The following is a 55031-nucleotide window of genomic DNA, read 5'->3' as shown; positions in this document are numbered from 1 at the left end:
CTGGGCACGTTTGGCCGCACGTTCCGCGACATCACCGGCGAGAGCCCCGGAGAGTTGCGCGCACGCGAGCAGGCCGCCCGGCACGCGCTGGAGGAGGTCCCGGCCTGCTTCGTCAGCGCCGCCTACCGGCCCGACCTCACCATCGCAGTTTCGGAGAAGCGGCGGCAGGAGGCGGCCGATAGCATCCCACCCGACGAAACCCAGACCTGACGGAGGTCATATGAATCAAGGTGTCGGAGTGGCAGGTGTGTACGTGCGCGACCAGGAGGAAGCGCTCCAGTTCTATGTCGGCAAGCTCGGCTTCCGCGTGCACACGGATGCGCGCAACGGCGATTACCGCTGGCTCACGGTCCAGCATCCGGAGCAGCCGTCGTTCCAGCTCGGCCTGTTCGCGCCGCAGTCGCCGATGGTGGATGCGGCGACCGCGCAGACCCTGCGCGAAGTGGTGGCCAAGGGCGCCATGCCGCCGTTGGTGCTGATCGTCGACAACTGCCGCGCGGCGTACGACCGCATGCACGCCAGCGGCGTGGAGTTCACCCAGGAGCCCATGGCGCGTTACGGCAGCGTGGACGCCAGCTTCCGCGACCCGTCCGGGAACGGCTGGAAGATGATCGAGGCCGCAGCACGCTAGTTGCCCCGGCGGGGCGAATCGCCCCGCCGTGGTGCCCAATGAATCCCCACCGCGAACAGGCAAGGACCAATGCAGAAGGCGAAGAACGGTTCAAAGCAGGATGCGGAAGCGGCCGACGCTTCCCGGTTGATCGACGCCCGGATCGAAGAACTCGGCGACTGGCGGGCGGAAACGCTGGCCCGGGTGCGCACGCTCATCCGGCAGGCCGATCCGGACGTCGTCGAGGAATGGAAGTGGGGCGTGCCGGTGTGGTCGCACGCGGGGATCATCTGCACCGGCGAGAGCTACAAGAGCGCCGTGAAGCTGACTTTCGCCAAGGGCGCCTCGCTCGAGGATCCCTCGCATCTCTTCAACTCCAGCCTCGAAGGCAACACCCGGCGCGCCATTGATATCCGCGTCGATGACCAGATCGATGAGAAGGCGTTGAAGGCGCTCATCCGCGCTGCGGTCGCCTTGAACGAGTCGACGCAGAAGAAGCCGAAGCGCTCCCGCGGGTAACGCCTGGCCGGGCCCCTTGCCGGCTGCGGCGTTGCGCGCTACGACGAGCTTCGTTGCCACGCGACCGCACCGCGTCCCGCACGCAGTCCGCTGGCAAAGCACGCGGTCAGCAGGTAGCCACCGGTCGGCGCCTCCCAATCCAGCATCTCGCCCGCGCAGAACACGCCGGGGCGGGACTTCACCATCAACGCATCGTCGAGTGCTTCCAGGCGTACGCCGCCGGCGCTGCTGATCGCTTCGTCGATCGGGCGCGCGCGTTGCAGGCGCAGCGGCAGTCGCTTGATCGTGTGGACGACGGCATCGGGATCGTCGAGCTGCTCTTTCGCCAGCACTTCGCGCAGCAATGCGGCCTTGACGCCTTCGAGCCCCGTTTGCCGGCGCAGGTGCTCGCTGAAACTGCGACCCGCACGCGGTTTGGCCAGATCACATTGCAGCCGTTCGGCGTCGCGGCCGGGGGCGAGGTCGAGTTCCAGCCGCGCTTCGCCGTCGCGGGCAATGGTGTCGCGCAGCGTGGCGGAGAGCGCGTAGACCAGGCTGCCTTCGATGCCGGTCGCCGTGACCACGCATTCGCCTTGCAGCGCGTGTGCATTGCCGTCGAGATCGCGCCAGTGCGCGACCACGGGCTTGAGGGGCGCGCCGGCGAAACGCTGGGCGAAGTGCGCGCTCCAGCCGATGTCGAACCCGCAGTTGGACGGCTGCAGCGGCGCGACATCGATGCCGCGCGCCTGCAGCCACGGCACCCAGGCGCCGTCCGAGCCGAGTTCCGGCCAGCTGCCGCCGCCGAGCGCGAGCACGGTGGCGCTTGCGCGGACCTGCAGGGTTCCTTCAGGCGTGGCGAAGCGCAGCGCGCCGTCCTCGTTCCAGCCCAGCCAGCGGTGCTGCACGTGGAAGCGCACGCCCTGGTCGCGCAACCGTCGCACCCAGCCGCGCAGCAGCGGCGCGGCCTTGCGGTCCACCGGGAACACGCGGCCGGAAGTGCCGATGTAGGTGTCGATGCCGAAGCCGCGCGCCCATGCCCGCAACGCATCGGCATCGAAGTCGTCGAGCCAGCGGCCGACGTCGCGGCTGCGTGCGCCGTAGCGCGTATCGAAACCGGGGCGCGGTTCGCCGTGGGTGAGGTTGAGGCCGCCCTTGCCGGCGATGAGGAACTTGCGCCCGACCGACCCCTTGGCCTCGTAGAGATCGACTTCCATGCCCGCCGCGCGCGCGACCTCGGCGGCCATGAGGCCGGCGGGGCCGCCGCCGATGATGGCCAGGCCGGGTAGCGCGGTGATGGGTTCCATGGAGCGGGGCACGGCGGGAGGCCGCACATTATGCGCGCCCGTGGCGGACGCCCCCTCGGGTATCGTCAATGCACCATTTCTGTCGACCCTGCCATGCGCATAGCGATCACCCGCGAAGTCAGTCCCAGCCTCGGCGATTGCCAGCTCACCCATGTTGCCCGGACAGCCATCGATGTCGCGCGTGCCGACGCGCAGCACCGCGCCTACCAGCGCACGCTGGCGGCGCTGGGCTGCCGCGTGCTGACGCTGGAGGCTGAGCCGTCGATGCCCGACGCGGTGTTCGTCGAGGACGTCGCCATCGTGCTGGACGAAGTCGCGGTGATGACGCGCCCCGGCGCGGCATCCCGACGCGGCGAGGGTGCGACCGTGGCCGAACTGCTGGCGCGCTACCGCCCGCTGCGCCACCTCGAAGCGCCGGGCACGCTCGACGGCGGCGACGTGCTGCGCGTGGGGCGCACCCTGTACGTGGGCGAGTCCTCCCGCAGCAACGCGGACGGCATGCGCCAGCTGCAGGAATTGGTCGATGACTTCGGCTATCGGGTGCAGCCGGTGCCGATCCGCGGCTGCCTGCACCTGAAATCGGCGGTGACGGCCCCGGACGACGACACGCTGCTGCTGCAACCGGAATGGATCGATGCCGCGTCCTTTCCCGGCTTTCGCATCATCGAAGTCGACCCGGGCGAAGCGCACGCCGCCAACGTCCTGCTCATCGGCGACGGCGTGGTGATGCCGGAGTGTTTCCCGCGCACCGCGCAGCGCCTGCGCGAGGCGGGGATCGACGTGACCACCGTGGACGTGTCCGAGCTGCAGAAGGCGGAAGGAGCGACCACGTGCTGCAGCCTGGTGTTCGAGGCGGCTGACTGACCCGGCTCGTGTTCGTGCAGACGCGACGCCTCGCGCACGCCCGGCGCGCTAAGCTCGCCCCATTCCGCGGAGATGCGACATGAGCTGGATCGGAATCATCCTGGTGGTCCTCGGCCTCTACCTGGCGTTCAAGGTGGCCGGTTTCTTCCTCAAGCTGCTGATGTGGGCGCTGGTCGTGTTCGGCATCTACTGGATCGCCGCCCCGTACCTGGGCTTGCCGCAGTTCTTCTGATCAGCGCGACGGCAACGTGTAGCGCCGCTGCGGCCGGCCGACCAGGTCGAGGAAATTGTTGAACACGGCATCGGCGTGGCGGTGCATGCCGGCGATGTGCTCGCGGGTTTGTGCGCGGATCGCGGCTTCGTCGGTGTGGCCCAGCGCGGCGAGCTCCTCGCGGTAAGCGGGATTGGCCAGCCAGCGTTCGATCAGCGCCTCGTCCATTTCCAGGTGGAACTGGAAGCCGTAGACATTGTCCCCGTAGCGGAAGGCCTGCGATTCGCAGGTATCGGTGCGCGCCAGGTGCACGGCGCCTTGCGGGACTTCGAAGTGGAAGCCGTGCCACTGGAACACGTGTGCTTCCTCGCCCAGCGGCGCCACCACCGGATCGTGGCGGCCGGCCTCGGTGGTCTGCAGGCGGTACCAGCCGATTTCCGGTTCGCGATTGCGCTGCACGGGCGCTCCCAGCGCGTGCGCGAGCAGCTGCGCGCCCAGGCAGATGCCCAGCACCGGCTTGCCCTGCGCGAGCATGCGTTCGATCGCGCGCAGCTCGGTGCGCAGGTGCTGGCGATGGGCCTGGTCCTCGACGTTCATCGGCCCGCCGAGGACGACCAGGCCGTGGTACCGGTCGACGTTGGGTTCGGCATGCGGCTGCCGCTCGAAATTGGCGAAGCGGATGCGGTGGCCGCGCGCGCGGATCAATGGGTCCAGCGTACCCAGCGGCTCGGCGGCGACGTGTTGGAAGACCAGGATGCGGGACATGCGGCACCGGGCAGCGGACTAGCCCGGCCAGCTTATCGCGCGCGACTCCGGTGCCCGGCCGTCACCCGCGATGACATGACGTCATGACGAACAAGCCCGGGGCACCAACGAACATCGCCGCCCCGAGGGCGGCGATGCAAGGCAGGACAAGCGAAGCGGGGCAGGGTCGTCCATGCCCCCTGCCATCAACGCGCTCGGCGTGGCGGTCCGGAGCGATTCGGCTTGGGGCCACGCGGTCCGCCGGGGCCGGGGCCGCGATGCGGACGGCCGTCGCCGTCGTCGCCGCCGAACGAACGCGCCTCGCCCGGTCGGCTGATCCGCAGCGGCTGCCCGGCGACGCGTACGCGCTTGAGGTGTTCCATCACCTCGCGCGGCATGCCCTCGGGCAGGTCGATCAGGCTGAAGTCGTCGCGGATGTCGATGCGGCCGATGTAGCGGCTTTCGAGTTCGGCTTCGTTGGCGATCGCGCCGACGATGTTGCCCGGCTTCACCCCGTGGCGGTGGCCGACTTCGATGCGGAAGGTTTCCATGCCGGCTTCGGTCGCGCGGCGCTCCTCGCGCGGCGGGCGCGGTGCGCGCGGCGCGCTGTCGTCGAAGAAGGCTTCCGCTTCGTTGTGGCTGGCCGCATGGTGGGAGGCCACGGCTTCCACGGCCGGCGACGTCCGGTCGCCGGGGTGCGGACGCGGACGGTCGCGCTCGAACTTGCCGGTACGCGGGCCGTCGAAGTCGCCACGCGCGCGCTCGGACATGCGCTTGGCGAAGGGCGCCTTGCCCGAGTCCTGGCGGTCGAAGCCTGGCCTGTCGAAGCCTGGCCTGTCGAAGCCGGGCTTGTCGAAGCCCTCTCGATGCGGGCGCAACTGCTCGGCGGTAGCCTGCAGCAGCAGCGGCATGTCGCCCTGGACCAGCCGGGCCAGCGCGGCGGCGATTTCCACCGCGGGCACGTTTTTCTCGCGTTCGTAGCGTTCGACCAGGTCGCGGAACATCGCCAGGTCGGCGGCTTCCAGCGCGGTGGTGATGCGGCCGAGGAACTTCGACACGCGCTGCTCGTTGACCGTTTCCACGCTGGGCAGCGCCATCGGCTCGATCGGCTGGCGCGTGGCGCGCTCGATCGCGCGCAGCATGCCGCGCTCGCGCGGGGCGACGAACAAAATCGCCTCGCCCTTGCGACCGGCGCGGCCGGTGCGGCCGATGCGGTGGACGTAGCTCTCGGTGTCGTAGGGGATGTCGTAGTTCAGCACGTGGCTGATGCGCTCCACGTCCAGGCCGCGCGCGGCCACGTCGGTGGCGACCAGCACGTCGATGCGACCATCCTTGAGTTGGTTGATGGTGCGCTCGCGCGCCTTCTGGTCCATGTCGCCGTTGATCGCGGCGGCGGAGATGCCCCGCGCGGACAGCTTGTCGGCGAGCTCCTCGGTGCCCAGCTTGGTGCGGGCGAACACGATCATCGCGTCGAACGGCTCGGCCTCAAGGATGCGGGTGATCGCGTCGAGCTTGTTCACGCCGCTCACCGCCCAGTAGCGCTGGCGGATGTTGGCGGCCGTGGTCGTGGTGGTCTTGATCGCGACCTCGACCGGGTCGCGCAGGTAGGTCTGGGCGATGCGCTTGATCTGCGAGGGCATCGTCGCCGAGAACAGCGCGACCTGGCGGGTCTCCGGGATCTTCTTCAGCACGGCTTCGACGTCGTCGATGAAGCCCATGCGCAGCATCTCGTCGGCTTCGTCCAGCACCAGGCAGCGCAGCTGCGACAGGTCAAGCGAGCCACGGTTGAGGTGATCGATCACGCGGCCGGGCGTGCCCACCACGACCTGCACGCCGCGCTTGAGCGACGCCAGCTGCGGCGTGTAGCTCTGGCCGCCGTAGATCGGCAGTACGTGGAAGCCCGGCAGGTGGTGGGCGTACTTCTGGAAGGCCTCCGCGACCTGGATCGCAAGCTCGCGCGTCGGCGCCAGCACCAGCGCCTGCGGCTTCTGCTGGGCGGGATCGATGCGCGCCAGGATCGGCAGCGCGAAGGCGGCGGTCTTGCCGGTGCCGGTCTGGGCCTGGCCGAGCACGTCACGGCCTCCCAGCAACGGCGGGATCGTGGCGGCCTGGATCGGCGAAGGGGTTTCGTAGCCGACTTCGGTCAGCGCCTTGAGCAGGGACTCCGGCAGGCCGAGATCGGTGAATTTCACGGAGGGGGCGTCCGTGGGCGGGGAGGTCGGGGGGGCGGGGGCGCTCATGGCAGCCTCGATGACGCCGGCGCGCGGCCGGTCTGGGCGCATAGTGTAGCGGCTGGCGTCCGAGTCCCGGCTCAACGCCCCCGACGGAGTAGCGCGATGAACGAACCCAGTCACAGCCGGCAGTGGAGCGACGACGTCCGCGAGATCCCCAGCCTGATCCGCGCGATCTATGCCTGCATTTCCGGTCCCGCCGGCGCTCCGCGCGACTGGGCCCGCTTCCGTTTCCTGCACCGTCCGGAAGCGCTGAGCCTGCGCACGGTGGTGCAGCCGGACGGTTCGACCCGGCCGCACGTGTTCACGCTCGATGAGTACATCGCGGACGTCGAGCCGTTCTTCGCCGTGAACGACTTCTACGAGATCGACATCGGCCATCGCGTGGAGACCTTCGGCCAGGTCGCGCATGCGTGGAGCCTGTACGAGGCGCGGACCGCGCCGGATTCCCCGGTGGTGATGAAGCGCGGCGCCAACAGCATCCAGCTGTGCCACGAGGACGGCCGCTGGTGGGTGGTGAGCACGATCTGGGACAACGAACGCGAGGGCGTGCGCTTCGACCTGTGGTGAATACGCCGGCCGGATGAGCTGCCCCGGATAAGCCACCGCGGCAGGGCGATGACGCCGCACCGGCTAACATCCGGATGAGCCCATTGCACGGCGCTACGTTGGACCTGCGATTCGACAACCGATTCCTGCGCGAGCTGCCCGGCGACAGCGAAGCCGGCGCGCGCGTGCGCCAGGTCGAGGGCGCCGCCTGGTCGCGCGTGGAGCCCACGCCAGTGGCCGCGCCGCGCCTGCTCGCCTGGTCACGCGAAATGGCCGACACCCTGGGCCTGAGCGAAGCCGAGGTGCAGTCGCCGCAGTTCGCCGAGGTCTTCGGCGGGAATGCGCTGCTGCCGGGCATGCAGCCGTACGCCGCCAACTACGGCGGCCACCAGTTCGGGCATTGGGCGGGCCAGCTCGGCGACGGGCGCGCGATCACCCTGGGCGAAGCGATCAACCGCGCCGGAGAGCGCTGGGAGCTGCAACTGAAGGGCGCGGGCCTCACTCCGTACTCGCGCACCGCCGATGGCCGCGCCGTGCTGCGTTCGTCGATCCGCGAGTTCCTGTGCAGCGAGGCGATGCACCACCTGGGCGTCCCGACCACGCGCGCCCTGAGCCTGGTCGGCACCGGCGAGTGGGTGGTCCGCGACATGTTCTACGACGGGCATCCCAAGCCCGAGCCCGGCGCGATCGTCTGCCGGGTGGCGCCGTCGTTCCTGCGCTTCGGCAATTTCGAGCTGCCGTATTCGCGCAGCGACCTGCCGTTGCTGCGGCAACTGGTGGAGTTCTGCATACGCCGCGACTTCCCGCAGCTGCAAGGCGAGGGCGAGGCGCTGCATGCGGCGTGGTTCGGCGAGGTCTGCGCGCGCACCGCGGTGATGATCGCGCACTGGATGCGGGTCGGGTTCGTGCACGGGGTGATGAACACCGACAACATGTCGATCCTCGGCCTCACCATCGACTACGGGCCGTACGGCTGGATCGACAATTACGATCCCGACTGGACCCCGAACACCACCGATGCGCAGGGCCGCCGCTACCGCTTCGGCTGGCAGCCGAAGATCGCCTACTGGAACCTGATCCGCCTGGCCCACGCGATCTCGCCGCTATTCGAGGATCCGCAGCAACTCAACGCCGGGCTGCAGCGCTACGCCGACACCTACACGCGCGAGGATCGCGGCAACATCGCGCGCAAGCTGGGGCTGGCCGAGTGCCGCGACGCCGACGTCGAGCTGATGCAGGAACTGCACACGCTGCTGCAGGACGCGGAAGTGGACATGACCCTGTTCTTCCGCGCGCTCGCCGACGTCGACATCCAGGCGCCATCGGCGGCGCCGCTGGCGCCGGCATTCTACGACGAGGACCGGCGCGCGGCCACGGCCGCCGCTTTTGACGATTGGCTCGCCCGTTACGCGGCGCGCGTGCGCGAGGACGCGATGGCTCCGGCGGCCCGCCGGGCCGGCATGGATGCGGCGAATCCCCGCTACGTGCTGCGCAACTACCTCGCCCAGCAGGCGATCGACCGCGCCGAACAGGGCGATCTGGGCGGCGTGCATGAGTTGCTCGAGGTGATGCGCCGGCCGTACGAGGAGCAGCCCGGACGCGAGGCCTTCGCGCGCAAGCGGCCGGACTGGGCGCGGCAAAAGGCGGGTTGCTCGATGCTGTCCTGCAGTTCGTGAAGGCCGCCCGGGATGGGCCGAAAAGACGGTAGGCGTCGGCCATTCCGTCCAGGGCGACACAGATAAAGCGGGCTATCGGCGGGAGCGCCGCGTAAAATGACCGCATGCCCCTGATTACCCTGAACAACGTCGACTACGGCGTCGGCGGCCCGCTGCTGCTGGAAAACGTCGGCCTCTCCATCGAGAGCGGCGAGCGCATCGCCCTGATCGGCCGCAACGGCGCCGGCAAGTCCACGCTGCTGAAGCTGCTCGCCGGCGAAATCCAGGCCGACGATGGCGAGGTGCGGGTCGAAGGCGGCGTGCGCATTGCGCGCCTGGAGCAGGAAGTGCCGGCAGGGGCCGCGGGCGACGTGTGGGACGTCGTCGCCGGCGGATTGGGCCAGCTCGGTGCGTGGCTGGCCGAATTCCACCATCTCAGCCATGCCGAGCACGTCGACACCGAAGCGCTCGCCAGAGTGCAGGCGAAGATCGAGGACGTGCACGGCTGGTCGCTCGACCAGCGCGTGACCGAAACGCTGGCGCGGCTCCAGCTCGACGGCGATGCCGTGTTTTCCGGCCTCTCCGGCGGCATGAAGCGGCGGGTCCTGCTGGCGCGTGCGCTGGTGTCGTCGCCCGACGTCCTGCTGCTCGACGAGCCCACCAACCACCTGGACATCGAGGCGATCGACTGGCTCGAAGGCTTCCTCAAGGCCTGGTCCGGCGCACTGGTCTTCGTCACCCACGACCGCCGCTTCCTGCGCGCGCTCGCGACGCGCATCGTCGAGATCGACCGCGGCCAGGTCACCAGCTGGCCGGGCGACTGGGCCAATTACGAGCGGCGGCGCGAGGAGCGCCTCAATGCCGAGGCGCAGGAAAACGCCCGCTTCGACAAGCTGCTGGCGCAGGAGGAAGTGTGGATCCGGCAGGGCATCAAGGCCCGTCGCACCCGCGACGAGGGCCGCGTGCGCCGGCTCAAGGCGATGCGCTCGGAACGCGCGCAGCGCCGCGATCTCACCGGCAACGTGCGGATGGAAGTCGCGCAGGGCGATGCCTCCGGACGCAAGGTCATCGAAACCAAGAACATGTCGTTCGGCTACGGCGGCGAGGCGATCGTGCGCGACCTGTCGACGGTGATCATGCGCGGCGACCGCATCGGCCTGATCGGTCCCAACGGCAGCGGCAAGACCACGCTGCTGAAGCTGCTGCTGGGCGAGCTGGCGCCGAGCGAGGGCGAGGTGAAGCTGGGCAGCAACCTGCGGGTGGCGTACTTCGACCAGTACCGCGCCACCCTGCGCGAGGACTGGAACGCGATCGAGAACGTCGCCGAAGGCCGCGAGAGCGTGGAGATCAACGGCCGCCACAAGCACGTGATCGGCTACCTGCAGGACTTCCTGTTCACCCCGGAGCGTGCCCGCGCGCCGATCACCCGCCTGTCGGGCGGCGAGCGCAACCGCCTGCTGCTGGCGAAGCTGTTCGCACAGTCGTCCAACCTGCTGGTGATGGACGAACCGACCAACGACCTCGACGTGGAGACGCTGGAACTGCTCGAGGAACTGCTGGCGGATTACCAGGGCACGCTGCTGCTGGTCAGCCACGACCGCGACTTCCTCGACAACGTGGTGACCTCCACCCTGGTGATGGAAGGCGATGGCAGGGTGGGCGATTACGTAGGCGGTTACAGCGATTGGCTGCGGCAACGGCCCGAAGCCGCGCCGCAAGCCGCCACCAGGGCCGCGATGGCGGCGCCGATCGCGCAGGTCGCTGCCGCCGCCCCGGCCAAGCGCAAGCTCAGCTACAAGGACGCGCGCGAGCTCGAGCAGTTGCCGTCGCGGATCGAGGCGCTCGAAGCGCGCCTGGCCGAGTTGACGGCTGCCATGAACGACCCGGCGTTCTACCAGCGCGGCAGCGCGGGTATGGCCGAGCACAACGCCACGCTGGCAACCGCGCAGGCCGAACTCGATGCTGCCTATGCCCGCTGGGCCGAACTCGACGCATGACCCTGTCGCTTAACGATTAAGCCGGCAGCGCCGCATGGCGCAGCGGATGAGACGCGGCGCCCCCATCTTTCCCGGATGCGCCAATCCGCCCAGCAACACAGCCTCTTTGCCCCGGGTCCACGTGTACTCGCCGAGGACCGCGAAGGCGGCATCGTCTACCGCCCCGGACTGGTGGACGAGGTGACGGCGCGGCGCTGGTTCGAGGCCCTGCGGGACGAGGTGCCATGGCAGGCGCAGCAGCGGCCGATGTACGACCGCATCGTCGACGTGCCGCGCCTCACCGCAGGATTCCGCCTGGCCAGCGAACGGTTGCCGGTTGCCCTGCGCGAAGCCGCGGCCGTACTCCACCGGCATGTCGATGCGCCCTTCAACTCGGTCGGCCTCAACTACTACCGCGACGGAAACGACAGCGTCGCGCCGCACAACGACAAGCTGCACATCCTGGTCCCGCATCACCCCATCGCGTTGCTCTCGCTGGGTGCGGTGCGGCGCATGACCATCCGGCCGAAGCGCCCGCCGCGCGCGTCCATGCATGTCGACCTCGAACCCGGCAGCCTGCTGCTGATGAGTTACGACTCGCAGCTGCACTACGAGCATGGCGTGGCGAAGACGCGCGAGCCGGTGGGTCCTCGCATCAGCCTCGCGTTCCGGGTCCGCCCTGACGGGGGACGCCTCGGCTGAGTGCACCATCGCCACTTGCACGCGCCGGGTGGCCGCGCGTTAATCGCTGCATTCGTCGCGGCCATCGGGAGCCCTAATGCGCAGCACCTTCTTGGCAATCAGCCTGGTCCTGCTGGCCTTCGCAGGCGGCGCGCGTGCCGAAGTGAAGGATTCGGCCGCCAACGGCTTCACCATCGAGAATTCCCGGATCGTGCCGGTCGATGCGAAGACGGCATGGGCGGCGCTGGTCAATGACGTCGGTCGCTGGTGGCCCAAGGAACATACGTGGTGGGGCGATGCCACGCGCTTGTCGATCCAGCCGCGCGCCGGTGGCTGCTTCTGTGAGCTCAATGGCGCGCAACAGGCCCAGCACATGACGGTGACGTTCGTCGATCCGGAACGCACGCTGCGCATGACCGGTGGCCTGGGGCCGCTGCAGGGGATGGGCCTGGGCGGCGCCATGGAGTGGCGCTTCGCGCCGGTCGAAGGCGGCACGCGCATCACCCTGTGGTACCGCGCCGGCGGCTACACGCCGGACGACCTGAGCAAGTTCGTTGCAGTGGTCGACCGGGTGCAGGGACTGCAGCTGGGCGGGTTGGCGGACTACCTGGGCGACCAGGCCAAAGCCACGCGTCAGAAATAGCCGCCGCGGGCACTCGCTTCAGCCGATGAAGCCGCCGCCGTTGACATGGATGAACTGGCCGGTGACGTAGCTGCTGTCGTCGCAGGCGAGATAGACGTAGGCCGGTGCGCATTCGCTGGGCTGGCCCGGCCGCTTCATCGGCGTGTTGCGGCCGAATTCGCGCTGCTGCTGCTCGTCCATGCTCGAGGTGATCAGCGGCGTCCAGATCGGGCCCGGCGCGACGCCGTTCACGCGGATGCCGCGGTCGATCAGGTTCTGCGCCAGCGAATAGGTGAACGTCTCGATCGCCCCCTTGGTCGACGCGTAGTCGATCAGGTGCTTGCTGCCGCGGAACGAGGTCACCGACCCGGTGTTGATGATGATGCCGCCGTCCTCCAGATGCTCGAGCGCGTGCCTGACCAGATAGAAATACGGATAGAAGTTGTTCTCGAACGTGAGCCGTAACTGCTCGCTGCTGATGTCCTCCGGCTTCTCCTGGGGGACCTGGTCGGCTGCGTTGTTGACCAGGATCCTCAGGTCGCCAAGCGTGCGGACGGTCTCGTCGATCGCCGACTTGCAGAACGCCTCGTCGCGCAGGTTGCCGCGGATCAGCAGGCAGCGGCGGCCTTCCTTCTCGACCATCCATCGGGTCTGCTGCGCATCCGCATCCTCGCTCAGGTAGATGATCGCGACATCGGCGCCCTCGCGGGCGAAATGCACGGCGACCGCCCTCCCGATGCCGCTGTCGCCGCCGCTGATCAGTGCGACCTTGCCCGCGAGCTTGCCGCTGCCGCGATAGTCGTCGCGGATGGTTTCCGGCTGGGGCTGCATGGGCTGCTGCCTGCCCGGAATGTTGATTTCACGTGCCGACATGGGCGCCTCCCGCGGGATCCATGCCGAATGCTTGCGCGGGCCACGTTGCGGTCGCATGAAACACTAGACTGTGCGCATGCGCCGCGATGCCGCCGGACCTGCATCCAGCACCCCAAGCCCAGGCATGGGCCACAACCTTTTCTTCGGCCTCTTTCCGGACGCGGCGACGCGAATTCGCTTGGCCCGTGCCATCGAGTTGCTGCAGGCAGGGGCACCGCTACAGGGACGCTGGGTCAATCCCGCGCGTCACCACCTGACGCTGCATTTCCTGGGGTCGTACCCCGAATTGCCGTGCGAGCGCATTGCAGCGGCGTGCAGCGCCGCCACGCAGGTGGCGGTGCCGCCGTTCGAGCTGGTCCTCGATCGGGCGGGGCACTTTGCGCATGGCGTCGGCTGGCTCGGGTGTGCGCGGGCAGGCGCGCACCTGCAGTCGCTTTGGGCACAACTGCACGAAGCGCTGGCCCGTGCCGGCGTCGAGCCCAAGGGGCATGCGCGCTTCATCCCGCACGTGACCGTGCTGCGCGATGCGAGGCAGCCGTTGCCCGCGCGGCCGATAACCCCGGTCGTCTGGCCGGTGCGCGAGTTCGTGCTGATCGACAGCGTGCTGGGCGCACACGGCGACTATCGGCCAGCGGGGCGGTGGGAACTCGGTCCGGCGTAGGCCCTCGCGCGTCCGGATCAGACGCGCAACTTGATCGTGGAAACGTCTTCCACCGACCCATCCGGGGCGAGCACCGAATACGACCTGCGATCGCCGTCGGCGACCACCGGTATCGGGTCCTGGAAAAGCGGACGTCGGATGAACCGCAGTTCCCAGCCGAAGCGCTCGAGTTCGGACAGCGCCATCTGCTGGTCCTCGTTGAGCTGGCCACGCAAGCTGGCGGCACCCTCGTACCTGCCCTGGCGGCGTTCGCGATCCGGCATCGGGATTTCCCCTTGTCTTCCTGTCTTCGCAAACGCAGTCCCGGGGCAGAATAGGCCGCCTTCCATCAATGGGAATTGCCATGGGCCAGCGCGATCCGCGCATCGACGCTTACATCGCCGGTTCGGCCGAATTCGCCCGTCCCATCCTGGAGCACCTGCGCGAAGTCGTGCATGCCTCCTGCCCGGATTGCGAGGAGACACTCAAGTGGAGCGCACCGACCTTCACCTACCGCGGCAAGATCCTGTGCGGCATGGCGGCGTTCAAGCAGCACGCGACTTTCCGGCTGTGGCAGGGGACGCAGATCGTCGGTGCCGGCACCGGCAAGCAGGACGATGCGATGGGGCAGTTCGGCCGGATCACACGGATCGCCGACTTGCCGGGCAAGCGTGAGCTGGCGGGCTACATCAAGCAGGCGATGCAGTTGGTGGAGCAGGGGGTGAAGCGTCCTGCCAGCCGCGGCGGCACGCCCAAGCCTCCGGTCGAGGTGCCGGCGGACCTCGCCGTGGCGCTGGGCGCGAATGCCGGCGCCCGCGCCACGTTCGAGGCCTTCCCGGCCAGTTGCCGGCGCGAATACGTGGAGTGGATCACCGAGGCCAAGCGCGAGGAAACGCGCGCCAAGCGCCTGGCGCAGACCATCGAGTGGCTCGCCGAGGGCAAACGCCGCAACTGGAAGTACGAGAACTGCTGAGCCGGCGCGTCGGCGGCGATTGCGTCAGCTGAAGCGCTCGTCCAGGACGCGCTTGATCTCGGCTTCGATCGGCCCCTTGAAGGCCGACATCAGGAAGCCGAGGTTCGCGGTGACGCGCAGGCTCTTGGGCGACAGGTCGATCTTGCCGTCGACGCCGCCGCGGGCGAAGTTGAGGGTGTCGCCATCCCAGCCGTAGTCGACGCCGAAGCGTTCTGCGAGTTTGTCCGCGACTTCCTGCACCGCCTTGCGCGCCTTCGCGTGCGGCAGGGAATGGGCGTGGCGGATATCGATACTGGGCATGTCGGACGTCTCCTGTATGCCGCGCATTGTGCGGGCAGAAACGCCGGCATCCAAGCTGGGTCCGATGCCGCCGCCTGGCGGCAAACGCCGCCGAGCGTGCTAGATTGCGGGCGCTTTCCGATCCTCGACACATGACCGCCCTGAGACTGAGGTTTCCCAACCGCCAGCAGCCCGACCTGGTTCTTGGACCGGGCGTTCACGCCATTGGTCGCGATGCTGCGGAGCGCCCGGTCATCGTTGCCGATCCAGCACGGGCAATCGCGCAGTTCTGCGTCGATCGCCGCGGTGTGTGGCTGCAGGTGCACGAGGGCACGCGCGGCCTGCACGTCAACGGCCGCCCGGTGCGGCGCATGGCCCTGCTGCGGGCTGGTGACGCCGTCTTCGTGGACGGCAATGAATGGTTGCTGCTCGGCGACACGCCGCCTTCGGCGCCGCCGGAATCGCGGCCGGCGCCAGGCGAGCCCGATCCGCGCATGGTGCTGCGCGGTGTCGGTGGGCCGCACCATGGACGCAGCATCACGCTGGACCAGGCACGCGTGGTGGGCCGCTTGCCCGAATGCGACATCCGCATCGACGACGCGGCGTTCGCCGATCGGCACGCCCGGCTCGAACCGCATGCGGAAGGCATCGTGCTGCGCGATCTCGGCTCGCACGAGGGCAGCGTGGTGAACGGTTGGCCGGTGCGGAGCGCGCTGTTGCGCACGGGCGACCAGGTCGCCTTCGATACCCAGCGGTTCGTGGTCGAAGGCCCCAATCGCAACGCAGGCGCCGAACCGCGCAAGCCAGCCGCACCAGCGCCTGCCGAAGAGCCGGTGGCGGCGTTGCCCAAGCCCGCTTCCTCGGCGCGTCGCGTTCCGTGGCTGCTGTTGGCGGCGTTGTTCCTGGCGGTCGCGCTCAGCCTGCTGTTGCTGTACGGCGCACGGTAGCGCGTCGATCGCGCAGCACCTTCAGCAGGCGCCAGCCCAGCAACACGGCCAGGATCGTCGCGTAGAGCGCGGGCTCGCGGATGTCGGATTTGACCAGCCACCAGAAGTGCAGCACCGCCAGGACGCCGACCGCGTAGACCAGCCGGTGCAAGCGGGCCCAGTTGCGTCCCAGCCGGCGGATCGCAGCCTGCGTGGACGTGATCGCCAAGGGCACCAGCAGCAGCCAGGCGGTGAAGCCGACGGTGATGTATGGCCGCTTGGCGATCTCCTCGAAGATCTGCGCCCAGTACCCGCGCAGGTCGAGGACGAGGTAGGCGCTGAAATGCAGCGTGGCGTAGAAGAACGCGTACAGGCCAAGCATGCGGCGGAAGCGGATGAGCACGGCTTGGTGCGTGAGCTGGCGCAACGGCGTGATCGCCAGCGTGAGCATCAGGAACCGCAAGGCCCACAGGCCGAGACGATGCTCGATCTCGGCCACCGGGTCGGCGCCCAGGCCGCCGCTGCCGGTGAGCGCCTCGGCGCGGATCTGCCAGCCGAGGATCGCCGCCGGCGTCAACGAAAGCAGGTGCACGAGCGTCTTCGCGGCGATCAGGCTCCAGGAAGAGCGGGCGCCACGCGGCTTGCGCGCCATGGTCAGAACCACTTGCGCAGGTCCATGCCAGCGTAGAGTCCCGCCACTTGCTCGCCGTAGCCGTTGAAGATGCGGGTGGGGATGCGTTCGGCGAACAGCTTGCTCTGGGTGCCGGCGATGCGGCGCTCGGTCTTCTGCGACCAGCGTGGATGGTCGACGTTCGGATTGACGTTGCTGAAGAAGCCGTATTCGCTCGACTGCGCGTCGTTCCAGCTGGTGAACGGCATCGATTCGACGAAGGTGATCGCCACGATCGACTTGATGCCCTTGAATCCGTACTTCCAAGGCACGACCAGTCGCAGGGGCGCGCCGTTCTGCTGCGGCAGCGGCTTGCCGTACAGGCCGGTGACCAGGAAGGCGAGGGGATGCATGGCCTCGTCGATGCGCAGGCCTTCGCGATACGGCCAGTCGAGCGCGCGGTAGCGCTGCCCGGGCATCTGCTTGGGATCGTCGAGGGTGGTGAAGGCGACGTACTTTGCTTTCGAACTCGGTTCGAAGCGCTTGAGCACGTTCGCCAGCGGCACGCCGAGCCAGGGAATGACCATCGACCAGCCTTCGACGCAGCGCAGCCGGTAGACGCGTTCCTCCGGCGTTACGCCCTTGAGCAGGTCCTCCAGCGACATCACGCCGGGCTTCGCGCAGCGTCCGCCGACGGCCACGCTCCAGGGCTTGAGGCGCAGGGTGAGGTCCGCGCGCGATGGGTCGCTCTTCCCCGTCCCGAACTCATAGAAATTGTTGTAGCTGGAGACGTCCTCGTAGCGGGTGAGGGCCTCGGTGGTGCGGAAGCCGGCCCGCGCCTGCTCCGGCGTCACCACGACGCGGGAAGGCGGCGGCGGGGCGGCATTTCCGCACCCTGCCAGGCCCAAGCCGGGGATCGCGGCCAATGCGGCGAGCAGGCGGCGGCGGTCCTGGTAAACCGACTCGTCGGTGATTTCGGCGGAGGGTATCCGCAAGGCATCGCGCAGTGACATGGCCGGCTCCGGCGTGTGGTTCGACTATATGTCCAGAGGCCATAAGCGGGCGAAAAGTTGCGCGTGCAACCCTTGATCCGGGCGTGTTGCGCTGCGGCATACTAGCCGGGCCGCACACCGCTACCGCCTGGCCTGCCATCCCTCGCCTTGCCGACCCTTTGGCCTGTTCCCGGAACAAGCCCCTGTGCCGCAAGAAACCACTCCGCCAAGTCGAGGAAATCCATGTCGCGCGTACACAACTTCAGTGCCGGTCCCGCCACTCTTCCTGAATCCGTTCTGCGCCAGGCGCAGGAGGAGATGCTCGACTGGCATGGCGTGGGCGCTTCGATCGTCGAGCTCAGCCACCGCGGGCCCGAGTTCATCCAGGTCGCGACCGAGGCCGAGGCCGACCTGCGCAAGCTGATGTCGATTCCCGACGACTACGCCGTGCTGTTCCTGGGCGGGGGCGCCACGACCGTGCAGGCATTGCTGCCGCTGAATTTCGCCGCGCCCGGCCAGGCCGCCGACTACGTGCTGACCGGCCACTGGGGCAAGACTGCGATCAAGCAGGCCAAGCCGTATGTCGCCACCAGCGTCGCCGCGACCAGCGAGGCCGAGGGCTTCCGCACCATTCCCGCCCGCGATGGCTGGCAGCTGTCGAAGGACGCGGCGTACGTCCACGTCACCGCCAACGAGACCATCCACGGCGTCGAATTCCGTGACGAGCATTACCCCCAGGGCGACAACGTACCCGTGTTCGCCGACTTCAGCTCCAGCATCGCCTCCGAGCCCGTCGACGTGTCGAAGTTCGGCGTGATCTACGCCGGCGCGCAGAAGAACCTCGGCCCCGTCGGCATCACCGTGGTCATCATCCGCCGCGACTTGCTCGAGCGAGCCGGCCAGCCGCGCGCCGACATCCTCGATTACCGCTCGCACGTCAAGGGCGAGTCGATGCTCAACACGCCGCCGAGCTGGAACTGGTACCTGCTGGGCCTCACCGTGAAGTGGATGCTGGCCGAAGGCGGCGTCGAGGAATTCGCCCGCCGTAGCGCACGCAAGTCGGCGCTGCTGTACGGCGCCATCGACAACTCCGGCGGCTTCTACCGCAACGAAGTCGACAAGGCCGTGCGCTCGCGCATGAACGTGCCCTTCTTCCTGCACGACGACGCGCTCGACAAGCCCTTCCTCAAGGAAGCCGAGGCCGCCGGCCTGATCTCGCTGAAGGGACACCGCGCCCTCGGCGGCATGCGCGCCTCGATCTACAACGCCATGTCGGAAGCGGGCGTGCAAGCGCTGGCTTCGTTCATGCGCGATTTCCAGCAAAGGCACGGGTGATGGCGGCAAAGTCTCCGAAGGAAACGGCGGGGCGCAAGAAGGCCGCCACGACGAAAAGGTCCTCGAAGGCGCCTGCTGCCCCGAAGCCCGTTACCGACGAGACCAAGCCGGACCTGGGCGCCGTGCGCGCCCAGATCGACGGCATCGACCAGCAGATCCAGGCGCTCATCGTGCAGCGCGCCCATTGGGCGCACCAGGTCGGGAAGGCCAAGGGCAAGCTCGCCGCGGCGGTGGACTACTACCGCCCCGAGCGAGAGGCGCAGGTATTGCGCCGTGTCGTCGATCGCAACGATGGCCCGCTCAACGACGAAGTGCTGGTGCGCTTGTTCCGCGAGATCATGTCGGCGTGCCTGGCGCAGCAGGAGCCGCTGAAGATCGGCTTCCTCGGCCCGGAAGGCACCCACTCGCAGCAGGCGGTGTACAAGCACTTCGGCCATTCGATTCACGGTCTGCCGCTGGCGAGCATCGAGGAAGTGTTCCAGGAAGTGGAGGCCGGCCACGCCGACTTCGGCGTGGTGCCGGTGGAGAATTCCACCCAGGGCACGATCCAGTCCACGCTCGACATGTTCCTTACCTCGGGCCTGCGGATCTGCGGCGAGGTCGAGCTGCGCGTGCACCAGCACCTGCTGTCGCGCGCCGGGCGGCTCGAGGACATCGAGCGCGTGTACTCGCATCCGCAGTCCTTCGCGCAGTGCAAGGCATGGTTGCGCCAGTACCTGCCCAAGGCCGAGAAGATCGCCGTATCGAGCAACGCGGACGGCGCCAAGCGCGCGCGTAACGCGGATGATGCCGCGGCCATCGCCGGGATCAGCGCGGCCAGTGTCTACGGCCTGAAGTCGCTGGCCGGCCCGATCGAGGACCGGCCGGACAACACCACGCGCTTCCTGGTGCTGGGCCGCGAACTGTTCCCGCCGTCGGGCAACGATCGCACCTCGCTGCTGGTCTTCATCAAGGACCAGCCGGGCGCGCTGTACCACGTGCTGGCGCCGTTCGCGAAGCACGGCCTGAGCATGAACCGGATCGAGTCGCGCCCGGGGCACACCGGCCTGTGGCAGTACGCCTTCTTCATCGACATCGCCGGACATGCGCAGGAAGAAGCGATGCATCGTGCCCTGGACGAAGTCGGCGAGTTCGCGCAGGCGGTGAAGGTGCTCGGCTCCTATCCGGTTGCGATTGCATGACGGGCGCGATGAAGCAAGACGTCAGCAAGGCCACCGCGGCCACGGCGCCGAAGGACGAAGCCTGGTTCGCGGCGCGCGCGTCGCGCGGCGTCCAGGGCCTGCGCGCCTACGATCCCGGGCACGACCTGGTCGCGTTCCGGCGCAAGTTCGGCGACGGCCTGGTGGAACTGGGTTCCAACGAGAATCCCTACGGTCCTTCGCCGGCCGCGCGCATGGCGATCCTCGACCAGTTGCATTCGCTGCACCGCTATCCCGATCCGCTCGGGCTCGACCTCAAGCGGGCGCTGGCGGCCAAGCATGGCGTCGAGGTCGAGCGGATCCTGCTCGGCAACGGCTCGCACGAGCTTTTGATGCAGCTGGCGCAGGTGTTCGCGGGGGAGGGCGACGAAGTCGTGTTCTCGCGCTACGGCTTCGCGGTGTTCGCCCTGGCGACGCAATGCGCCGGCGCCACGGCGCGGGTGGTCGATGCGCTGCCGCGCGACCATGCGGCCATGCCGCTGGGACACGACCTCGACGCCATCGCGGACGCGATCACTCCCGCTACCCGGCTGGTGTATGTCGCCAACCCCAACAACCCAACCGGCACCTGGTTCGGACGCGATGCGCTGACCGCCTTCGTCGCACGGATTCCCGACGAGGTCATCGTGGTGTTCGACGAGGCCTATGCGGAAATGGCCGACGCGCCGGACTACGCCAGCGCGCTGCCGCTGCTGGCGCGCCATCCGAACCTGGTGGTCACCCGCACCTTCAGCAAGGCCTACGGCCTGGCCGGATTGCGGGTCGGCTATCTGCTGGGCGCCCCCGGGCTGGTCGCGGTGATGGAGCGGGTGCGCGAGAGCTTCAACGTCAACGGCCCCGCACTCGCGGCCTGCGAGGCGGTGCTGGACGACCAGGCACACCTGCAATGGTCGCTGGAGCGCAACCGCACCGAACGCGCCTGGCTCGCCGCCGCGCTGGAACAGCGCGGCTTGCGGGTGTTTCCGTCGCAGACCAACTTCGTGCTGGTCGAATTCGGCCCGAACACGGCGCTCATCGAAGCCGCCCTGATCGCGCAAGGCGTCGTGTTGCGCCCGATGGGTGGTTACGGACTGGGCGACTGCCTGCGCATCACCATCGGCACCCATGACGAGAACCTGCGCCTGGTTGCGGCGCTGGACAAGGTGATCGGATGAGTTCCCAAGCGCCTGCGCATTGGACCGCTGCCCCGGGAACGCCCCTGTCCGGGAGCGTGCGCGTACCCGGCGACAAATCGGTCTCGCACCGAGCGGTGATGCTGGGAGCGATCGCGGAGGGCACCACGCGCATCCGCGGGTTCCTCGAGGGCGAGGACACCCGTGCCACGGCACGGGTGTTCGCGCAGTTGGGCGTGCGCATCGAAGCGCCCAGTCCGGGCGAACGCATCGTCCACGGCGTTGGACTGCACGGTCTTCGCGGCGTCGATGTGCCGTTGGACTGCGGCAATGCCGGGACCGGCATGCGCCTGCTCGCAGGATTGCTGGCGGCGCAGGACTTCGACAGCATGCTGGTCGGCGACGAGTCGCTGTCGAAGCGGCCGATGCGGCGCGTGATCGATCCGCTCGCGGCGATGGGGGCGCGCATCGAAAGCGAGCCGGGTGGCTTGCCACCGTTGCGGATCCGCGGCGGCTCGCGCCTGCGCGGCGTCGAGATTGCGACGCCGGTCGCCAGTGCGCAGGTGAAGTCGGCGCTGCTGCTGGCCGGCCTGTACGCCGGCGGCGAGACGTCCGTCCGCGAAGCGCACCCGACTCGCGACTACACCGAGCGCATGCTCGCCGCATTCGGCTGGCCGATCGACTTTGCCCCTGGCTTCGCCAGGTTGAGCGGCGGGCATCGGCTCAGCGCAATCGATGTCGACGTGCCGGCGGACTTTTCGTCGGCCGCATTCTTCATCGTAGCCGCAACGCTGGTCCCGGGTTCCGAATTGCGCGTGGAAGCCGTCGGCATGAATCCCCGCCGCACCGGACTCCTCGCTGCGTTGCGAGCCATGGGCGCCGACATCCGCGAGGAGAACCGCCAGGAGCAGGGCGGCGAACCCGTCGCGGATGTGGTCGTACGCCATGCGCCGCTGAAGGGCATCGACGTACCCGCGCAGATCGTGCCGGACATGATCGACGAATTCCCGATCCTGTTCGTGGCCGCGGCGTGCGCCCAGGGCCGAACCAGGGTCAGCGGGGCGGCGGAACTGCGCGTCAAGGAATCCGACCGCATCGCGACGATGGCTGCCGGCCTGCGGGCGCTCGGCATCCAGGTCGAGGAAACGCCGGACGGCGCGGTCATCGAGGGCGGGTGCCTAACAGGCGGTGCGGTCGACAGCCTTGGCGACCATCGCATCGCCATGAGTTTCGCCGTGGCCGCGCAACTGGCCGAAGGGGACGTGGTCATCAACGACGTCGCCAATGTCGCGACGTCGTTTCCAGGCTTCACCGACCTCGCGTGGCAAGCGGGCATGAACCTGCGCGGATGACCGCGCTTGCCGGGCACGCCGAGTTTCTGGCGGATGTCGCTGGCGCCGGTCAGTTCTTGAAGGTGATCGGCACCTGCACGCGGCCGCTGGTCGCGCGCCCATCGGCCATTGCCGGCCGGAACCGCCAGCGCCGCACCGCGTCCACTGCCGCGCGGTCCAGGTAGCGCGAGCCGCTGCTGCGTGCGACCTCGACCGATGACGGGACGCCATCCGGTCCGACTTCGGCGCTGACCATCACCGTGCCCTGTTCGCCATTGCGCAGCGACTGGCGCGGGTACTCCGGCGCGGGCGTCGATACCGGCTGCGGCAGAGAAGTGGCGACCGGCGCGGCTGGCCGCGGCGATGGTGCGGGTGCAGCCGGCGGCGCAGGCGGAGCCGTTTCCACGAGACGGGGCTGGCCGTCCTCATCCGTTGCGGGTGCCGGCTCCGGAACGTTGCTGACATCCGCCGAACCGCCTGCGACCGGTGCGGGTAGGGGTGCGTACTGGGGAGGCGCGGCGGTCGGGGCGGCCGGGCCCGCGCGGTAGAAGTCGCTGTCGCCGCCCCGCCAGACCAGCAGGAACAGGAGCAGGCCGAGCGCGAACGCGCCCAGGATCCACAGTAACGCCCGGCGCGAGGGCAGCCAGGCTGCGAAATCGACGGAACGGTGGGGCGGCTGCGACGCGGCGGGGCTGTTGGTCATCGGCGGGAGCGGTCGAGGGACGTGCCGATGGTGACCCGCGGCTTGTTAATAATTGGGCAATCATCGGAACAAGCCTGCGATAATCGCGAGCTTCGTCACCTCTGTCCGACTACTTCCCGACGCCATGCTCGACCCCGCCCTGTTGCGCCAGAACCCTGCCGAACTCGCCGCGCGCCTGCGCGAGACCCGCGGTTACGACGTCTTCGACTCCGCCGTGCTGGAAGCGCTCGAGAGCGAACGCAAGCAGATCCAGGTCCGCACCCAGGAATTGCAGAACCTGCGCAACACGCGCAGCAAGGCGATCGGCCAGGCGAAGGCCAAGGGCGAGGACGTCTCGCCGCTGATGGCCGAGGTGGCCGGCTTCGGCGAAGAGCTGAAGGCATCCGAGCAGCGGCTTGAAGCGATCCGCGCCCACATCGAGGCGATCGCGCTGGCCATCCCGAACATCCCGCACGAATCCGTGCCGCTGGGCCAGGACGAGACCCACAACGTCGAGCAGCATCGCTGGGGCGCGCCGCGGTCCTTCGAATTCGCGGTGAAGGACCATGTCGAACTCGGCGCCCGCAACGGCTGGCTCGATGGCGACACCGCCGCCAAGCTCAGTGGCGCCCGCTTCACCGTGCTGCGCGGCTCGTTGGCGCGCCTGCACCGCGCGCTCGCGCAGTTCATGCTCGATCTGCACACCGGCGAACACGGCTACCAGGAAACCAACGTTCCGCTGCTGGTCAATGCCGATTCGATGCGCGGCACCGGCCAGCTGCCGAAATTCGAGGAAGACCTCTTCGCCACCACGGTGGGTGAGGGCGAGCATGCGCACAAGCGCTACCTGATCCCGACCTCCGAAGTCCCGCTCACCAACATCGTCCGCGACGACATCGTCGAAGCCGACGCGCTGCCGCTGCGCATGACCGCGCACTCCATGTGCTTCCGCGCGGAGGCCGGCAGCCACGGTCGCGACACGCGCGGCATGATCCGCCAGCACCAGTTCGAGAAGGTCGAGCTGGTGTCGATCGCCCGACCGGAGGAAAGCTACGCCGAGCACGAGCGCATGACGCGCTGCGCGGAAGTCGTGCTCGAGAGGCTCGGCCTGCCGTACCGCCGCGTGCTGCTGTGCACGGGCGACATGGGGTTCTCGGCGACCAAGACCTTCGATCTGGAGGTGTGGCTGCCTTCGCAGGACACCTATCGGGAGATCTCATCCTGCTCCAACTGCGAGGCATTCCAGGCGCGCCGCATGCAGGCGCGCTGGCGCAATCCGGCCACCGGCAAGCCGGAACTCGTGCACACGCTCAACGGCTCCGGCGTGGCCGTGGGCCGCGCGCTGATCGCGGTGATGGAGAACTACCAGAACGCCGATGGGTCGATCACCGTGCCCGAGGCGCTGCGTCCGTACATGGGCGGGGCCGATCGCATCGCCTGATCGGCGGCAGGCTTGAACAAAAGGAACGGGCCCGCAAATGCGGGCCCGTTGCGTTTCCGGCGCAGGGGAGGGCGTGGAAACGCGGGGACGAGTTGCAGCTCAGGCGGCCTCGCGCAGCGGTGCCTGGATCGCGGCCTTGGCCCCGGCGAGGGCGTCAGCGCGATGCTGCGGCGAGTACGCCACGCCTTCGGCACGCACAAACTCGATGTCGCTGATGCCGAGGAAACCGAACACCTGGCGCAGGTAGGCCTCCTGGAAATCCGCCGGGCTGTTGTCGCCGTAGATGCCGCCGCGACCGCTGGCGATCACCATGCGCTTGCCCTTGGCCAGGCCTTCCGGGCCGCTCTCGGTGTAGCGAAAGGTACGGCCCGCGACGGCGACGCGGTCGATCCAGGCCTTCAATGTCGAGGGCACGCTGAAGTTGTACATCGGTGCGCCGATCACGATCACGTCGCTGTCCAGGAACTGCTGGAGGGCGCTCTCGCCCGCGTCGGCTACGGCCGGGTCGGCCTTGGCCAGCACCGGGCCGGTCAGGTGCGGAAGGGGCTCGGCGTCCAGGTCGCGGTACGTGACCTGCAGGCCAGGCGCAGCGTCTTTCCAGCGTGCCACTATGGCGGTCGTGAGTTCGCGGGTTACGGAGCCGGCGCCAGTGGCGGCGGAATCGATATGCAGCAGTTTCATGGGCCTTCCCGGATCGATGCGGCAGGTGCCGCGTTGGGGCGTACTTTCCACTGTTGCGATATTGGGATAAAGCTGGTCTAATATCACTGACTGTTCTGATTGCGGGATGATCGTCATGCAGGACCTCAACGACCTCTATTACTTCGCCGCCGTCGTCGACCACCAAGGCTTTGCGGCCGCGGAGCGCGCGCTGGGCATTCCGAAGTCGCGCCTGAGCCGTCGCATCAGCCAACTCGAAACCGACCTTGGCGTGCGCCTGTTGCAGCGCTCGACGCGCCGCTTCGCCGTCACCGAAGTCGGCCACAGCGTGTACCGCCATGCGCAATCGATGCTTGCCGAGGCGCAGGCGGCACGCGAAGTCGTCGATCGACTAAGCGCCGAGCCGCGCGGGGTCATCCGCGTGAGCGTGCCGGTGGGCATGGCGCAGCAGCAGATGCCCAAGCTGCTTCCGGAATTCCTCGCCAAGTTCCCGCAGGTACGCGTGCAGTTGCACGTGAGCAATCGCCGCGTCGACATCATCAACGAGGGCATCGACGTCGCGCTGCGCGTACGCAACCGCCTCGACGACGACGGCAGCCTGGTGATGCGCAACTTCGGCCAGATCCAGGAACTGCTGGTGGCCAGTCCCGGCTATCTCAAGCGCATGGGTCGTCCGGTCAACCCCGACGATCTCGCCCAGCACGTCACCCTGAGCATGAACGAGGACGAGGCGCACCAGCGCTGGGAACTGCACGGCCCCAACGGTGAAGTGCGCCGCGTGGAGCTCAAGCCGCGCGTCGCCGGCTTCGATTTCCCGATGCTGATGGCGCTGGCCACGCAGGGCGTGGGCATCACCATGCTGCCGGAAACCGTCTGTGCCGAAGCGGTGCGCAACGGCGAACTCGAAGTGGTGCTGCCGCACTGGCGCCTGCCGCAGGGCATCTTCCACGCCGTGTTTGCGTCACGCCGCGGCCTGTTGCCGGCGGTGCGGGTGTTCATCGACTTCCTCGCCGAACGCGTGCCGCCGCTGGTGGAAGCCGCACGCCTGCAGTGTGGCGACATCCCGGGCCCATGCCCGGATGGCGTCAAGAAGGGCGGCGCGGCCAAGGCGGCCACTTCCAAGGAAAAGCCAGCGCGCAAGCCGCGCGAGCACACCGCCGAGCCGGCGTGAGAGAATGCGCCCCGCGCTGCGGGGCGTGCGCCGCTGTCGCCGCGAAGACAACGGAAGTGTGGCCGAGCGGTTTAAGGCACCGGTCTTGAAAACCGGCGTGGTAGCGATACCACCGTGGGTTCGAATCCCACCGCTTCCGCCATCCGCTCTCGGTTGCTGAGTTGAACCCGCAAATGGTTGGTCATCGCTGCCGTGCGCTGCTGGTTGCCGGTGGGCGGAGACTAATTCCATCGAAGGCTGGCGTCGCCGGTCAGGAGTCTTGGATCAGATGCGGCGGGATAGGAATCGTCCGCGCCGAAATGATGGTCAAGGCCAATAGGCCGCCTGCTGCGGCGAGCACGGCGGCTGATCCCATCCACTGGGACGCGGCGGCCGCGAGCACCGGCCCGGTTGCGCGGGCGAATCCTTGGCTTCGTGCCACTTCGCCGTTCCATCGGGCAGCGCGCGCGGTGCCGTAGAGCGACTGGATCATCCAAGGACGCGCAAGCGTGTGCAGTCCTGCACCCAAACCGAAAGTGAGCACCCCAATCGCGACCCAGCCCGCGGCGTGGGACGCGACGACAATGAACAGACCAGTGGCCTGCAGGTAGATGGGACCGGTATTCAGCGCGCGGATGTTGGCAGTCTGGTGGCCTCGTAGAAGCCAGATGCGGCCGGGCAATTGCGCCAAGCCGAGTCCCGCGAGAATCACAGCTGCGACCCCAGGCGGCGTGCCGCGCTCCACCATGAGCGGAATCAGCAGCGTGGTGAGCGCCATGGCTGCCAAAGTGCCAGTGGAGAATACGAACACCAGGCGCGCCAGGTGTTGCGGCCAGGGTTCACCGCTCGATTCACGCTTCGGCGCGCCGTTGTTATCGGGTGGCAGGTGAGGCAGCACGTGCCGTTCCATGACCGCCGCCGCAGCCATTACGGCACCTGCGCATAGCCAAACCGTCGCGCGCCAGTCCCAGCGATCGATTACCAGCGAAAGCGTCGGCAGGAAGATGGTGCTGGCCAGTCCCCCATGACCGTCACGGTGGCCAGGGCACGCAAGCGCTCGTAGTCGAGGGGCATGGCCTTGGTGACCAGGGCAAACGCCGATTCGTACAGAAGCATCGCCATGGCGATGCCGATGCAAGCCCAGCCCGCGTACAGCACTGGTGCCGAGTGCGCGAGGGCCACGGTGGAGAGGCCGGCCACGGCCAGTCCGGCGCCAAGTCGGGTAACCCGCGCGGCGTTGCCGGCATCCAGCGCGCGTCCGATAGCCGGGGCCGCGACGGCCATCGCGCACAGCCCGACGGAAAACGCCCCCGCAACGGCAGCACGCGTCAGCCCCAGATCCGATTCCATCGGGACCAACAGCACCGAGAAGCTGTAGTAGAGCGTCCCCCACAGGACGCACTGACAGCCTCCCAGCAGCCACACCGCCCGGCGCTGTTGGTTCTCCATCGGTTTAGCCGCAGCAACTCGCGGAAACCGCCTTGGGCGCCGCCGGACCGCAGCCGCAGCCAGTCTTGCCCCCCGCCTTGGCCTGTTCGTCCTCAACGCAACACGCCGTAACGTCGCTTTGCGCAGGGCCGCCGCAGCAGCGGGCAGTCGAGGCGACTGCGGCGGGAGGTGTGTCGCAGCACGTGGCCGAGCCTTCAGCCGCGTCGTCTTCGGCGAACTGGGTAATGCACACACCAGTTTCAGGGAGCACCAGCTCGACTCGGCGGGCCGCCTCCCAGTCGCCTGCGATGGCCGCAACGACCGAGCGCACCTGCTCGTAGCCCGTGAGCAGCAGGAATGTCGGGGCACGACCGTAGCTCTTCATGCCGACGATGAAGATGCCTGCATCCGGATGCTTGAGCTCTTCCGCGCCGTGGGGACGCACGCTGCCGCAGCTATGTTGGTTGGGGTCGATCAGGGGCGCCAGGGCAAGGGGCGCCTGCGTTCCGTGATCGAGCGCAATCCGGAGTTCGGACAGCACGCCCAGGTCCGGCCTGAAGCCCGTGGAGGCGACGATCTCATCCACCGGGGCAATCGACTTGCCGTCACCGTGCGCCACGATTCCAGCCTCAGTTGCGACCAGGCGATCCAGGTGGAAGCCGGTGGTCACGTTGAGCACGCCTTCTTCCACGAGCTTGGCAATGGTCAGGCCCAGCCGGCCCCGTTCCTTGAGCTGGTCGTGCTCGCCGCCGCCCAGAACACGGTGCAGGGAAGGTCGGCGGATAGCCCACTCGATCCTCATGCCTGGCGCTTGCCGGGAGAGGCGCGCGAGGTCGCTCAGAACGTTGAAGGCCGAGTGCCCGCTTCCCACCACGAGGACGCGCTTGCCGGCGTACCTCTCGCGGTGTGCCGTCAGCACATCGGGCATCCCATAGAAAATTCGATCCTGCAGCGAACGCTCGCCCAGGGCCGGGACGCCCGAGGCTCCCATGGGGTTGGGCGTCTCGATGGTGCCCGATGCGTCGATCACCGCCTGTGCCAGCACTTCGTGCTCGCCGTTGGCATCTTCGTAGCGCACCACGAAGGGCACGTCGTTGCGCTGGGCGTCCTTCATGCGGTCGCGCCGTTGCTTGGTCACGACGACGACACGGGCACCGGTCCGCAGATGCAGCCGGATTTCCGGCGTTTCGGCGAGCGGCTTCAGGTAGCGCTCGACGACCTCGCCGCCGGTGGGGAATTCCGCCGACCCCGGCGCATTCCAGCCGTGCTTCGCCAGCAGCGCACCCGCAGCGCGGTCGACCGTGTACTCCCACGGCGAAAACATCCGCACGTGGGCCCATCGCAACATGCCGGCGCCGACAGACGCCCCGGCTTCGAGAATCAGTGGAGTCAGGCCGCGCTCCAGCAAGTGTGCGGCAGCGGCGAGCCCAACCGGGCCGGCGCCGATGACAACGACGGGAAGTGCAGGATTCATTGCAGGTGCTCCTCAGGCGATGGCCGCGGCCGCATCGGCCGCTGCGGATTCTTGGATGTTCTCGGGGATGAGCCGTTCGACAATCACCACGTCCAACCAACGACCATCGAGTTGGCCGTGTTTTTCGTAAGTGCCCACTTCGCGGAAGCCAACCGAGCGGCACAGGGCGCGGCTGGCAGTGTTGAAGGGGAATACGCGGGAAAGGAGTTTCCAGTAGCCCAGGGTCCGGGCTGACTCCATCAGGCCGGTGAGCAACAGCTTTCCGATCCCTTGTCCACGCGCATCGGAGGCCAGGTACACCGAGAATTCGCCGATGCCCGCGTAGCAATCACGCGGGCGATAGCTGCTCAGGCCGGCCCATCCAAGGACGCTGCCGTTTGGAGCGACCGCCACGAGCAAGGGAAATCGGTCGATGCGTGCGAGCCGGTCGGCGATGTCCTGCGAGGTACGGGGTACGGTCTCGAAGGTGGCTGCGCGCTCGGCGATTCCCTGGTTGTAGATCGCGGCAATAGCGTTCGCATCACGGGGGAGGGCGGAACGAATCTGGATCATCATTTCACCTGTTGGTAGTGACAACTAAAGTCCCAAAAAAAATCAGCGGCACTTGCCCTCGGTACCGCACGCTGGCGCACACGATCCGACGCTGACGCCTGCCACGAAGCGGTTCTGTGCAGCTCTCGCCAGGCGACGAATGATCTCCGTCGCACCCGATCGGAGATCCGGATCGAGGTCGCGGAGAATTTCCACCTGTTGGGCGATCAACTCGCTGTTGATCTGTTCGTAGAGCTTGCGGCCTTCCTTGGTGACGCGCAGGGATACGGCCCTGGCGTCCTGCGGATCGGGCAGTCGTTCGACGTACGCCTTGCGGACGAGCGCGTCGACAACGCGGGTGGTCGTGCTCTTGTCGAGGCGCAACGCCTCTGCAAGCGCTTGGCTGCGGCTGGGCCCGTGCTCAACGAGTACTTCCAGCGCATAGCACTGGGTGACCGAAATGTCGTAGCAGCAGATCTTGTCGCGATCGCGGAACTGGTAGATGCGGACGAGGTCGGACACTGCCGCATGCAACGCCTGCGCGTCCTCATGCAAGGCGCCGTGGTCAGGATGCTTGGCGGCAGGCTTGGTCATGGGGATCTCTGTAGTTGGCAGTAGCAACTATATGCCGCCGCCGCTGGGCCCGTCAACACCGGTGCCAGGCATGCGCCCACGAAGCCAGGCGCGGGCTACTCCCACTGCAACTAGAATTGGGCGAAGGGGAAAGACTGGATTGCGCCCGTGCGCTGGCAGATCTTCCGCGCACCGCGACAGGCTGCGGGAAGAATTCACACGGCCAGGAGGACCAGCCACTAAATGGATCACGCTGACGAAACTCCGGACTACTGGCTGCCGTTTCCGCACGACGACCTGGCGTTGCGCGTCGCCGTGCTGCATGCCCAGCGGCGCGAACTGCAGGAAGCCAGGGCCGAGGGTGAAATCCAGGCCGTTCGCCGCGCGATTGCAGCGGCTTTCATTTCCGGGCACGGGATAGAGGTAGGCGCGGGCTCGCGTCCGTTCCCGGTCCCTGATGGCGCCAAATGCTTCTACGGCGACGTCCGCGACGAAGGCGAACTGGCTACCTACTTCGGCACCGACAATGTCAGTTTCACGGGCAGGCTTGATGCCCAGACACTCGACGGCGTGCCTCTGCAGTCGCTGGATTTCGCCATATCCGCGCACGTGATCGAGCATCTTTTCGATCCGCTCGGGAGCATCCGCGCCACGATCGAGCGCCTGAAGCCGGGCGGTGTGTTCCTGCTCGTGGTGCCTGAGTTGAGCAAGACCTGGGATCGCCGCCGCCCTCCGACTACCGTGGAGCACATGGCGGCGGACCTGCTCGACAGGGGTGAAAGCACCCGCCTGCAGGCCTACGTCGAACACTTCCGGTACGTCGCCCCCGAACTCGACGCCGCGGTCCCCGAGGAAGAGATCGACCGCCGCGCTCGCGAGACCATGGCCATCGGCCACGACATCCACGTGCATGCATGGCGCGCCGAAGACTTCCGCGCGATGCTCGACTACGCCGCGTCCCGTTTCGGGTTCGAGGTGGTGGTGCAGGTTCCGTCTGGCAACGAGAACCTCTTCGTCCTGCGCCGCTGCAGCCCGCCGGGCCTGGCCCGGCGAATGGGCCGCTTCCTCACGGGCGTGTAGCTACCCGGGGTGGTACGCGGGCGGCCCCTAACGGGCCCGCAGACCAGCCGACGCGAGGCGGTGCCGGTCTGGCACGCATCCGCCATACTTCCGCGTAGGTTCCATACGAGGCCCTGCATGGACATCGCCGCCACCACGCCCGTTGAAGATCTCGCTCCCACGTTGCAGCGTCTGCGACAGGCCTGGCTGCGCCGGCGTCCCGACGCTGCGCAACGTCGCGATGACCTGCAGCGGCTACGCAAGGCTTTCCATGCGCGACTGGATGACATGGCCGCGGCCGTCAGCGCGGATTTCGGCCAACGCTCCACCTACGAGACCCTGTTGGCCGATGGCATGGCGGTTCTCACCGAGATCGATCACATGCTTTCCCACCTGCGCCAATGGATGCAGCCGCAACGGCGTCGCGTCGGCTGGCGGTTGTGGCCGGCGCGTGCGGAGGTCCGCTACGTTCCAATGGGCGTCGTCGGCGTGATCGCTCCCTGGAACTACCCCGTGAACCTGGCCCTGGTGCCGCTGGCCACGGCGATCGCGGCCGGCAATCACGTTTACCTGCGACCTTCCGAGCACACGCCGCGCACGAGTGCGTTCCTGCGCGAACTGCTGGCTGAGGTCTTTCCGGCCGATCGGGTGGCCATCGCGCTGGGCGGCGCGGACGTTGCCGGGGCATTCGCGGGCTTGCCATTCGACCACCTGCTGTTCACCGGTTCGACCGCAGTGGGCCGCAAGGTGATGGCAGCCGCGGCGCCGAATCTCACTCCGGTCACGCTCGAACTTGGCGGCAAGTCACCGGCGGTGATCAGCATGGACGCGCCGATGCACACGACGGCATCGCGCCTGGCTACCGGAAAGCTGTTCAACAGCGGACAAACCTGCATCGCACCTGATTACGTTTTCGTACCGCGTGCGCGCCGCGCGGCGCTGGTGCAGGCACTGCGGGAAGAGGTGGGCCGGCGCTACCCGGACATCGATACGAACCCCGACTATGTGCACGTCGTCAATGACGGTCACTACCGGCGTCTGCGCGGCTACCTCGACGACGCGGCGGCGCGCGGAGTGGAGGTCATTCCCCTTGCGCAGCTGAAGGATCCGGCGCGCGCAGAATCGCTGCAATTGCTGCCGCCCACGCTGGTGCTCGAGCCTGGCGACGATGCGGCGATCATGCAGGAGGAAATTTTCGGCCCGGTTCTCGTCATCAAGAGCTATGACGACCTGGATGAGGCGATCGCCTACATCAATGCACACGACCGGCCGCTGGCGATGTATCACTTCTGCAACAACCGCGCTGAAACCGAGCGCCTGCTCGCGAACACGGTCGCTGGCGGGGTATGCATCAACGAAACCCTGCTGCAGTACGCCTGCAACAACCTGCCGTTCGGCGGGGTGGGCGCGAGTGGCATGGGCCATTACCACGGGCGCGACGGTTTCGTGACTTTCAGCAAGGCGATGCCGGTGCTGCGCCAGGCGCGCTGGACCTTGTCGGACCGGTTGAAGCCGCCGTATCGCGGCTTCCCGGCCAAAGTGATCAAGCTGCTGTTGCGCTGATCGTCACTGCGAGGCCACCGGCGCGTTGACGGCCTCCGCATCCCAGCGACGCAGTGCGGCCTCGACGGCATCGACGCCGCGCACCGCCGCGTTGGCGTCGACCTGTTCCAGGGTGTCGCCGTCGGTATGGATCACCTGCATCACCTTCGGCATTTGGGCCGGGGTCTTGCCGGCATAAGCATCCAGGATGCCGGTGATCTCGTCACTGCCGATCAGCGAGTAGGACACCGCCGGCCATCCGGACTTGAGGAAGGCGAGGTGGTCGGTAGGCGGATACTGTTCACCTGCGGACAGCTTGAGGCCGTTCGCACGCGTCGCATCCTTGCTGGCGCGCGCCAGCGCGCCTTTTGCATCCGGCGTCATCATCCACACCGTATCGCCCCAGGCGAACACGTCGAAATTGACGTACAGCGCCGGCTTCGCGTTCCCGGCGGCGACATAGGCCTTGGAGCCGAGCAGGCCCTTTTCCTCCAGGTCCCAGAACGCGACCGCGAGGCGGTGGTGGGTCAATGGCTTCGCCTTGAAGCGTGCGGCAAGCGCGAGCACGGTCGCGCTGCCCGAGGCGTTGTCGGTGGCGCCTTCGCCCTTGCTCACCTGGTCCGAGTGCGCACCGAGCAGCAGCAGCGGCGCAGTGCCATCGCCGCTCACGTCGGCAAGGATGTTGCTGCCATGTTGCCCGTCGATCTCGAACGGGCTGTTCCGCCAGCGGATGCCCAGCGTATCTAGGCGCTTTCCGATCGCCGTGCGACGGCCCTGCGCCGGATCTGCGTCGGCGATGCTGGCGACGTCCTGCATCCACGCCGTGGCGGCTGGCGAGGCCAGCGTGCCGGCTTCGTGGGCGGGACGCAGGCAACCGGGCAGTGCGAGCACGCAGGCGAACAGGGGGAAATGCAGGTTGCGGCGCATGGCGATCCGGGCAGGACTTCAGAGGATGCGAGTGTGCTATGCCCGGAAGCGGTTGTCTCCCGGTACGCCGGCTTGTTGCGCAGGCCAAGGTCGCCGCGCTAGCCTCGCAACTCAAGGAGTTCCACCCAACAACGAGGCCAAGGATGACCATTCGCGTCTTTATCGTGGACGACCACGCCATCGTGCGCACCGGCATGCGCATGATCCTGTCGACGCAGACCGACATCGAAGTGATCGGTGACGTGGACACCGGCGAGGCGGCGCTGCCGCTGATCCGGCGGCTGAAGCCCGATGTCGTACTGTGCGACCTGCACCTGCCCGGCCTCAGCGGCCTGGAAGTTACCGAGCGCATCACGCATGGCGGCGAGGGGCCGCGCGTGATCATCGTTTCCGTGCTCGAGGATGGCCCCATGCCCAGGCGCCTGCTCGAAGCCGGTGCATCCGGCTACGTTGGCAAAGCCGGCGACCCGCAGGAACTGATCAATGCGATCCGCGATGTGGTGCGGGGCAAGCGTTACCTAGCCAGCACGGTCGCACAACGCCTTGCCCTGTCCGGTATCGGCGGCACCGCCACGCCCATCGACGCGCTCACGTCGCGCGAGTTGGAGGTCGGCCTGCTGCTGGCCCAAGGCATGCGCCAGAACGACATCGCGCAGCGGTTGAGCCTGAGCGCCAAGACCATCAACACGCACAAGTCGCGGCTGTTCGGAAAGCTGGGCATTGGCGACACGATCGCGCTGGTCCGTAAGTTCCGCCAGCACGGATTGCTGGATCCGGCGCTCGCAACCTAGTGGCCGGCAGCGCCAAAAAAAACGGCCGCATCAGCGGCCGTTTCTTCTTGGGGCCTGCATCAGGCCCGCTGCTCACCGTTGTCCTGTCCGGCGCCCTTGGTCGCGGCGTCGGCTGGGGAGGGCGAGATCGGCTGGGGCACGTCGTCGAACAGGCCCGCGGTGCGCGGCAGTTCCTCAACCGGCAATTGCGAAGAGGCTGTCGCAGCAGGCTCCTCGTCGATGCCAACCGCGGCAGTGGTTGCCGGCTCGACTTCGGCGCTCACATTCGCGACGACGTGGCCGCTGTCCCCTGGCAGCGTGTTGGTAAGCGCGCTGGAGTCACCTGAGGTCTCGTCGATATCGATGACGATGTCGGTGATCGTTTCGGGTTCCACTGGCTCTGGCGCCGGAACGATGGCGGGTTCGATTGCCTGCTCGTTGACCACGACCGCCGGCTCCACCCGTCCGCTCGGCGTCACCACGCTGTCGGTGGCCTCGCCGATGGCAGGGGTCGGCTGAACGTCGCTGATGACTTCCGCTGCGACGTCTGCGGGCGTCTTCCGGGCAGAGGCAGCGGACTGCGCGGGCGCCGTTGCGGGCAGCGCTTCGATGGCGGTCGCGACGGCCGCCGCCAAGGGCGCTGCGGCGAGCGGTGCCGGCTTGGCCTTGGCGGGAGCGACGTCGTCGAACTCGAACTCCGGCTGCGCGCGCGGGCCTTGCGCGGGCGAAGCGGCCTCGTCGAATTCCGCGAAAGGCTCGTCGCCATCCTCCGCATCGGCATCGTCGCCGTGCATCAGGTCGTCGAAGGAGCCGGCGTCGCCGCCCTCAGCACCGGCAAGGCCGGCGGCTTCGCCGGCGGCACCGCCACGACGACGACGGCGTCCGCCACGACGACCGCGACGGCGGCGGCCGGTGCCTTCGCCTGCCGCTTCCGGCGTGGTGGCTGCCGCATCGGCCGCGACCGGAGTTGCCTCGGTCTGGGCGGATGCGAGGTTGTCCGCGGCAACGCTCGCCGCGCTGACTACCGCGACGGGAACACCCGTAACCAGCTCCGGCGCCACCGCTGCCGGCATTTCGGTCTTCACCGGCTCCGGCTTGGGCTGCTGCTGCCTGGGCGGCTGCTGATCTCGCGGCGGACGCTGCGCCTGCTGCTGGGCGCGCTCTTCGTTCTGCGGGCGCTGCGCGTTCTGCTTCTGTTGCTGCTTCGGCTGCTCCAGCTTCTGTTCCTGCTTCTGCGCTGGCTGCTGCTTCGGTTGCGCCTGTTGCTGTTGTTTGGGCTGTTGCTGTTGGCTGCGGCGCTCGTCGCGACGCTGCTCATCACGGCGTTCGCGACCCTGCTTGCCGTTGCGGCGTTCACCGTCGCGGCGCTGGTTGCGGTCGCCACGACCCTCCTGCGAACGGCCCTGTTGCGTGCGCTCGGCGAGGGTGGGTTCCACCGTGATTGGCTTGCTGCCGCGGAAGAAGCCGAGGATGCGGTCCACGATGCCGACCGACGGCTGCGGAGCGGCGACCGGCGCCGGAGCGGCGGCCACCGGCGCGACCGGCGTTTCGCGCATTTCGCGCGGCTCGCGCAGCGGCGCGGGCGAGGCCGGCTTGACGTTGGTGACGGCGGGCAGGGCGGGGATGTTGAGGTGGGCCTTGGTCAGCGCATGCGTCGGCAGCTTGCGCGGCGTGCCGCGGTGGTAGCTGGGCTTGCTCGATTCTTCGCCGAGTTCGTTTTCGCGGATGCGGGTGACTTCGTAGTGCGGCGTGTGCAGCTGTTCGTCGGCGACGATCACGATCGGCGAGTCGTGGCGCTTCTCGATCTCGCTGAGCGCGCGGCGCTTTTCGTTGAGCAGGTAGTTGGCGATCTCGGTCGGGGCCTGCACCAGCACCTGGCCGGTGTTCTCCTTCATCGCGTGTTCTTCAGCCAGGCGCAGGATCGACAGCGACAGCGATTCCACGCTGCGCATGCGCCCATGGCCTTCGCAGCGCGGGCACACGATCTGGCTGGATTCACCCAGGGACGGACGCAGGCGCTGGCGCGACATCTCCATCAGGCCGAACCGCGAGATGCGGCCTAGCTGGACGCGGGCACGGTCCTGCTTGAGGGCGTTCTGCAGGCGGTTCTCGACTTCGCGCTGGTGCTTGTTCGACGCCATGTCGATGAAGTCGATGACCACCAGGCCGCCGAGGTCGCGCAGGCGCAGCTGGCGGGCCGCTTCCTCGGCCGCTTCCAGGTTGGTGTGGAAAGCGGTTTCCTCGATGTCGCCGCCCTTGGTGGCGCGCGCCGAGTTCACGTCGATCGCGGTCAGGGCTTCGGTCTGGTCGATCACGAGGGCGCCGCCGGAGGGCAGGCGGACTTCGCGTTCGTACGCGTTCTCGATCTGGGATTCGATCTGGAAGCGGTTGAACAGCGGCGTGTCGTCGGTGTAGTGCTTCAGCTTGCGCTGGTTGTGCGGCATAACCTGCTCGACGAACTCGCGGGCCTCGGCGTACATCTCCGGGGTGTCGACCAGGATTTCGCCGATGTCCGGGCGCATGTAGTCGCGCAGGGCGCGGATGATCAGGCGCGATTCGGCGTAGATCAGGAACGGGGAGGGCTTGGTGAGCGCGGCTTCGGCGACCGCCTTCCACACCTGCAGCAGGTAGTCGAGGTCCCACTGCAGCTCTTCGGCATCGCGGCCGACGCCGGCGGTGCGGATGATCACCCCCATGTCATCGGGGATGGTGAGCTTGTCCATCGCTTCCTTGAGCGCGGCGCGGTCGTCGCCCTCGATGCGGCGCGAAACCCCGCCGGCGGTCGGCGAGTTCGGCATCAGCACCATGTAGCGGCCGGCCAGCGAGATGAACGTGGTCAGGGCGGCGCCCTTGTTGCCGCGCTCTTCCTTGTCGACCTGGACGACGATTTCCTGGCCTTCGCGCAGCAGTTCCTTCAGGCCGGCCTTGTTGTGGTCGACGCCCGGCTGGAAATAGTCGCGGGAGATTTCCTTCAGAGGCAGGAAGCCGTGGCGTTCCGCGCCGTAATCGACGAAGGCGGCTTCGAGGGAGGGTTCAAGACGGGTGATCTTGCCCTTGTAGATGTTCGACTTCTTCTGTTCCTTCGACGGCTGTTCGATGTCGATGTCGTACAGGGTCTGGCCGTCGACGATGGCGACGCGCAGTTCTTCCGCCTGCGTCGCGTTGATCAGCATTCGCTTCATTGTTGCGTCCTCACGCGCTTGACCCCGCCCTAAGGCAGGCCGCGCGGAACGCCGTGGGCGTTTCGCCTCTGGATACCGCAAGCCGACTGGCGCTGGGCAACATCTCATAGATGTGCTCGGCTGCCGAGGTGGCTGACCGCGCGTCGCACGCGCCGTCGGCTTCAATTTCCAGCGCTACGACACCACGGCAGACCGCGGGAGCGCTTATTCGTTTTCTGTTCCTTGAGGCCGGCGACCGTGAAGCCGGAACCGTGGGCAGGCAAGCCGGCCTCTGCCGTTGCTCGCTCCTGCATTACCGCGTTTCCAACTCCCGTCGCACGGGGCGTTGTTCATCTCGCGGCGGTTTGACCCGCCGGGCGGGAACCAGTTCCGCCGGGCCGTCGCTGCTAACATGGCTGCCCCCAGGGCAGTGGTCAGGCGCGGACCGGATCGCAGGAGCGGGGCTTTCGGCCCCATGGCCTCAAAAGCAACTGCTTTTGAAGCCCGCCTCTCCGGATCACCGGGGGTTGTGGCAACTCCAGCGAAATCAAAACCTTATCTCGCGCCCTCAGTGTAGCAGATCACTCATCCGATGACCCGTTCAGACACTTCCGCCGCGCCCACGCCGGGCGCCCGTACCGTTCGCGTGCCCGACGACCGCGACGGCCAGCGCCTCGACAACTTCCTGCTGGGCCAGCTCAAGGGGGCCCCGCGTTCGCTCGTGTACAAGCTGGTCCGCTCGGGCCAGGTCCGGGTGAACGGCGGCCGCGCGAAGGCCGAACGCAAGCTGGCGGCGGGGGACGAAGTGCGGATCCCGCCGGTTCGTCTCGGTGAGGTCAGCGACAAGGGCTCGCCGCCGGCCGGCTTCCTGAAGGCGATGGAGGCGGCAATCGTGTTCGAGGATGCCCGCCTGCTGGCCCTTAACAAGCCCTCCGGCGTGGCCAGCCACGGCGGCAGCGGCATCTCCTTTGGCGCGATCGAGACCATGCGTGCCCTGCACCCGGGGCAATCGCTGGAACTGGTCCATCGCCTCGACCGCGATACCTCCGGCCTGCTGATCATCGCCAAGAAGCGTTCCGCCCTGACGGAGTTGCAGGCACTGATGCGCGAGGAAGGCGGCATCACCAAGCGCTACCTGGCGCTCCTCACCGGCCGCATGCCGGATGGGGTGATGACGGTCGATGCCCCCTTGCACATCGGCCTGCGCCAGGGCGGCGAGCGCCATGTGCAGGTGAATGCGGCAGGCAAGGCCTCAGTCAGCCACTTCAAGGTGCTCGAACGTCGCGGCGGCCAGTCGTACTGCGAAGTGCGCATCGAGACCGGCCGCACCCATCAGATCCGCGTACACGCCCAGCACATCGGTCATCCGATCGCGGGCGACGACAAGTACGGCGACGCCGATGCGAACAAGCGGTTGCGCGAGCAGGTCGGCCTGAAGCGCCTGTTCCTGCATGCCTCCACGCTGGAGTTCGCGCTCGATGGCGGCAAGGCGCCGTACCTGCTGAATGCCCCGCTGGTGCCGGAGCTGATCGACGTGCTGGATCGTCTGGGCTGAAGCCAGCGACCGGCCGAGACGCCGTCTTCTGCGGCTAGAGGTACTGGTTGCACTCGTCCGGAGGCGGATTGGGCGGGGTGAACGTTACCGGCACCTGCAGCTTGCTGGTCGTCGGTTTGCCGCGCACGGTGGCGGGGCGGAATTTCCATTCGTGCACCGCCGCGATCGCGGCGTCGTCGAGAGTCTTGTTCCCGCTGCTCGCCGCCAGGTCGATCCTGACCGGATAGCCGTTCGCCGCCAGCGCGACGTTGAGTACCGTGGTGCCGCCGATCTGCCTGCAGGCCAGTTCCGGCGGGTAGTTGGGAGGCGGGGTGTCCTGCGCCATCGGCTGGGTTGGAGCGGGTGGGGCCGGTTCCTGTGTTGGTGCGTCCTGCTGGCAGCCGGCGAGGGTTGCCCAGAGCGCCAGCGCCACCCACGCCCCTGCGCGGTGACGCGGCTTGCGTTCGCGATTGTCGGATGCAGGCAGGCAGGCCATGGGTTGCTCCTAGCGCATCAGGGCTTCGGTCTTCGCGGCGCAGATGAAGTCGTTTTCACTCAGGCCGCCCACGTCGTGCGTGGAGAACCGGACCACGCAACGGTTGTAATGGACGCCCAGGTCCGGATGGTGGTCCTCGTGATGGGCCATGTAAGCGAGCGCGTTCACGAACGCCATCGTCTCGTAGTAGTTGCCGAAGCCGAACGTCTTGGTGATCGCATGGCCGTCTTCGATCACTTCCCAGCCAGGGACTTCCGGCATGAGCTCGCGCACGCGCGCCGCGCTGAGCTTGTGCTCGCTGCCGCGGCGGGGCAGGCAGTGGGCTTGGGCAAGGGGGACGAGATCGCTCATGGTTACCTTCCAGGGCTGGAACGACAGGCGCGCGCCGCATGAACGGAAGCGCATCGGAATTTGTCGTAGGGTAGGCACGCGGCGGCTTAAGGCCGCGTGGACCCCGGTAGAATAGCCCGGCGCTCCACATTTCCGAATCGCCACCGGGCAGCGGTCCTCGCGCCCCGGTCGGGTTCCACAAGGCCGCAATGATCAACATTTCCGAGTCCGCCCAGAATCATTTCCGCAAGCTGATCGAGCGCGAAGCGCTTCCAGGCCTGGGCGTGCGCCTGGCGGCGGTCAATCCTGGCACCGCTCGCGCGGACGTACGGCTGGAATTCGTCGAGCCCGGGGACCTGCAAGGCGATGAATGGGCGGTGGACTGCGAGGGTTTCACCCTGTGGCTCGATGCCGCCAGCACCGGCTACCTGGACGGCGCCGAGATCGACTACGAGACCCGCGCCACCGGTGGCCAGTTGCAGATTCGCGCACCGAAGATCAAGGGGCAGGCGCCGGCGGATTCGGCGTCGCTGGTCGAACGCGTACGTTGGATCATCGACAACGAGATCAACCCGCAGCTTGCCGCGCACCGCGGCAACGTGGCGCTGCAGGAAGTGACCGCCGATGGCGTGGTGGTGCTGCGCTTTGGCGGCGGTTGCCACGGCTGTGGCATGGCGGATGTGACCCTCAAACAGGGCATCGAGAAGACCTTGCTTGAGAAGGTGCCCGGCGTGACGGCGGTTCGCGATGCGACCGACCACGAGACCGGTGCCGCGCCCTACATCCCGCGAGACGCGGCGTAGGCGGGCCGCGGCGCTTGTTCACCGCCGCTGACCTGATCCTTGCACTGCAGCGACGGCTGCAGCTCGTAGACCCTCATCTCCTTCGCCGCCCGCCAGGCGAGTTTCCGCCCGGTTGGAAGCGCTGGTTCGAGTCCATGTCCGCGCGCGCCGGCGCGATCACCGGTGCCACGGCGCAGGCCATCGTCGACGTGCTGGCGCTGCGCCCACTGGCCGAGCGTCCACGGCGCAGCGGCGAGCTCACGCGCTGGCAGGCGTTCAACACGTTGTGGCGGCAGGACTGGCATGCACCCGAGCCGGAAGATCGCAAGGTGCGCTGGTTCGCCGGCGTGTTCAGTGCGCTGTGGCACATCGTCTTCGGCATTCTCCTGCTGTGGTTCTGGTACACCCAGTCGCTGTACGTCGAAGAGGCCACCAAGCGGCGCGGCGAGGACGTCGTGCAGATCGAATTCGTCGGCCGCGGCGCGCCGGAGGAAGTCGGCGGCGGCGATACGCAGCAACCGGAGCAGGCGCAGGAAGCCCAACCCGCATCCGTGCCGGAACCGACGGCGGCTGCGCCGACCGAACCGGAGCCGGCGCCCTCGCGGCCCGAGCCGCCGAGTCCCGCGCTCGCGCAGCCAGTCGTCGAAGCGCCGCTTCCGGAGGTGCCGCAACGCGAAGTCCCCGAGCCGCAGGTTCCGCCTACGCCGCCAGTACAGCAGGCCGTTGCCGTGAGCGCGCCCACTCCAGACAGTTCGGATTTCGTGCTGACGGCGCCGACGCCCCGCATCGCGCAGCCGCAGATCCGGCCGCCGGAGCTCAACGTGCCGACAACCCCGATGCAGGCGATCGAGGTGCCCGAACCGGTCCAGCCGATCCGCCGCGAAACCGTCCAGAGGCCGATCGCGGCGCCGCAGGTGGAGGCGCGTATTCCGCAGGTGGCCCAGCGCGAAGTCGCGGTTCCAATTGAACGGCCGCAGCTTCCGAGAGTCGTGGCGCCCAGCGTTACGCAACCGACCGTCCGGATCCCCGAAGCCGCCGTGCGCACGCGCGACGTTCCCGCGCCGGCAACGCCTTCACCGTCGACGGCGACCTCGCAGTCGGCTACATCGCTGTCGCCGCCTCCCAGTTCGACCTCGGCAGCGAGCACCGGTAAGTCGGCCGCGACGGCTCCCGGTGCCGCCGCTGCCCGATCCACCGGCACGACCCCGTCGACGGCGGCAGCGGGGCAGGGTCCCAAGCCGATGCCCGCTCCGGGCGGCTTTCCCACGCCAGCCAAGTCCGATGATTGGGGCGCATCGACGCGCAACGTGCCCGGCGGGCAACGCGGCGAACCCCATGGCCTCTACGACTCGGAGGGCGGCCCGCGGCTCGGCGAGCAACCGGTCAATACCGGACAGCCGCCCGGCACGCTCGACGACCGCATCGTCGATCTCGATCGCTCCGGCACCTGGCTCAAGCGCAAGCCGACCGACTACGTGCCGACGACGTTCGACAAGTACTGGCGGCCGAACGAGACGCTGCTCGCCGAGTGGGTGCGCAAGGGCATCAAGAAGATGGCGATCCCGATCCCCGGGACCAGCAAAAAGATCCAGTGCGTGGTCTCGATCCTGGCCTTGGGCGGCGCCTGCGGCATCTCCGATCCCAACCTCAACGATCAGCCTGCGGAGGCGCGGCCGCCACCGGATATTCCGTTCAAGCCGGAGTTGCAGGAAGACAACAGCAGCGTGAAGCCGGCCGGCGGTTAGACGAGTGCGCGCATCGGCAACAAAAAAGGCCCGCCAATGGCGGGCCTTTTTCCAAACACGGTGCTGTTACTCGACGCCGTGCAGGTCGCGCAGGTTGCCGGCGCGCGAAGCGAAGTAGACGGCGAGGTCGGCGATCTGCTGGTCGGTCAGGCCGGCGGCCTGGCTCGACATGAGCGCGTGCTCGCGCTTGCCGTCACGGTAGCCCTGCAGCGAGTGGGCGATGTAATCGTCGTACTGGCCGGCAAGCTTCGGGTATGTGGCGTCGATCGGAGCATTGCCCTCGGCGCCGTGGCAGTCCACGCAGGCCTGGCCGGTCTTGGCGTTCTTGGCCCGGGCCAGCTTCTCGCCGGCGGCAAGATCGCCGGCCGGGAGGCCCGCCGACGACGACTTGGCTTCGTGCGCGCCTTCCTCGGCCACTGCGCCTTCGGCGTTGGCTTCCTCGGACTTGCTGCAGCCGACCAGGGCGACGGCTGCGGTGAGCAGGGCGATGGCGAGAATCTTCTTCGTCATGGGATGGCTGCTCACTTCAAGGTCGACAGGTAGGCGGCGATGTTGGCGATGTCCTGGTCAGAGAAGCTCTGCGCCTGGGCCTGCATCGTCGGGTGCTTGCGGGTGCCCTTCTTGTATTCGGTCAGGGCGTTGAGCAGGTACTGCTCCGACTGGCCGCCGATGCGAGGCACGTGGTAGCTAGGGTAGGCGTTCTTGTAGCCGGTAATGCCATGGCAGCCCTGGCAGGTGTAGGTGAGCTGCTTGCCAGCGCCGGCATCGCCCTTGATGGCCGGGGCGGCGGCAGCGGCGGCCGCGGCAGGTGCGGGCGTCGCCGCGGTGGTGGTGGCCGGGTCCTGCTTCGGTTCGTCGGCAAAGGCGACGGCCGTGGTCAGGGCGAGGCAGGCGGCGATCATCAGCGGTCGCATCATGTAATCCGCACTCTCGTAAGGCTGTTGTTGGTGGAATCGGGTTGTGCGGCCGCTCCGTTGTCCCCGGAGGCGCACAAGTCGGCAAGTATAGCGGTGCGTGCCGATCCGACGAAATGTCGCAGTCAGCCGGCTGCGAAACCATGCAACCGGACCGCCCCGTCCCGCATCCATGTCACTACCGCCGCGGCAAACGTGGAGGCCCGCGTGCGGCCGACCAGCCGATGCGCGGGCTCCGTGGCGGCAGTCACCATGACCTTCGGCGGATGGCTGCTGTACAGGCAGGTGATATACCTACATACAACACCGGCATACAGCCAGAAGACAGCCGGGAAACGCCGTTCAACCGCTTGCCCCCAGGGACCGATTCCATGCGCCAGACCCCATTCCGCCCGACCTTTTCCAAGGTGCCCGTCGTGTTGACCAGCCTGCTGGTGGCCGGGGCCCTGGCCCTGACTGCCTGCAAGGGTGGCGGCGGCGAGGCCGCCGCCGATGGCAAGGATCCGAAGAAGAAGGGACCGGAAGCGATTCCGGTCGAAGTCGCCCAGGCCTCGCGCCGCGCGGTTGCCGCCAGTTACACCGGCACGGCGCCGCTGGAAGCCCGGGCCGAGGCCCAGGTGATCGCCAAGGTGTCCGGCGTCGCCCTGCAGGTGCTGGTCGAGGAAGGCCAGTACGTGCATGCCGGCCAGACCCTGGTCCGCCTCGACTCCGCCCGTACCGCCCTGGTTGCCGCGCAGAGCGCCGCGCAACTCCGCAAGCTCGAGGCAAATTACGCCCGCTCGCGCCAGCTCGCCGACCAGAAGCTGATCAGCGCCAACGACAACGACCAGTTGCGCTACGACCTCGAGAACGCGCGGGCCGCCAACAAGGCCGCCAACCTCGAACTCGAGTACGCCAATGTCACCGCGCCGATTTCCGGCGTGATCGCATCGCGCTCGATCAAGTCGGGCAACTTCGTGCAGATCAACACGCCCATCATGCGCATCGTCGACGTGTCGCGCCTGGAGGCCGTGCTGAACGTCCCCGAGCGCGAACTGGCGACGCTGAAATCCGGCCTGCCGGTACAGCTCGCGGTCGACGCGCTGCCCGGCAAGACCTTCACCGGCAAGGTTGACCGCGTCGCGCCGGTGGTGGATTCGGGCAGCGGCACGTTCCGCGTGGTCTGCGCCTTCGCTGACGGCGCCGCGCTGCGCCCGGGCATGTTCGGCCGCATCAAGATCGACTACGACCAGCGCGCCGACGCGCTGGTGGTGCCGCGCGCGGCACTGCTGGAAGACGAGGCCGACCCGGCCGTGTTCGTCGTGCGCAACAAGAAGAGCGCCCGGGTGCCGGTCAAGCTGGGCTACATGGACGGCGAATGGGCCGAAGTCCGCAGCGGCATCAAGCAGGGCGACCAGGTGGTGATCGCCGGCAAGTCCGCGCTGCGCGACGGCACCGACGTGCAGGTGATCGGCAAGCCGGGCGCCAAGGCGGAATCCGCTGCTCCCGCGACCGCCACTGCGCAGCGCTAACCGGAGGCTTCAATCGTGAGCCATACCTCGCAAGCCTCATCGGGTTTGATCGAGTTCGCCACTCGCCGCCGTGTAACGGTGGCGATGGTGACGATCACCTTCGTACTGTTCGGCTTCATCGCGTTGTCGAACCTCAAGGTCAACCTGCTCCCCGACCTCAGTTATCCCACCCTGACCGTGCGCACCGAGTACACCGGTGCCGCGCCGACGGAAATCGAAACCCTGATCACCGAGCCCGTCGAAGAGGCCGTCGGCGTGGTCAAGGGCCTGCGCAAGCTCAAGTCGGTATCGCGCACGGGGCAGAGCGACGTCGTGCTCGAGTTCGCGTGGGGCACGGACATGGACCAGGCCAGCCTGGAAGTGCGCGACAAGATGGAAGTCGTGCAATTGCCGCTGGAGGCCAAGAAGCCGGTCCTGCTGCGCTTCAATCCGTCGACCGAGCCGATACTGCGCCTGGCGCTGACCTCGAAGCTCGAAGGTGATTCCGTCCGTTCGCTCGGTGCGCTGCGTCGTTACGCCGAAGAAGACCTCAAGAAGAAGCTGGAACCAGTCGACGGCGTCGCCGCGGTGAAAGTCGGCGGCGGCCTCGAGGACGAGATCCAGGTCGACATCGACCAGCAGAAGCTCGCGCTGCTGAACCTGCCGATCGAGACCGTCATCCAGCGCCTGCAGCAGGAGAACATCAACATCTCCGGCGGTCGCCTGGAAGAAGGTTCGCAGCGCTACCTGGTGCGGACCGTCAACCAGTTCGCCACCGTGGATGAAATCCGCGAAATGCTCGTGACCACGCAGGCCGCGGGCGGCGGTGCGGCCGCCAATGCAGCCGCCGAAATGGCGCGGGTGGCCGCGGCGACGGGCAACGCAGCCGCCATGGCTGCGGCGCAATCCGTGCAGAGCGCCAACTCCAGCGGCTCCAGTACGGTTGCGGGCGGCATGCCGGTGCGGTTGAAGGACATCGCCGAAGTCCGCCAGGGCCACAAGGAACGCGAGGCCATCATCCGTCTCGCCGGCAAGGAAGCGGTCGAACTGGCGATCTACAAGGAAGGCGACGCGAATACGGTAGCCACTGCCGACGCCATCCAGGCCCGGCTGAAGGAGTTGAAGGACCAGATTCCGGCCGACGTCGAGCTGACCACCATCGACGACCAGTCGCAGTTCATCCGCCACGCCATCAGCGACGTCAAGCTCGATGCGGTCATCGGCGGCTTCCTCGCGATCCTGATCATCTTCCTGTTCCTGCGTGACGGCTGGAGCACGTTCGTGATCGGCCTGTCGCTGCCCGTGTCGATCATCGCGACGTTCTTCTTCATGGACCAGCTCGGCCTGAGCCTCAACGTGATGTCGCTGGGCGGGCTCGCACTGGCGACGGGCCTGGTGGTCGACGACTCGATCGTCGTGCTCGAATCCATCGCCAAGGCGCGCGAACGCGGCCTGGGCATCCTCGACGCGGCGATCCAGGGCACGCGCGAAGTGAGCATGGCCGTCGTGGCGTCGACGCTGACGACCATCGCGGTATTCCTGCCGCTGGTGTTCGTGGAAGGCATCGCCGGACAGCTGTTCCGCGACCAGGCGCTGACCGTGGCGCTGGCGATCGCGATCTCGCTGGTCGTGGCGATGACGCTCATCCCGATGCTGAGCGCCCTGAAGGGCCGCGCCCCGATGTCGTTCCCGGAAGAAGCGCCGCACCCGAAGTGGCAGCCCGCATCGCGCGTGCTCAAGCCCGTTGCCGCGGTCGAACACGGCATCGGCGCGGCATCGCGTGGCGGCTTCTTCGGCATCGCCTGGGTGATCGTGCGGATCTGGCGCGGGCTCAGCGCCGTGGTCGGTCCGGTCATGCGCAAGGCCAGCGACCTCGCCATGGCCCCGTACCACCGCGCCGAAAACAGCTACCTGAAGCTGCTGCCGGCCGCGCTGGGCAAGCCCTGGCTGGTGCTGGGTTCGGCGACCGCGGTATTCCTCCTCACCTTGGCCGTGGTGCCCATGCTGGGCGCCGACCTGATCCCGCAGCTGGCCCAGGACCGCTTCGAGATGACGGTGAAGCTGCCCCCGGGCACGCCGCTGCGCGACACCGATGAGCTGGTGCGCGAACTGCAGCGCCAGCATGCCAAGGACGACGGCATCTCGGTGTTGTACGGCGTCAGCGGCAGCGGGACGCGGCTGGATGCGAATCCCACAGAGAGCGGCGAAAACATCGGCAAGCTGACGGTGGTGATGGCCAACGGCGGCAGCAAGCAGATCGAAGCGGCCGAGACCGAACGCCTCCGCGAAACCATGGCCGGGCATACCAATGCCCAGGTCAACTTCGCCCGGCCGGAACTCTTCAGCTTCTCCACGCCGCTCGAGATCGAATTGAGCGGCAACGACCTGGCAACCATCGAGCGTGCGGGCCAGCAGATGGCCGCGATGCTGCGCAAGAACGCGCACTACGCGGACGTGAAGTCGACGGTGGAGCAGGGTTTCCCCGAGATCCAGATCCGCTTCGACCAGGACCGCGCCGCGGCCTTGGGCCTGACCACGCGCCAGATCGCCGACGTGGTGGTGAAGAAGGTGCGCGGCGACGTCGCCACGCGCTACAGCTTCCGCGACCGCAAGATCGACGTGCTGGTCCGTGCGCAGGAGTCCGATCGCGCCTCGGTCGACAGCATCCGCCACCTGATCGTCAACCCGGGCAGTTCACGTCCGGTGACGCTCGATTCCGTCGCCGACGTGATTGCGACCACCGGGCCCAGCGAGATCCACCGCGCCGACCAGGTGCGCGTGGCCATCGTGTCGGCCAACCTGCGCGACATCGACCTGGGCGGTGCCGTCCAGGAAGTGCAGCAGATGGTCGACGACCAGCCGCTCGGCGCCGACGTCCGCATGCACATCGGCGGCCAGGGCGAGGAGCTGGACGAGTCGGTCAAGTCGCTGATGTTCGCCTTCGGGCTGGCGGTGTTCCTGGTCTACCTGGTGATGGCCTCGCAGTTCGAGTCGCTGCTGCATCCGTTCGTCATCCTCTTCACCATCCCGCTGGCCCTGGTCGGCGCGGTGCTCGCGCTGCTGCTGACGCGTTCCCCGGTCTCGGTGGTGGTGTTCATCGGCCTGATCCTGCTGGTCGGCCTGGTGGTGAAGAACGCGATCATCCTGATCGACAAGGTCAACCAGCTGCGCGAGGACGGCGTGGCCAAGCGTGATGCCCTGATCGAGGGCGCTCGCTCGCGACTGCGCCCGATCATCATGACCACCACGTGCACGCTGTTCGGCTTCCTGCCGCTGGCGCTCGCGTTCGGCGAAGGTGCGGAAGTCCGCTCGCCGATGGCGATCACCGTGATCGGTGGCCTGCTGGTGTCGACCATGCTGACGCTGGTCGTGATCCCGGTCGTATACGACCTGCTGGACCGCCGCGCCGACGCCTACTACCGCGAACGCGGACTGCGTGCGCGCCGCGAGAAGGCCGAGACCGAAGCCGCGATCGATGCGGATCCGGAGGCGGCAGGATGATTGCGTACGCCTCCCTCCCTTCAACCGTCATCAGCGGGAGCGAAGCCGCATGAGCGTCGCAGAGCTGAGCATCAAGCGTCCCGTCACGGCGATCATGTTCTTCGTGTCGCTGTTCGTCGTCGGCCTGATTGCCGCGGTACGCCTCCCGCTGGAGGCGTTCCCCGAGGTCTCGCCGCCCTTCATCTTCGTGCAGCTGCCGTATGCCGGTTCGACGCCGGAGGAAGTCGAGCGCACCGTGCTGCGCCCGGTCGAAGAGGCGATGTCGACCATGAGCGGCATCAAGCGCATGGACTCGGAGGCCAAGGCGGACGGCGCGCAGGTCTTCATGCAGTTCAAGGACTGGAACCGCGATGTCGCAATCGCGGCGTCGGAAGCGCGCGAGCGCATCGACGCCATCCGCGAGGACCTGCCGACCGACCTGCAGCGCTACTTCGTCTTCAAGTTCTCCACCACGGACCAGCCCGTGCTGCGCGTGCGCCTGGCCAGCCAGTCGCAGAACCTCGTCAATGCCTATGACCTGATCGAACGCGAGTTCAAGCGCCGCCTGGAACGCATTCCCGGCGTGGCCCGCGTGGAGATCTCCGGCGCACCGGCGAACGAAGTCGAGGTGGCGATCCAGCCGGACCGGCTGACCGCGCACGGCATCGGCCTGAACGACCTCACCAAGAGCCTGCAGGCACTGAACTTCTCGGTGTCCGCCGGCGAGATCGAGGACGGCGGGCGTCGCCTGCGCGTGCAGCCCGTGGGCGAGCTCACCGACCTGCAGCAGTTGCGCGACCTGGTCGTCGCCAAGGGCGTGCGGCTGGGTGACATCGCCGATGTCCGCCTGAAGCCTGCGCGCATGGACATGGGACGCCGGCTCGATGGCCATCCTGCCGTGGGCCTGGACATCTTCAAGGAGCGCAACGCCAACCTCGTCGATGTCTCGAAGAACGCGCTGAACGAGGTCAAGGCGATCCAGAAGGAGCCGGAACTGCAGGGTGTCCAGGTCAAGATCATCGAGGACCAGGGCGAGAACGTGACCAAGTCGCTGCTGGAGCTGGCCGAGGCCGGCGGCATCGGCCTGCTGCTGTCGATCGCGGTGCTGTTCTTCTTCCTGCGCCACTGGCCGTCGACGCTGATGGTGACCCTCGCGATCCCGATCTGCTTCGTGATGACGCTGGGCTTCATGTACTTCACCGGCGTGACCCTCAACATCCTCTCGATGATGGGATTGCTGCTGGCCGTCGGCATGCTCGTGGACAACGCCGTGGTGGTGGTCGAAAGCATCTACCAGGAACGCGAGAAGATGCCGGACCAGCCGCGGCTGGCCTCGATCCTGGGCACGCGCCATGTAGCAATCGCGCTGTCGGCGGGCACGCTCTGCCACTGCATCGTGTTCGTGCCGAACCTGTTCGGCGACCGCAACTTCATCAGCATCTACATGTCGCAGATCGCGATCACCATCTCGGTGTCGCTGCTGGCGTCGTGGCTGGTGGCGGTCAGCCTCATCCCGATGATTTCCGCCCGTCTCAAGACGCCCCCGGCGATCCGCAGCGAAGGTGGCCTGATTCCGCGCCTGCAACGAGGCTATGCCCGTTTCCTGCGCTGGACGCTGGAGCATCGCGGCAAGAGCATCCTCGGCATCATCCTGATCATCCTCGTCAGCTTCGTGCCGATGAAGCTGACCAAGGTGAACATGTTCGGCGGCGAGCAGGGCAAGGAGACCGAGTTCTACTACCAGTGGAACGGCAGCTACACCAAGGAACAGATGTCGGACGAGGTCCAGCGCGTGGAGGCGTTCTTCGACGCCAACCGCAAGCGCTTCCACATCCAGCAGGTCTATTCCTGGTACAGCGAGCAGGGTTTCGCCGGTACGCGCGTCACCTTCGACGACAACGCCGGTGCGATCAAGCCGCTGGTCGACACCATCAGCAAGGAACTGCCGAAGTCGGCGCGCGCCACGATCGGCGCCGGCGACCAGGGCGGGCCGGGCGGTGGCGGTGGGCCGGGCCAGAAGGCCCAGGTGTTCCTGGTCGGCGATTCCACCCAGACGCTCGCAGACCTGGGGCGCGACATCGTGCCGATCCTGGCCAAGCGCAAGGAACTGCGCGACGTCCGCGTCGACATCGGCGATACCAATAGCGAGCTCAACGTACGCGTCGACCGCGAACGCGCGGCCGCCTTCGGCTTCAGCGCCCAGCAGGTGTCGCAGTTCGTAGGCCTGGCCCTGCGCGGTGCGCCGTTGCGCGAGTTCCGCCGCGGTGAAAGCGAAGTGCCGGTATGGGTGCGGTTCGCCGGCGCGGACAAGTACGGCGTCGAGGACATCGCCTCGTTCACCGTGCGCGCCCCGGACGGCCGCAACGTGCCTCTGCTGGCCATGGTCGATGTCGAAGTCCGGCCGGCCGCGACGTCGATCAAGCGGGCCAATCGCCAGACCACGCTGACCATCACGGCCGGGTTGCCGGACAAGGTCACCATGCCGGATGCACGCAAGGCCATCGAGGAGGTGCTCAAGTCGGTCTCGTTCCCGGCGGGCTACAGCTACACCTTCGAAGGCGGCGGCTTCGGCGACGACGACGAGGCGATGAAGCAGATGTTCTTCAACCTGTTCATCGCGCTGATCCTGATCTACATCGTGATGGCCGCGGTGTTCGAGTCTCTGCTGTTCCCATCGGCGATCATGAGCGGCGTGCTGTTCTCCGTGTTCGGCGTGTTCTGGCTGTTCTGGCTCACGGGCACCGAGTTCAACATCATGGCCTTCATCGGCATCCTGGTGTTGATGGGCGTGGTCGTGAACAACGGCATCGTGATGATCGAGCACATCAACAACCTGCGCCGCCGCGGCCTGTCGCGGACCGAGGCGCTGGTCGAGGGCAGCAAGGAACGACTGCGTCCGATCCTGATGACCATGGGCACGGCGATCCTGGCGATGGTGCCGATCGCGATCGGCGGCACGCAGATGGGCGGCAATGGTCCTGCGTACTACCCGATGGCCCGTGCGATCGCTGGTGGCCTGGCGTTCTCGACAGTCGTCAGCCTGCTGTTCCTGCCGACGATCTACGCGATGCTCGACGACCTGCGTGCGGGCACCACCCGCACCATCGCCCGAGCACGCGGCAAGCGGGACGCAACGCTGCCGGGTGCGTCGGTGACGGCGATCAGCGCGGAGTAGCCATCGGCCGGTTCCGGGCAGTCGCCACAAGCAAAAAGCCGGACTCGCGAGAGCCCGGCTTTTTTGTGGTCGGTGCCAGGAGGCTTCAGGCCGCGAGCTTGGCGGCGATCCGAAGTCCCGCCAGCCAGACACCGATCATGGTGCCGAAATTGGTGAGCAGGAAATTCAGCACCACGCGCGCGACGCGATTGCGGTACCAGCCGCGGAGCGTCTGCGCGTCTTCACGCAGGGCGAGGAAGTCGCCATAAGCGGGCTTGCGACGTTGCGCCTCGATCAGCGCGGTGACCGCGCCGGTGGGCACGCCGGGACGGAATGGCTTCAGCGGCGCGACGAGCGCGGCACCGAGCACGCTGAGCGGATGGCCCGCGGCCAGGATGCAGCCCAGGGCAGCGAAGCCGGCGGTGAACATCACCCACTGCTTCAGCAGATCCGCGCCGACCGCCCAGCCGCCGTGCCAGAAGCCCCAGCCGATGCCGGTAAGAATCAGCGCCATGATCGCCAGGGTCACCCACGGCACGCGGCGCTTGGCCTTCACCGTTTCCAGTTCGGTGCGCAAGGCTTCGGGATCGCGGGTTTCCTCGCGCAGGTGCCGGGCCAGGCCTTGGAGATGTCCTGCGCCGACCACGGCCAGCACTTCGCGTGCATCGCCGCTGGTCTCGCGCAGGCGCGCGGCCATGTAGCGGTCGCGCTCGGCGATCACGCTTTCGTAAAGCTCGGGGCTGCTGCTGGCGAACTCACTGAAACTGGCTTCCAGCATGTCGCCCTGCTTGAGCTTCTCGATGTCTTCGGCGCCGACTTCATCGTCGGCGAAGAGACTGGCGACCAGGCCGCTGCCGAGCTTCATCCTGCCCCAGAAGCCGAGCTTGGCCGAGGCGCGCTTGAAGGTCAGGCCGACCTCGCGATCGATCAGGTGGACGGGCAGGTTGCGCTCGCGCGCCTCCAGCACGGCCTGTTTGAGTTCCGCGCCCGGCTCGATGCCGAGTTGCTCGGCGAGGCGGCGCTGGTAGGCCGAGAGCGCGAGGTTGGCGGCAAACATGGCCACGCGCCCGGTGCGGATCACCTGGATCAGGTCGAGCTTCGCCAGCGCCTCCGGATCGGTCAACGCCTGCAGGCGCGGCGGGTCGAGTTCGACCGCGACGGCGTCGAAGCGGCCGGTGCCGATGGCTTCCTTGACCGCGTCGATGCTGGCGCGCGACACATGTGCGGTTCCCAGCAGGGTGTAGCGGACACCGTCACGTTCGACGATGGCGTGCGGCTGCGTGGCGAGGAAGGCGTCGGGAGTTGCGGAGGCTTCAGCGGTCATCACGGATCTGGCTTGCGGCGGAACGCCGGCATTTCTACCGGCGGCCGCGCAGCATAGTCGTTCCGCCGTGCCGCTGTCCGCGTGGACGCCCTCCTGCGGGAACGTCGGTTCAGGCAAAACCGTAGGGCAGGTTGGGGCTGGAGACCACGCGTTCGCCGACCGTCTCGCCACGCAGGAAACGCATGGCCGCCGCGATCACGCCGGGATCGTCAGCGATGCGGTTGTGGCCGAGGCCCTGGGTGCTCAGCAGCCGCGATTCATGCCAGAAGCGTGCGTAACGCTCGCCTTCGGACCATGGCACTTCGCGATCCTCGACGTCGTGCACGATCAGCGCCGGCCTGCCGATCCTGGGCGCGTTGTTGTGCGCCTGCAGGTCGTCGGCATCAAAGCGCATGGCCTGCTCGAAGCGCGCGAACATGCGCCGGCCCAGATAGCCAGCCAGCCACACGAAGCGCGAAAAGCGTTCAACCGCCGCGAGCGGATCGGCGGCGGGGGCAATCAGGATCGCGCGTTCCGCCTGTAGTCCACGCGCCAGGGCCAGCGCGCTGGCCGCACCGCCAAGCGAGTGTCCGATTACGGCGGCCGCAGGGCCGAAATGGCGGGCGACCGCAAGCAGGTGACAGGTGAAGTCGGGCAGGGTCGTATACATGCCCCCGCTTCGCCCGTGTGCGGCCTGGTCGAAGGCAACCACGGCATAGCCCGCGTCACGCAGCGGTTTGAGCCACGACGCGATGCGCGTGCCATGGCTGGACCAACCGTGCGCGAACAACACGTACGGCTGCTGGTGGGGATCGCCCCAGACGTAGGCGTGGATGCGGGTGCCGTCGATCTCGAGTTCCAGTTCGGCGGCGTCGAAGGTTGGCGCGGCCAAGGCGCGCGCGCGTGACGACGCGAACGGTTTCGTGAACAGCCGGGCGGCCTTGCGGACCACCACTTCAGGCGCGAACCAGGCGCCGAACAGGAACTCGAGTCGAACCGCATACAGCGGCAAAACATTACGAACGATCGTGCTAATCGAAGGCGAGCGATTGGACGTGACGGCGGCCATGGCGGATACCTCGTGGGAGATCAGGCGGAGTTGGCGGCGAACCAGCGCTCGACGGCGCGTTCGCCCAAGGCGCGGGCGTGGTCGTACCCGAACAGCCCGGACTGGTGGTGGACGGTCAGCGGAATCGCGTAGAGCTCGAAGGCGTACTGCTCGCTGTCGCCGGGGCGAAGGTGGCCGCAGTCGATCGCGAGTTCGATGGCGCGACGCAGTACATCGCGCCAGCGGGCTTCATTGCGCGCGACCTGGTCGTGCAGCGGGCCGGGCCGGTCGTCGTATTCGGTGACCGAGCTCATCAGCACGCAGCCACCGCGGTTGGTGGAGCGGACCCACTCGAACCAGTTGTGCATGATCGCGCGCAGGCGCGGCAGCCCTCTCGGCTGCGCGAGCGCCGGGCCCAGGACGGCCTCGCCGAAGCGCGTGGCCGCGGATTCGATGACCGCTAATTGCAGTTCCTCGCGCGAGCCGAAGTGGGCGAACACGCCACTCTTGGACATCCCCACCGCTTGGGCCAGCGGGCCGATGGAGAGGCCTTCCACGCCCGAGAGACGCGCCATTTCGTATGCGCGTTCGACGATCGCGTCGCGGGTTGCTGCGCCCTTGGTAGTTGCCGTCAATGCGTTCACGGCAGCGAAGATAGCACGACCGTTCGTTTTTATTCTGCCGTTCGTCGGTCGGCTGGGCGTCAGTCGCGATAGCGCTTCAGCAGGTCGCCGTAGGCATCGATGCGGCGATCGCGCAGGAACGGCCAGATCCGGCGGACATGCTCGCTGCGCTCCATGTCGATTTCGCACATCAGGATTTCCGGCTCGTTCTGGCCGGCTTCGGCCAGGAATTCGCCCTGCGGGCCGAGCACATGGCTCGAGCCCCAGAACTGGATCCCGGAGGTGCCCAAGGGCGAGGCCTCATGGCCGATGCGGTTGCAGGAAAGCACCGGCAGGCCGTTGGCGACCGCGTGGCCGCGATGGCTGAGGATCCAGGCGTTGCGCTGGCGATCCTTCTCGGGCTGGGCATCATCCGGGTCCCAGCCGATCGCGGTCGGGTACAGCAGCAGCTCCGCCCCGGCCAGCGCCATGAGGCGCGCGCCCTCGGGGTACCACTGGTCCCAGCAGACCATCACGCCG

The 55031-nt window shown here is 67.7% G+C and carries 53 protein-coding genes and 1 tRNA gene (2 of these 54 cut by a window edge); 29 read left to right on the top strand and 25 right to left on the bottom strand.

Going from position 1 to position 55031, the window contains the following annotated elements:
* From BP05_RS03605 to BP05_RS03595, 3 genes are all read left to right on the top strand, one after another.
* Positions 1-210, top strand: the end of a protein-coding gene (locus tag BP05_RS03605) for a helix-turn-helix transcriptional regulator (protein ID WP_496360651.1). 213 nt of this gene lie to the left of the window's left edge; only the last 210 of its 423 coding nucleotides appear in the window; the start codon falls outside the window, past its left edge; the stop codon is at positions 208-210.
* 10 nt (positions 211-220) lie between these two features.
* Positions 221-631, top strand: a complete 411-nt coding sequence (locus BP05_RS03600; protein WP_496360488.1) for a VOC family protein — start codon at positions 221-223, stop codon at positions 629-631.
* Between the two features lie 69 nt (positions 632-700).
* On the top strand, positions 701-1129 hold the full coding sequence (locus BP05_RS03595; RefSeq protein WP_496360486.1) for a DUF1801 domain-containing protein: 429 nt from the start codon (positions 701-703) through the stop codon (positions 1127-1129).
* A 38-nt stretch (positions 1130-1167) separates the two neighbouring features.
* Here BP05_RS03595 and BP05_RS03590 read toward each other — a convergent pair whose 3' ends face one another.
* Positions 1168-2412, bottom strand: coding sequence for a TIGR03862 family flavoprotein (locus tag BP05_RS03590; RefSeq protein ID WP_496360649.1), 1245 nt, complete (start codon positions 2410-2412; stop codon positions 1168-1170).
* Positions 2413-2505: 93 nt separating this feature from the next.
* On the opposite strand from BP05_RS03590, the gene BP05_RS03585 reads away from it, so the two are divergent.
* Both BP05_RS03585 and BP05_RS03580 read left to right on the top strand, forming a co-directional pair.
* Entirely contained in the window at positions 2506-3276 is a 771-nt protein-coding gene (locus tag BP05_RS03585) for a dimethylarginine dimethylaminohydrolase family protein (protein ID WP_496360484.1), read from the top strand.
* Between the two features lie 79 nt (positions 3277-3355).
* Positions 3356-3508 (top strand): hypothetical protein, encoded by a 153-nt coding sequence (locus tag BP05_RS03580; RefSeq protein ID WP_496360482.1) that lies wholly within the window; start codon positions 3356-3358, stop codon positions 3506-3508.
* Here BP05_RS03580 and BP05_RS03575 read toward each other — a convergent pair whose 3' ends face one another.
* Both BP05_RS03575 and BP05_RS03570 read right to left on the bottom strand, forming a co-directional pair.
* Entirely contained in the window at positions 3509-4252 is a 744-nt protein-coding gene (locus BP05_RS03575; protein WP_496360480.1) for a type 1 glutamine amidotransferase, read from the bottom strand.
* 185 nt (positions 4253-4437) lie between these two features.
* On the bottom strand, positions 4438-6471 hold the full coding sequence (locus BP05_RS03570; RefSeq protein ID WP_496360478.1) for a DEAD/DEAH box helicase: 2034 nt from the start codon (positions 6469-6471) through the stop codon (positions 4438-4440).
* A 96-nt stretch (positions 6472-6567) separates the two neighbouring features.
* On the opposite strand from BP05_RS03570, the gene BP05_RS03565 reads away from it, so the two are divergent.
* From BP05_RS03565 to BP05_RS03545, 5 genes are all read left to right on the top strand, one after another.
* Complete coding sequence (locus BP05_RS03565; protein WP_496360476.1) at positions 6568-7032, top strand: hypothetical protein; 465 nt, start codon at positions 6568-6570, stop codon at positions 7030-7032.
* A gap of 74 nt (positions 7033-7106) precedes the next feature.
* On the top strand, positions 7107-8687 hold the full coding sequence (locus BP05_RS03560) for a protein adenylyltransferase SelO (protein WP_496360474.1): 1581 nt from the start codon (positions 7107-7109) through the stop codon (positions 8685-8687).
* Between the two features lie 104 nt (positions 8688-8791).
* Positions 8792-10663, top strand: coding sequence for an ATP-binding cassette domain-containing protein (locus BP05_RS03555; RefSeq protein ID WP_496360472.1), 1872 nt, complete (start codon positions 8792-8794; stop codon positions 10661-10663).
* Positions 10664-10738: 75 nt separating this feature from the next.
* Complete coding sequence (locus BP05_RS03550) at positions 10739-11344, top strand: alpha-ketoglutarate-dependent dioxygenase AlkB family protein (RefSeq protein ID WP_496360470.1); 606 nt, start codon at positions 10739-10741, stop codon at positions 11342-11344.
* A gap of 76 nt (positions 11345-11420) precedes the next feature.
* Positions 11421-11966: an SRPBCC family protein gene (locus tag BP05_RS03545; protein WP_496360468.1), complete on the top strand. Its 546-nt coding sequence runs from the start codon at positions 11421-11423 to the stop codon at positions 11964-11966.
* An 18-nt stretch (positions 11967-11984) separates the two neighbouring features.
* On the opposite strand, the gene BP05_RS03540 is transcribed toward BP05_RS03545, so the two are convergent.
* Positions 11985-12818: an SDR family oxidoreductase gene (locus BP05_RS03540; RefSeq protein ID WP_496360466.1), complete on the bottom strand. Its 834-nt coding sequence runs from the start codon at positions 12816-12818 to the stop codon at positions 11985-11987.
* 76 nt (positions 12819-12894) lie between these two features.
* On the opposite strand from BP05_RS03540, the gene thpR reads away from it, so the two are divergent.
* Positions 12895-13479, top strand: a complete 585-nt coding sequence (gene thpR, locus BP05_RS03535) for an RNA 2',3'-cyclic phosphodiesterase (protein WP_496360464.1) — start codon at positions 12895-12897, stop codon at positions 13477-13479.
* Between the two features lie 17 nt (positions 13480-13496).
* Here thpR and BP05_RS03530 read toward each other — a convergent pair whose 3' ends face one another.
* Positions 13497-13742, bottom strand: coding sequence for a hypothetical protein (locus BP05_RS03530; protein ID WP_496360462.1), 246 nt, complete (start codon positions 13740-13742; stop codon positions 13497-13499).
* 80 nt (positions 13743-13822) lie between these two features.
* On the opposite strand from BP05_RS03530, the gene BP05_RS03525 reads away from it, so the two are divergent.
* Complete coding sequence (locus BP05_RS03525; RefSeq protein WP_496360460.1) at positions 13823-14431, top strand: YdeI/OmpD-associated family protein; 609 nt, start codon at positions 13823-13825, stop codon at positions 14429-14431.
* Positions 14432-14455: 24 nt separating this feature from the next.
* On the opposite strand, the gene BP05_RS03520 is transcribed toward BP05_RS03525, so the two are convergent.
* Positions 14456-14731 carry a polyhydroxyalkanoic acid system family protein gene (locus BP05_RS03520; RefSeq protein ID WP_496360458.1) on the bottom strand — a complete coding sequence of 92 codons (276 nt, stop codon included), beginning with the start codon at positions 14729-14731 and terminating at the stop codon, positions 14456-14458.
* Between the two features lie 131 nt (positions 14732-14862).
* Here BP05_RS03520 and BP05_RS03515 point away from each other — a divergent pair, with 131 nt between their 5' ends.
* Positions 14863-15657: an FHA domain-containing protein gene (locus tag BP05_RS03515; RefSeq protein WP_496360456.1), complete on the top strand. Its 795-nt coding sequence runs from the start codon at positions 14863-14865 to the stop codon at positions 15655-15657.
* Here the strand turns inward: BP05_RS03515 and msrQ are convergent.
* Positions 15626-16288 (bottom strand): protein-methionine-sulfoxide reductase heme-binding subunit MsrQ, encoded by a 663-nt coding sequence (msrQ, locus tag BP05_RS03510; RefSeq protein WP_496360647.1) that lies wholly within the window; start codon positions 16286-16288, stop codon positions 15626-15628. The genes BP05_RS03515 and msrQ overlap by 32 nt on opposite strands.
* Positions 16289-16290: 2 nt before the next feature.
* Positions 16291-17259: a protein-methionine-sulfoxide reductase catalytic subunit MsrP gene (msrP, locus tag BP05_RS03505; RefSeq protein ID WP_496360454.1), complete on the bottom strand. Its 969-nt coding sequence runs from the start codon at positions 17257-17259 to the stop codon at positions 16291-16293.
* A gap of 222 nt (positions 17260-17481) precedes the next feature.
* On the opposite strand from msrP, the gene serC reads away from it, so the two are divergent.
* From serC to aroA, 4 genes are read left to right on the top strand one after another with little or no spacing between them, the layout of a single operon-like run.
* Positions 17482-18573 carry a 3-phosphoserine/phosphohydroxythreonine transaminase gene (serC, locus tag BP05_RS03500; protein WP_496360452.1) on the top strand — a complete coding sequence of 364 codons (1092 nt, stop codon included), beginning with the start codon at positions 17482-17484 and terminating at the stop codon, positions 18571-18573.
* Positions 18573-19754 (top strand): prephenate dehydratase, encoded by a 1182-nt coding sequence (gene pheA, locus BP05_RS03495; RefSeq protein ID WP_496360450.1) that lies wholly within the window; start codon positions 18573-18575, stop codon positions 19752-19754. Before serC ends, pheA begins: the two co-directional genes overlap by 1 nt.
* A gap of 8 nt (positions 19755-19762) precedes the next feature.
* The gene (hisC, locus tag BP05_RS03490) at positions 19763-20926 is read left to right on the top strand and encodes a histidinol-phosphate transaminase (protein WP_496360448.1); all 1164 of its coding nucleotides are present in this window, start codon (positions 19763-19765) and stop codon (positions 20924-20926) included.
* Positions 20923-22236: a 3-phosphoshikimate 1-carboxyvinyltransferase gene (aroA, locus tag BP05_RS03485; protein ID WP_496360447.1), complete on the top strand. Its 1314-nt coding sequence runs from the start codon at positions 20923-20925 to the stop codon at positions 22234-22236. Before hisC ends, aroA begins: the two co-directional genes overlap by 4 nt.
* A gap of 49 nt (positions 22237-22285) precedes the next feature.
* Here the strand turns inward: aroA and BP05_RS03480 are convergent, their stop codons facing one another.
* Complete coding sequence (locus tag BP05_RS03480; RefSeq protein ID WP_496360445.1) at positions 22286-22918, bottom strand: energy transducer TonB; 633 nt, start codon at positions 22916-22918, stop codon at positions 22286-22288.
* Between the two features lie 124 nt (positions 22919-23042).
* On the opposite strand from BP05_RS03480, the gene serS reads away from it, so the two are divergent.
* Complete coding sequence (gene serS / locus BP05_RS03475) at positions 23043-24338, top strand: serine--tRNA ligase (protein WP_496360443.1); 1296 nt, start codon at positions 23043-23045, stop codon at positions 24336-24338.
* A 99-nt stretch (positions 24339-24437) separates the two neighbouring features.
* Here the strand turns inward: serS and BP05_RS03470 are convergent, their stop codons facing one another.
* The gene (locus BP05_RS03470) at positions 24438-25019 is read right to left on the bottom strand and encodes an FMN-dependent NADH-azoreductase (protein WP_496360441.1); all 582 of its coding nucleotides are present in this window, start codon (positions 25017-25019) and stop codon (positions 24438-24440) included.
* A 115-nt stretch (positions 25020-25134) separates the two neighbouring features.
* On the opposite strand from BP05_RS03470, the gene BP05_RS03465 reads away from it, so the two are divergent.
* A complete protein-coding gene (locus BP05_RS03465; RefSeq protein WP_496360645.1) occupies positions 25135-26169 on the top strand; it encodes a LysR family transcriptional regulator in 1035 nt (344 codons plus the stop codon).
* Positions 26170-26221: 52 nt separating this feature from the next.
* Positions 26222-26311: transfer RNA gene (locus tag BP05_RS03460), tRNA-Ser, on the top strand.
* 108 nt (positions 26312-26419) lie between these two features.
* On the opposite strand, the gene BP05_RS03455 is transcribed toward BP05_RS03460, so the two are convergent.
* Genes BP05_RS03455 through BP05_RS03435 form a run of 5 tightly spaced genes read right to left on the bottom strand, consistent with a single transcriptional unit; the run spans position 26420 to position 30175 of the window.
* A complete protein-coding gene (locus BP05_RS03455) occupies positions 26420-27127 on the bottom strand; it encodes a hypothetical protein (RefSeq protein WP_496360643.1) in 708 nt (235 codons plus the stop codon).
* Positions 27127-27597 carry an MFS transporter gene (locus BP05_RS03450; protein WP_496360439.1) on the bottom strand — a complete coding sequence of 157 codons (471 nt, stop codon included), beginning with the start codon at positions 27595-27597 and terminating at the stop codon, positions 27127-27129. The genes BP05_RS03455 and BP05_RS03450 overlap by 1 nt, the downstream gene beginning before the upstream one ends.
* 4 nt (positions 27598-27601) lie before the next feature.
* Entirely contained in the window at positions 27602-29050 is a 1449-nt protein-coding gene (locus BP05_RS03445; RefSeq protein ID WP_496360437.1) for an FAD-dependent oxidoreductase, read from the bottom strand.
* 12 nt (positions 29051-29062) lie between these two features.
* Positions 29063-29602 (bottom strand): arsinothricin resistance N-acetyltransferase ArsN1 family A, encoded by a 540-nt coding sequence (locus BP05_RS03440; protein ID WP_496360436.1) that lies wholly within the window; start codon positions 29600-29602, stop codon positions 29063-29065.
* A 42-nt stretch (positions 29603-29644) separates the two neighbouring features.
* The gene (locus BP05_RS03435; protein WP_496360434.1) at positions 29645-30175 is read right to left on the bottom strand and encodes a MarR family winged helix-turn-helix transcriptional regulator; all 531 of its coding nucleotides are present in this window, start codon (positions 30173-30175) and stop codon (positions 29645-29647) included.
* A 222-nt stretch (positions 30176-30397) separates the two neighbouring features.
* On the opposite strand from BP05_RS03435, the gene BP05_RS03430 reads away from it, so the two are divergent.
* Both BP05_RS03430 and BP05_RS03425 read left to right on the top strand, forming a co-directional pair.
* Entirely contained in the window at positions 30398-31234 is an 837-nt protein-coding gene (locus tag BP05_RS03430; RefSeq protein ID WP_496360432.1) for a methyltransferase domain-containing protein, read from the top strand.
* A 117-nt stretch (positions 31235-31351) separates the two neighbouring features.
* On the top strand, positions 31352-32776 hold the full coding sequence (locus tag BP05_RS03425; RefSeq protein WP_496360430.1) for a coniferyl aldehyde dehydrogenase: 1425 nt from the start codon (positions 31352-31354) through the stop codon (positions 32774-32776).
* A 3-nt stretch (positions 32777-32779) separates the two neighbouring features.
* On the opposite strand, the gene BP05_RS03420 is transcribed toward BP05_RS03425, so the two are convergent.
* Positions 32780-33682 carry a M28 family peptidase gene (locus tag BP05_RS03420; RefSeq protein ID WP_496360428.1) on the bottom strand — a complete coding sequence of 301 codons (903 nt, stop codon included), beginning with the start codon at positions 33680-33682 and terminating at the stop codon, positions 32780-32782.
* 143 nt (positions 33683-33825) lie between these two features.
* On the opposite strand from BP05_RS03420, the gene BP05_RS03415 reads away from it, so the two are divergent.
* The gene (locus BP05_RS03415) at positions 33826-34473 is read left to right on the top strand and encodes a response regulator (RefSeq protein ID WP_496360426.1); all 648 of its coding nucleotides are present in this window, start codon (positions 33826-33828) and stop codon (positions 34471-34473) included.
* Positions 34474-34532: 59 nt separating this feature from the next.
* Here the strand turns inward: BP05_RS03415 and rne are convergent, their stop codons facing one another.
* A complete protein-coding gene (gene rne, locus BP05_RS03410; RefSeq protein WP_496360641.1) occupies positions 34533-37625 on the bottom strand; it encodes a ribonuclease E in 3093 nt (1030 codons plus the stop codon).
* Between the two features lie 580 nt (positions 37626-38205).
* On the opposite strand from rne, the gene BP05_RS03405 reads away from it, so the two are divergent.
* On the top strand, positions 38206-39168 hold the full coding sequence (locus BP05_RS03405) for an RluA family pseudouridine synthase (RefSeq protein WP_496360424.1): 963 nt from the start codon (positions 38206-38208) through the stop codon (positions 39166-39168).
* Positions 39169-39202: 34 nt separating this feature from the next.
* On the opposite strand, the gene BP05_RS03400 is transcribed toward BP05_RS03405, so the two are convergent.
* On the bottom strand, positions 39203-39643 hold the full coding sequence (locus tag BP05_RS03400) for an energy transducer TonB (RefSeq protein ID WP_496360422.1): 441 nt from the start codon (positions 39641-39643) through the stop codon (positions 39203-39205).
* A gap of 9 nt (positions 39644-39652) precedes the next feature.
* Positions 39653-39994, bottom strand: a complete 342-nt coding sequence (locus tag BP05_RS03395) for a 4a-hydroxytetrahydrobiopterin dehydratase (protein WP_496360420.1) — start codon at positions 39992-39994, stop codon at positions 39653-39655.
* Positions 39995-40182: 188 nt separating this feature from the next.
* Here BP05_RS03395 and BP05_RS03390 point away from each other — a divergent pair, with 188 nt between their 5' ends.
* Positions 40183-40776, top strand: coding sequence for an NfuA family Fe-S biogenesis protein (locus BP05_RS03390; RefSeq protein ID WP_496360418.1), 594 nt, complete (start codon positions 40183-40185; stop codon positions 40774-40776).
* Between the two features lie 134 nt (positions 40777-40910).
* Entirely contained in the window at positions 40911-42500 is a 1590-nt protein-coding gene (locus BP05_RS03385; protein WP_496360416.1) for a hypothetical protein, read from the top strand.
* A 66-nt stretch (positions 42501-42566) separates the two neighbouring features.
* Here BP05_RS03385 and BP05_RS03380 read toward each other — a convergent pair whose 3' ends face one another.
* Together BP05_RS03380 and BP05_RS03375 are read right to left on the bottom strand one after the other, a co-directional pair.
* Positions 42567-43010 (bottom strand): c-type cytochrome, encoded by a 444-nt coding sequence (locus tag BP05_RS03380; protein ID WP_496360414.1) that lies wholly within the window; start codon positions 43008-43010, stop codon positions 42567-42569.
* An 11-nt stretch (positions 43011-43021) separates the two neighbouring features.
* Positions 43022-43414: a c-type cytochrome gene (locus BP05_RS03375; protein ID WP_496360412.1), complete on the bottom strand. Its 393-nt coding sequence runs from the start codon at positions 43412-43414 to the stop codon at positions 43022-43024.
* Positions 43415-43785: 371 nt separating this feature from the next.
* On the opposite strand from BP05_RS03375, the gene BP05_RS03370 reads away from it, so the two are divergent.
* The 3 genes from BP05_RS03370 to BP05_RS03360 are packed head-to-tail and all read left to right on the top strand — an operon-like array spanning position 43786 to position 51559.
* Positions 43786-44925, top strand: coding sequence for an efflux RND transporter periplasmic adaptor subunit (locus BP05_RS03370; RefSeq protein ID WP_496360410.1), 1140 nt, complete (start codon positions 43786-43788; stop codon positions 44923-44925).
* A 12-nt stretch (positions 44926-44937) separates the two neighbouring features.
* Complete coding sequence (locus BP05_RS03365; protein ID WP_496360639.1) at positions 44938-48405, top strand: efflux RND transporter permease subunit; 3468 nt, start codon at positions 44938-44940, stop codon at positions 48403-48405.
* 49 nt (positions 48406-48454) lie between these two features.
* A complete protein-coding gene (locus BP05_RS03360; RefSeq protein ID WP_496360408.1) occupies positions 48455-51559 on the top strand; it encodes an efflux RND transporter permease subunit in 3105 nt (1034 codons plus the stop codon).
* A gap of 85 nt (positions 51560-51644) precedes the next feature.
* Here the strand turns inward: BP05_RS03360 and BP05_RS03355 are convergent, their stop codons facing one another.
* From BP05_RS03355 to BP05_RS03340, 4 genes are all read right to left on the bottom strand, one after another.
* Entirely contained in the window at positions 51645-52862 is a 1218-nt protein-coding gene (locus tag BP05_RS03355) for a TraB/GumN family protein (protein WP_496360406.1), read from the bottom strand.
* 109 nt (positions 52863-52971) lie between these two features.
* A complete protein-coding gene (locus BP05_RS03350; RefSeq protein WP_496360404.1) occupies positions 52972-53910 on the bottom strand; it encodes an alpha/beta hydrolase in 939 nt (312 codons plus the stop codon).
* A 20-nt stretch (positions 53911-53930) separates the two neighbouring features.
* Positions 53931-54533 carry a TetR/AcrR family transcriptional regulator gene (locus BP05_RS03345; RefSeq protein WP_496360402.1) on the bottom strand — a complete coding sequence of 201 codons (603 nt, stop codon included), beginning with the start codon at positions 54531-54533 and terminating at the stop codon, positions 53931-53933.
* 59 nt (positions 54534-54592) lie between these two features.
* Positions 54593-55031, bottom strand: the final stretch of a protein-coding gene (locus tag BP05_RS03340) for a carbon-nitrogen hydrolase (RefSeq protein ID WP_496360401.1). Its footprint extends 449 nt past the window's final position; 439 of the gene's 888 nt are visible here — the last part of the coding sequence; its start codon lies beyond the right edge, outside the window — the gene reads right to left on this strand; it ends in the stop codon at positions 54593-54595.

This window comes from Lysobacter oryzae DSM 21044 (assembly GCF_059568595.1).
This window is presented reverse-complemented; position numbering and strand designations above follow the sequence as displayed.

Bases quoted from the DNA above. Each gene is read 5' to 3' on its own strand.
- BP05_RS03600 (WP_496360488.1), top strand. From the start codon at position 221: ATGAATCAAGGTGTCGGAGTGGCAGGTGTGTACGTGCGCGACCAGGAG.
- BP05_RS03595 (WP_496360486.1), top strand. From the start codon at position 701: ATGCAGAAGGCGAAGAACGGTTCAAAGCAGGATGCGGAAGCGGCCGAC.
- BP05_RS03590 (WP_496360649.1), bottom strand. From the start codon at position 2,412: ATGGAACCCATCACCGCGCTACCCGGCCTGGCCATCATCGGCGGCGGC.
- BP05_RS03585 (WP_496360484.1), top strand. From the start codon at position 2,506: ATGCGCATAGCGATCACCCGCGAAGTCAGTCCCAGCCTCGGCGATTGC.
- BP05_RS03580 (WP_496360482.1), top strand. From the start codon at position 3,356: ATGAGCTGGATCGGAATCATCCTGGTGGTCCTCGGCCTCTACCTGGCG.
- BP05_RS03575 (WP_496360480.1), bottom strand. From the start codon at position 4,252: ATGTCCCGCATCCTGGTCTTCCAACACGTCGCCGCCGAGCCGCTGGGT.
- BP05_RS03570 (WP_496360478.1), bottom strand. From the start codon at position 6,471: ATGAGCGCCCCCGCCCCCCCGACCTCCCCGCCCACGGACGCCCCCTCC.
- BP05_RS03565 (WP_496360476.1), top strand. From the start codon at position 6,568: ATGAACGAACCCAGTCACAGCCGGCAGTGGAGCGACGACGTCCGCGAG.
- BP05_RS03560 (WP_496360474.1), top strand. From the start codon at position 7,107: ATGAGCCCATTGCACGGCGCTACGTTGGACCTGCGATTCGACAACCGA.
- BP05_RS03555 (WP_496360472.1), top strand. From the start codon at position 8,792: ATGCCCCTGATTACCCTGAACAACGTCGACTACGGCGTCGGCGGCCCG.
- BP05_RS03550 (WP_496360470.1), top strand. From the start codon at position 10,739: ATGCGCCAATCCGCCCAGCAACACAGCCTCTTTGCCCCGGGTCCACGT.
- BP05_RS03545 (WP_496360468.1), top strand. From the start codon at position 11,421: ATGCGCAGCACCTTCTTGGCAATCAGCCTGGTCCTGCTGGCCTTCGCA.
- BP05_RS03540 (WP_496360466.1), bottom strand. From the start codon at position 12,818: ATGTCGGCACGTGAAATCAACATTCCGGGCAGGCAGCAGCCCATGCAG.
- thpR (WP_496360464.1), top strand. From the start codon at position 12,895: ATGCGCCGCGATGCCGCCGGACCTGCATCCAGCACCCCAAGCCCAGGC.
- BP05_RS03530 (WP_496360462.1), bottom strand. From the start codon at position 13,742: ATGCCGGATCGCGAACGCCGCCAGGGCAGGTACGAGGGTGCCGCCAGC.
- BP05_RS03525 (WP_496360460.1), top strand. From the start codon at position 13,823: ATGGGCCAGCGCGATCCGCGCATCGACGCTTACATCGCCGGTTCGGCC.
- BP05_RS03520 (WP_496360458.1), bottom strand. From the start codon at position 14,731: ATGCCCAGTATCGATATCCGCCACGCCCATTCCCTGCCGCACGCGAAG.
- BP05_RS03515 (WP_496360456.1), top strand. From the start codon at position 14,863: ATGACCGCCCTGAGACTGAGGTTTCCCAACCGCCAGCAGCCCGACCTG.
- msrQ (WP_496360647.1), bottom strand. From the start codon at position 16,288: ATGGCGCGCAAGCCGCGTGGCGCCCGCTCTTCCTGGAGCCTGATCGCC.
- msrP (WP_496360454.1), bottom strand. From the start codon at position 17,259: ATGTCACTGCGCGATGCCTTGCGGATACCCTCCGCCGAAATCACCGAC.
- serC (WP_496360452.1), top strand. From the start codon at position 17,482: ATGTCGCGCGTACACAACTTCAGTGCCGGTCCCGCCACTCTTCCTGAA.
- pheA (WP_496360450.1), top strand. From the start codon at position 18,573: ATGGCGGCAAAGTCTCCGAAGGAAACGGCGGGGCGCAAGAAGGCCGCC.
- hisC (WP_496360448.1), top strand. From the start codon at position 19,763: ATGAAGCAAGACGTCAGCAAGGCCACCGCGGCCACGGCGCCGAAGGAC.
- aroA (WP_496360447.1), top strand. From the start codon at position 20,923: ATGAGTTCCCAAGCGCCTGCGCATTGGACCGCTGCCCCGGGAACGCCC.
- BP05_RS03480 (WP_496360445.1), bottom strand. From the start codon at position 22,918: ATGACCAACAGCCCCGCCGCGTCGCAGCCGCCCCACCGTTCCGTCGAT.
- serS (WP_496360443.1), top strand. From the start codon at position 23,043: ATGCTCGACCCCGCCCTGTTGCGCCAGAACCCTGCCGAACTCGCCGCG.
- BP05_RS03470 (WP_496360441.1), bottom strand. From the start codon at position 25,019: ATGAAACTGCTGCATATCGATTCCGCCGCCACTGGCGCCGGCTCCGTA.
- BP05_RS03465 (WP_496360645.1), top strand. From the start codon at position 25,135: ATGCAGGACCTCAACGACCTCTATTACTTCGCCGCCGTCGTCGACCAC.
- BP05_RS03450 (WP_496360439.1), bottom strand. From the start codon at position 27,597: ATGGAGAACCAACAGCGCCGGGCGGTGTGGCTGCTGGGAGGCTGTCAG.
- BP05_RS03445 (WP_496360437.1), bottom strand. From the start codon at position 29,050: ATGAATCCTGCACTTCCCGTCGTTGTCATCGGCGCCGGCCCGGTTGGG.
- BP05_RS03440 (WP_496360436.1), bottom strand. From the start codon at position 29,602: ATGATCCAGATTCGTTCCGCCCTCCCCCGTGATGCGAACGCTATTGCC.
- BP05_RS03435 (WP_496360434.1), bottom strand. From the start codon at position 30,175: ATGACCAAGCCTGCCGCCAAGCATCCTGACCACGGCGCCTTGCATGAG.
- BP05_RS03430 (WP_496360432.1), top strand. From the start codon at position 30,398: ATGGATCACGCTGACGAAACTCCGGACTACTGGCTGCCGTTTCCGCAC.
- BP05_RS03425 (WP_496360430.1), top strand. From the start codon at position 31,352: ATGGACATCGCCGCCACCACGCCCGTTGAAGATCTCGCTCCCACGTTG.
- BP05_RS03420 (WP_496360428.1), bottom strand. From the start codon at position 33,682: ATGCGCCGCAACCTGCATTTCCCCCTGTTCGCCTGCGTGCTCGCACTG.
- BP05_RS03415 (WP_496360426.1), top strand. From the start codon at position 33,826: ATGACCATTCGCGTCTTTATCGTGGACGACCACGCCATCGTGCGCACC.
- rne (WP_496360641.1), bottom strand. From the start codon at position 37,625: ATGCTGATCAACGCGACGCAGGCGGAAGAACTGCGCGTCGCCATCGTC.
- BP05_RS03405 (WP_496360424.1), top strand. From the start codon at position 38,206: ATGACCCGTTCAGACACTTCCGCCGCGCCCACGCCGGGCGCCCGTACC.
- BP05_RS03400 (WP_496360422.1), bottom strand. From the start codon at position 39,643: ATGGCCTGCCTGCCTGCATCCGACAATCGCGAACGCAAGCCGCGTCAC.
- BP05_RS03395 (WP_496360420.1), bottom strand. From the start codon at position 39,994: ATGAGCGATCTCGTCCCCCTTGCCCAAGCCCACTGCCTGCCCCGCCGC.
- BP05_RS03390 (WP_496360418.1), top strand. From the start codon at position 40,183: ATGATCAACATTTCCGAGTCCGCCCAGAATCATTTCCGCAAGCTGATC.
- BP05_RS03385 (WP_496360416.1), top strand. From the start codon at position 40,911: ATGTCCGCGCGCGCCGGCGCGATCACCGGTGCCACGGCGCAGGCCATC.
- BP05_RS03380 (WP_496360414.1), bottom strand. From the start codon at position 43,010: ATGACGAAGAAGATTCTCGCCATCGCCCTGCTCACCGCAGCCGTCGCC.
- BP05_RS03375 (WP_496360412.1), bottom strand. From the start codon at position 43,414: ATGCGACCGCTGATGATCGCCGCCTGCCTCGCCCTGACCACGGCCGTC.
- BP05_RS03370 (WP_496360410.1), top strand. From the start codon at position 43,786: ATGCGCCAGACCCCATTCCGCCCGACCTTTTCCAAGGTGCCCGTCGTG.
- BP05_RS03360 (WP_496360408.1), top strand. From the start codon at position 48,455: ATGAGCGTCGCAGAGCTGAGCATCAAGCGTCCCGTCACGGCGATCATG.
- BP05_RS03355 (WP_496360406.1), bottom strand. From the start codon at position 52,862: ATGACCGCTGAAGCCTCCGCAACTCCCGACGCCTTCCTCGCCACGCAG.
- BP05_RS03350 (WP_496360404.1), bottom strand. From the start codon at position 53,910: ATGGCCGCCGTCACGTCCAATCGCTCGCCTTCGATTAGCACGATCGTT.